This is a genomic window from Modicisalibacter sp. (assembly GCF_055145905.1).
In genome coordinates this window covers 1-57,539 of the sequence record NZ_JBSREH010000044.1, presented here as the reverse complement: position 1 = coordinate 57,539, position 57,539 = coordinate 1, and the positions used below count along the sequence as shown (strand labels likewise).

General features: G+C 66.1%; 50 protein-coding genes and 1 tRNA gene (1 of these 51 running past the window's edge). 16 read left to right on the top strand and 35 right to left on the bottom strand.

Features of this window, described 5'->3' with window-relative positions; all coding sequences use genetic code 11:
* Nucleotides 1-555, bottom strand: partial view of a glucose-6-phosphate isomerase gene (gene pgi, locus ACTCB7_RS13210; RefSeq protein ID WP_463007015.1) — the 5' portion only. The gene continues 1,110 nt to the left of window position 1, outside the view; 555 of the gene's 1,665 nt are visible here — the first part of the coding sequence; its start codon is at nt 553-555; the stop codon falls past the left edge of the window.
* 175 nt (nt 556-730) lie between these two features.
* Here pgi and cmoA point away from each other — a divergent pair, with 175 nt between their 5' ends.
* Nucleotides 731-1,498 (top strand): carboxy-S-adenosyl-L-methionine synthase CmoA, encoded by a 768-nt coding sequence (gene cmoA / locus ACTCB7_RS13205; protein ID WP_224415326.1) that lies wholly within the window; start codon nt 731-733, stop codon nt 1,496-1,498.
* A complete protein-coding gene (gene cmoB / locus ACTCB7_RS13200) occupies nt 1,488-2,483 on the top strand; it encodes a tRNA 5-methoxyuridine(34)/uridine 5-oxyacetic acid(34) synthase CmoB (RefSeq protein WP_463007014.1) in 996 nt (331 codons plus the stop codon). Before cmoA ends, cmoB begins: the two co-directional genes overlap by 11 nt.
* An 18-nt stretch (nt 2,484-2,501) precedes the next feature.
* Here the strand turns inward: cmoB and ACTCB7_RS13195 are convergent, their stop codons facing one another.
* The 8 genes from ACTCB7_RS13195 to ACTCB7_RS13160 all read right to left on the bottom strand — a co-directional run bounded on the left by ACTCB7_RS13195 (nt 2,502) and on the right by ACTCB7_RS13160 (nt 8,643).
* Entirely contained in the window at nt 2,502-2,936 is a 435-nt protein-coding gene (locus tag ACTCB7_RS13195; protein WP_463007013.1) for a globin, read from the bottom strand.
* 142 nt (nt 2,937-3,078) lie between these two features.
* Complete coding sequence (cysN, locus tag ACTCB7_RS13190) at nt 3,079-4,503, bottom strand: sulfate adenylyltransferase subunit CysN (RefSeq protein ID WP_463007012.1); 1,425 nt, start codon at nt 4,501-4,503, stop codon at nt 3,079-3,081.
* Nucleotides 4,504-4,552: 49 nt separating this feature from the next.
* Complete coding sequence (locus ACTCB7_RS13185) at nt 4,553-4,906, bottom strand: four helix bundle protein (RefSeq protein ID WP_463007011.1); 354 nt, start codon at nt 4,904-4,906, stop codon at nt 4,553-4,555.
* Nucleotides 4,907-4,960: 54 nt separating this feature from the next.
* Entirely contained in the window at nt 4,961-5,872 is a 912-nt protein-coding gene (cysD, locus tag ACTCB7_RS13180; RefSeq protein WP_463007042.1) for a sulfate adenylyltransferase subunit CysD, read from the bottom strand.
* A gap of 137 nt (nt 5,873-6,009) precedes the next feature.
* Nucleotides 6,010-6,744 (bottom strand): phosphodiesterase, encoded by a 735-nt coding sequence (locus ACTCB7_RS13175; protein WP_224415330.1) that lies wholly within the window; start codon nt 6,742-6,744, stop codon nt 6,010-6,012.
* 84 nt (nt 6,745-6,828) lie between these two features.
* On the bottom strand, nt 6,829-7,275 hold the full coding sequence (locus ACTCB7_RS13170) for a DUF1249 domain-containing protein (RefSeq protein ID WP_224415331.1): 447 nt from the start codon (nt 7,273-7,275) through the stop codon (nt 6,829-6,831).
* 3 nt (nt 7,276-7,278) lie between these two features.
* On the bottom strand, nt 7,279-7,908 hold the full coding sequence (locus ACTCB7_RS13165; RefSeq protein ID WP_463007010.1) for an NUDIX domain-containing protein: 630 nt from the start codon (nt 7,906-7,908) through the stop codon (nt 7,279-7,281).
* A 99-nt stretch (nt 7,909-8,007) separates the two neighbouring features.
* On the bottom strand, nt 8,008-8,643 hold the full coding sequence (locus ACTCB7_RS13160; RefSeq protein ID WP_163647545.1) for a tetratricopeptide repeat protein: 636 nt from the start codon (nt 8,641-8,643) through the stop codon (nt 8,008-8,010).
* Between the two features lie 168 nt (nt 8,644-8,811).
* Between ACTCB7_RS13160 and greB the strand changes: the two genes are divergently transcribed.
* Nucleotides 8,812-9,351 carry a transcription elongation factor GreB gene (gene greB / locus ACTCB7_RS13155; RefSeq protein ID WP_163647546.1) on the top strand — a complete coding sequence of 180 codons (540 nt, stop codon included), beginning with the start codon at nt 8,812-8,814 and terminating at the stop codon, nt 9,349-9,351.
* Between the two features lie 22 nt (nt 9,352-9,373).
* Here greB and ACTCB7_RS13150 read toward each other — a convergent pair whose 3' ends face one another.
* On the bottom strand, nt 9,374-10,369 hold the full coding sequence (locus ACTCB7_RS13150) for a class I SAM-dependent methyltransferase (protein ID WP_224415333.1): 996 nt from the start codon (nt 10,367-10,369) through the stop codon (nt 9,374-9,376).
* 177 nt (nt 10,370-10,546) lie between these two features.
* On the opposite strand from ACTCB7_RS13150, the gene ACTCB7_RS13145 reads away from it, so the two are divergent.
* Nucleotides 10,547-12,301 (top strand): putative bifunctional diguanylate cyclase/phosphodiesterase, encoded by a 1,755-nt coding sequence (locus ACTCB7_RS13145; RefSeq protein WP_224420876.1) that lies wholly within the window; start codon nt 10,547-10,549, stop codon nt 12,299-12,301.
* Between the two features lie 14 nt (nt 12,302-12,315).
* On the opposite strand, the gene ACTCB7_RS13140 is transcribed toward ACTCB7_RS13145, so the two are convergent.
* Nucleotides 12,316-13,092, bottom strand: coding sequence for a methyltransferase domain-containing protein (locus ACTCB7_RS13140; RefSeq protein WP_224420875.1), 777 nt, complete (start codon nt 13,090-13,092; stop codon nt 12,316-12,318).
* A gap of 147 nt (nt 13,093-13,239) precedes the next feature.
* Between ACTCB7_RS13140 and ACTCB7_RS13135 the strand changes: the two genes are divergently transcribed.
* Entirely contained in the window at nt 13,240-15,318 is a 2,079-nt protein-coding gene (locus ACTCB7_RS13135; RefSeq protein WP_224420874.1) for a putative bifunctional diguanylate cyclase/phosphodiesterase, read from the top strand.
* A gap of 78 nt (nt 15,319-15,396) precedes the next feature.
* A tRNA-Arg gene (locus ACTCB7_RS13130) sits at nt 15,397-15,473 on the top strand.
* A 298-nt stretch (nt 15,474-15,771) separates the two neighbouring features.
* Here ACTCB7_RS13130 and ACTCB7_RS13125 read toward each other — a convergent pair.
* The 3 genes from ACTCB7_RS13125 to ACTCB7_RS13115 form a co-directional block, all read right to left on the bottom strand.
* Nucleotides 15,772-16,704, bottom strand: a complete 933-nt coding sequence (locus ACTCB7_RS13125) for a TQO small subunit DoxD (RefSeq protein WP_224420873.1) — start codon at nt 16,702-16,704, stop codon at nt 15,772-15,774.
* A gap of 834 nt (nt 16,705-17,538) precedes the next feature.
* A complete protein-coding gene (gene nspC / locus ACTCB7_RS13120) occupies nt 17,539-18,699 on the bottom strand; it encodes a carboxynorspermidine decarboxylase (protein WP_224420872.1) in 1,161 nt (386 codons plus the stop codon).
* 9 nt (nt 18,700-18,708) lie between these two features.
* Complete coding sequence (locus ACTCB7_RS13115; RefSeq protein ID WP_224420871.1) at nt 18,709-19,908, bottom strand: saccharopine dehydrogenase family protein; 1,200 nt, start codon at nt 19,906-19,908, stop codon at nt 18,709-18,711.
* Nucleotides 19,909-20,448: 540 nt separating this feature from the next.
* Between ACTCB7_RS13115 and ACTCB7_RS13110 the strand changes: the two genes are divergently transcribed.
* Nucleotides 20,449-21,138 (top strand): Crp/Fnr family transcriptional regulator, encoded by a 690-nt coding sequence (locus tag ACTCB7_RS13110; RefSeq protein ID WP_463007009.1) that lies wholly within the window; start codon nt 20,449-20,451, stop codon nt 21,136-21,138.
* 702 nt (nt 21,139-21,840) lie between these two features.
* On the opposite strand, the gene ACTCB7_RS13105 is transcribed toward ACTCB7_RS13110, so the two are convergent.
* The 9 genes from ACTCB7_RS13105 to ACTCB7_RS13065 form a co-directional block, all read right to left on the bottom strand.
* Complete coding sequence (locus ACTCB7_RS13105; protein ID WP_463007008.1) at nt 21,841-22,158, bottom strand: TraR/DksA family transcriptional regulator; 318 nt, start codon at nt 22,156-22,158, stop codon at nt 21,841-21,843.
* Nucleotides 22,159-22,243: 85 nt separating this feature from the next.
* A complete protein-coding gene (locus ACTCB7_RS13100) occupies nt 22,244-24,235 on the bottom strand; it encodes a diguanylate cyclase (RefSeq protein ID WP_463007007.1) in 1,992 nt (663 codons plus the stop codon).
* Nucleotides 24,236-24,494: 259 nt separating this feature from the next.
* Nucleotides 24,495-25,505 (bottom strand): hypothetical protein, encoded by a 1,011-nt coding sequence (locus tag ACTCB7_RS13095; protein WP_463007006.1) that lies wholly within the window; start codon nt 25,503-25,505, stop codon nt 24,495-24,497.
* 184 nt (nt 25,506-25,689) lie between these two features.
* The gene (locus tag ACTCB7_RS13090; protein ID WP_224415341.1) at nt 25,690-26,784 is read right to left on the bottom strand and encodes a porin; all 1,095 of its coding nucleotides are present in this window, start codon (nt 26,782-26,784) and stop codon (nt 25,690-25,692) included.
* A gap of 436 nt (nt 26,785-27,220) precedes the next feature.
* Nucleotides 27,221-27,874 carry a ProQ/FINO family protein gene (locus ACTCB7_RS13085; RefSeq protein ID WP_224415342.1) on the bottom strand — a complete coding sequence of 218 codons (654 nt, stop codon included), beginning with the start codon at nt 27,872-27,874 and terminating at the stop codon, nt 27,221-27,223.
* A gap of 100 nt (nt 27,875-27,974) precedes the next feature.
* Nucleotides 27,975-28,544, bottom strand: coding sequence for a dihydrofolate reductase (locus tag ACTCB7_RS13080; protein WP_224415343.1), 570 nt, complete (start codon nt 28,542-28,544; stop codon nt 27,975-27,977).
* Nucleotides 28,541-29,335, bottom strand: coding sequence for a thymidylate synthase (locus tag ACTCB7_RS13075; protein ID WP_224415344.1), 795 nt, complete (start codon nt 29,333-29,335; stop codon nt 28,541-28,543). Before ACTCB7_RS13075 ends, ACTCB7_RS13080 begins: the two co-directional genes overlap by 4 nt.
* A gap of 49 nt (nt 29,336-29,384) precedes the next feature.
* On the bottom strand, nt 29,385-30,185 hold the full coding sequence (lgt, locus tag ACTCB7_RS13070) for a prolipoprotein diacylglyceryl transferase (RefSeq protein WP_224415345.1): 801 nt from the start codon (nt 30,183-30,185) through the stop codon (nt 29,385-29,387).
* A 30-nt stretch (nt 30,186-30,215) separates the two neighbouring features.
* Nucleotides 30,216-31,199 (bottom strand): response regulator, encoded by a 984-nt coding sequence (locus ACTCB7_RS13065; protein ID WP_463007005.1) that lies wholly within the window; start codon nt 31,197-31,199, stop codon nt 30,216-30,218.
* An 85-nt stretch (nt 31,200-31,284) separates the two neighbouring features.
* Between ACTCB7_RS13065 and ACTCB7_RS13060 the strand changes: the two genes are divergently transcribed.
* Complete coding sequence (locus tag ACTCB7_RS13060) at nt 31,285-32,079, top strand: NRDE family protein (protein ID WP_463007004.1); 795 nt, start codon at nt 31,285-31,287, stop codon at nt 32,077-32,079.
* Nucleotides 32,080-32,094: 15 nt separating this feature from the next.
* On the opposite strand, the gene ptsP is transcribed toward ACTCB7_RS13060, so the two are convergent.
* Both ptsP and ACTCB7_RS13050 read right to left on the bottom strand, forming a co-directional pair.
* The gene (ptsP, locus tag ACTCB7_RS13055; protein WP_224415347.1) at nt 32,095-34,368 is read right to left on the bottom strand and encodes a phosphoenolpyruvate--protein phosphotransferase; all 2,274 of its coding nucleotides are present in this window, start codon (nt 34,366-34,368) and stop codon (nt 32,095-32,097) included.
* A 39-nt stretch (nt 34,369-34,407) separates the two neighbouring features.
* Nucleotides 34,408-34,899, bottom strand: a complete 492-nt coding sequence (locus ACTCB7_RS13050; protein ID WP_205596179.1) for an RNA pyrophosphohydrolase — start codon at nt 34,897-34,899, stop codon at nt 34,408-34,410.
* Between the two features lie 174 nt (nt 34,900-35,073).
* Between ACTCB7_RS13050 and ACTCB7_RS13045 the strand changes: the two genes are divergently transcribed.
* From ACTCB7_RS13045 to ACTCB7_RS13030, 4 genes are all read left to right on the top strand, one after another.
* A complete protein-coding gene (locus ACTCB7_RS13045; RefSeq protein ID WP_224415348.1) occupies nt 35,074-35,727 on the top strand; it encodes a histidinol-phosphatase in 654 nt (217 codons plus the stop codon).
* A 217-nt stretch (nt 35,728-35,944) separates the two neighbouring features.
* A complete protein-coding gene (mqo, locus tag ACTCB7_RS13040) occupies nt 35,945-37,474 on the top strand; it encodes a malate dehydrogenase (quinone) (protein ID WP_224415349.1) in 1,530 nt (509 codons plus the stop codon).
* Between the two features lie 119 nt (nt 37,475-37,593).
* A complete protein-coding gene (locus ACTCB7_RS13035) occupies nt 37,594-38,685 on the top strand; it encodes an efflux RND transporter periplasmic adaptor subunit (protein WP_224420867.1) in 1,092 nt (363 codons plus the stop codon).
* Complete coding sequence (locus ACTCB7_RS13030; protein ID WP_463007003.1) at nt 38,685-41,750, top strand: efflux RND transporter permease subunit; 3,066 nt, start codon at nt 38,685-38,687, stop codon at nt 41,748-41,750. Before ACTCB7_RS13035 ends, ACTCB7_RS13030 begins: the two co-directional genes overlap by 1 nt.
* Nucleotides 41,751-41,830: 80 nt before the next feature.
* Here the strand turns inward: ACTCB7_RS13030 and rsd are convergent, their stop codons facing one another.
* The 5 genes from rsd to ACTCB7_RS13005 form a co-directional block, all read right to left on the bottom strand.
* Nucleotides 41,831-42,334, bottom strand: a complete 504-nt coding sequence (gene rsd / locus ACTCB7_RS13025) for a sigma D regulator (RefSeq protein WP_163647571.1) — start codon at nt 42,332-42,334, stop codon at nt 41,831-41,833.
* Nucleotides 42,335-42,440: 106 nt separating this feature from the next.
* The gene (locus ACTCB7_RS13020) at nt 42,441-43,799 is read right to left on the bottom strand and encodes a uracil-xanthine permease family protein (RefSeq protein ID WP_463007002.1); all 1,359 of its coding nucleotides are present in this window, start codon (nt 43,797-43,799) and stop codon (nt 42,441-42,443) included.
* Between the two features lie 306 nt (nt 43,800-44,105).
* Nucleotides 44,106-44,624: a disulfide bond formation protein B gene (locus ACTCB7_RS13015; protein ID WP_463007001.1), complete on the bottom strand. Its 519-nt coding sequence runs from the start codon at nt 44,622-44,624 to the stop codon at nt 44,106-44,108.
* 48 nt (nt 44,625-44,672) lie between these two features.
* Nucleotides 44,673-46,274, bottom strand: a complete 1,602-nt coding sequence (gshA, locus tag ACTCB7_RS13010) for a glutamate--cysteine ligase (protein WP_463007000.1) — start codon at nt 46,272-46,274, stop codon at nt 44,673-44,675.
* 109 nt (nt 46,275-46,383) lie between these two features.
* Nucleotides 46,384-48,750 carry a Tex family protein gene (locus ACTCB7_RS13005; protein ID WP_463006999.1) on the bottom strand — a complete coding sequence of 789 codons (2,367 nt, stop codon included), beginning with the start codon at nt 48,748-48,750 and terminating at the stop codon, nt 46,384-46,386.
* Nucleotides 48,751-49,028: 278 nt separating this feature from the next.
* Here ACTCB7_RS13005 and ACTCB7_RS13000 point away from each other — a divergent pair, with 278 nt between their 5' ends.
* Nucleotides 49,029-50,705 carry a methyl-accepting chemotaxis protein gene (locus ACTCB7_RS13000; protein ID WP_224420860.1) on the top strand — a complete coding sequence of 559 codons (1,677 nt, stop codon included), beginning with the start codon at nt 49,029-49,031 and terminating at the stop codon, nt 50,703-50,705.
* Between the two features lie 4 nt (nt 50,706-50,709).
* On the opposite strand, the gene msrB is transcribed toward ACTCB7_RS13000, so the two are convergent.
* The 5 genes from msrB to yrfG all read right to left on the bottom strand — a co-directional run bounded on the left by msrB (nt 50,710) and on the right by yrfG (nt 55,312).
* Nucleotides 50,710-51,219, bottom strand: a complete 510-nt coding sequence (msrB, locus tag ACTCB7_RS12995) for a peptide-methionine (R)-S-oxide reductase MsrB (protein WP_463006998.1) — start codon at nt 51,217-51,219, stop codon at nt 50,710-50,712.
* Between the two features lie 144 nt (nt 51,220-51,363).
* On the bottom strand, nt 51,364-52,941 hold the full coding sequence (locus ACTCB7_RS12990; protein ID WP_463006997.1) for a phosphoenolpyruvate carboxykinase: 1,578 nt from the start codon (nt 52,939-52,941) through the stop codon (nt 51,364-51,366).
* 383 nt (nt 52,942-53,324) lie between these two features.
* The gene (gene hslO / locus ACTCB7_RS12985) at nt 53,325-54,200 is read right to left on the bottom strand and encodes an Hsp33 family molecular chaperone HslO (RefSeq protein WP_463006996.1); all 876 of its coding nucleotides are present in this window, start codon (nt 54,198-54,200) and stop codon (nt 53,325-53,327) included.
* 45 nt (nt 54,201-54,245) lie between these two features.
* Entirely contained in the window at nt 54,246-54,641 is a 396-nt protein-coding gene (locus ACTCB7_RS12980) for an RNA-binding S4 domain-containing protein (protein WP_463006995.1), read from the bottom strand.
* Nucleotides 54,642-54,646: 5 nt separating this feature from the next.
* Entirely contained in the window at nt 54,647-55,312 is a 666-nt protein-coding gene (gene yrfG, locus ACTCB7_RS12975) for a GMP/IMP nucleotidase (protein ID WP_463006994.1), read from the bottom strand.
* Between the two features lie 76 nt (nt 55,313-55,388).
* Between yrfG and nudE the strand changes: the two genes are divergently transcribed.
* The 3 genes from nudE to ACTCB7_RS12960 all read left to right on the top strand — a co-directional run bounded on the left by nudE (nt 55,389) and on the right by ACTCB7_RS12960 (nt 57,256).
* Nucleotides 55,389-55,967, top strand: coding sequence for an ADP compounds hydrolase NudE (nudE, locus tag ACTCB7_RS12970; RefSeq protein WP_224420854.1), 579 nt, complete (start codon nt 55,389-55,391; stop codon nt 55,965-55,967).
* Between the two features lie 228 nt (nt 55,968-56,195).
* Nucleotides 56,196-56,546: a hypothetical protein gene (locus tag ACTCB7_RS12965; RefSeq protein WP_224420853.1), complete on the top strand. Its 351-nt coding sequence runs from the start codon at nt 56,196-56,198 to the stop codon at nt 56,544-56,546.
* A gap of 377 nt (nt 56,547-56,923) precedes the next feature.
* Entirely contained in the window at nt 56,924-57,256 is a 333-nt protein-coding gene (locus ACTCB7_RS12960; protein WP_463006993.1) for a hypothetical protein, read from the top strand.
* The last annotated feature ends 283 nt before the right edge of the window (nt 57,257-57,539 follow it).

The following is a 57,539-nucleotide window of genomic DNA, read 5'->3' as shown; positions in this document are numbered from 1 at the left end:
GGTCGAGGCGAAGTGCACCTCGATCGGATGGATGTCCCGCGGGCGATAGTCGGCCAGGGCGTGGGAGACCATCAGCGGCCCCAGGTCGGAGCCGCCGACCCCGAGGTTGACCACGTCGGTCACCGCCTTGCCGGTGGCGCCCCGCCACTGCCCGGCATGGCACTGCTCGACGATGTGCGCCATCCTGTCGAGGGTGGCGTGCACGGCCGGCACCACGTCCTCGCCGTCGACCACCAGACGCGCGTCCGCCGGCAGGCGCAGCGCGGTATGCAACGCCGGGCGATCCTCGCTGATGTTGACCCGTTCGCCGGCCAGCAGACGGCCGATCGCCTCGGGCACCCCGGCGGCGCGGGCCAGGTCGAGCAGCTTGTCGAGGGTCTCGTGGCGCCAGCGCTGCTTGGACAGATCGAGCATCAGCCCGGCGGCCCGGCGGCTGAAATCGGGATAGCGCCCCGGCTCCCGGAACAGGGTGGCCAGGTGGATGTCGCGCATCGTGTCGGCGTGTTCGTGCAGTGCCTGCCAGGCGGGGTGCTGATCGATCATCGTGGTGCTCATCGGCATCTCCTTTTAACCGTCCTTGTCACACTCGTGCAGCCTTTCCCTGGACCGCCGCGGGCGGGTGCAAGTCGTCGGGGCGATGCGTAAACTAATGCCCCGTCGCGGGCGACGGCCGCCTTCCCGGCCCCGACCACGCCCTGTCATGCCACCCTAGCACCCACAGCGAATGTCCATGAGTGATGCATCTTACCGTGACGCGATCTTCACGACACCCCTCGACCGGGTCGCGTCCTTCTCCTTCGACGAGCAGGTCGTGGCCTGCTTCCCCGACATGGTCCGTCGCTCCATCCCCGGTTACGGGCAGATCCTGGGCATGCTGGGCGTGATCGCCGAACGCCACCTGCGCCACGGCGGCCACGTCTACGACCTGGGCTGTTCGCTGGGCGCGGTGGGGCTGGCACTGGCCGCTCGTCTGCCGCCGGAGGCCTTCACCCTGACCGGGATCGACCTGTCGCCGGCGATGGTCGAGCGGGCCCGGGCGACCCTGGCCAGCGAGTGTCCCGAGCATCGGATCACCATCGAGCAGGGCGACATCCGCGCGATCGACTATCGTCCGGCGAGCCTGATCGTGCTCAACTTCACCCTACAGTTCCTCGATCCCGCCGACCGCGATGCCCTGCTCGGCCGGCTGTACGCCGCCCTGGAGCCGGGCGGGGTGCTGATCCTCTCGGAGAAGGTCGTCGCCGAGGACGAGGCGGAGAACGCCTGGCTGGTGGAGCGCTACCACGACTTCAAGCGCGCCAACGGCTACAGCGACCTGGAAATCAGCCAGAAGCGCACCGCGCTGGAGAACGTGCTGCGCCCGGACAGCCTGGCGACCCATCATGCGCGCCTGGAGGGGCTCGGCTTCGAGCGCGTCACCACCTGGTTCCAGTATCTCAACTTCGCCTCGATGATCGCCTTCAAGGCCCGTCCCGGAGGCCACCCCCATGACGCCTGACGCGCGCGCCCGCCGGGCGCTCTATCACGCCTTCGTCGATCAGGGGCTGGACACCTGGCTGGCGCGCCTGCCCGAGCAGCTGGCCCGCGGCCTCGACCGACGGCGCCACGGCGATCTGCCCGGCTGGGAGAAGGCGGTGGCCAAGTTGCCCGAGCTGCCCGCCGACCGACAGGTCGCCCTGGACCGAGACACGGTGAGCGTCGACGTCGCGCTGTCCGACGCCGACCGGCGGCGCTGCCACAACCTGCTCAAGACGCTGATGCCCTGGCGCAAGGGCCCCTACCGGCTGGGCGGCACCGTCATCGACACCGAATGGCGCTCGGACTGGAAATGGCAGCGTGTGACGCCGTATCTCGCACCGCTGGCCGGGCGTCGGGTGCTCGACGTGGGCGGCGGCAACGGCTATCACGCCTGGCGCATGGCCGGTGCCGGCGCCGCCTTCGTGCTGGTGATCGATCCTTCGCCGCGCTTCTACTACCAGTTCCAGGCGGTCCGTCACTTCGTCGGCGACGCCGATGGCGGGCGCACGCACTTCCTGCCCGCGGGCATCGAGGATGTGCCGCCGAATCTCGCCGCCTTCGACACGGTGTTCTCGATGGGCGTGCTCTACCATCGCGCCTCGCCCCTCGAGCATCTGCAGCAACTGCGCGCCGCCCTGCGTCCGGGCGGCGAGCTGGTCCTCGAGACCCTGGTGGTCGAGGGCGACGCGACCACCGTGCTGATGCCCGGCGAGCGCTATGCCTGCATGCCCAACGTCTATTTCCTGCCCTCGTCCCGGGCGCTAGCCGGCTGGCTCGCGCGCTGCGGCTTCGAGGACGTGCGCGTGGTGGACGAGGCCCCGACCACCCTCGACGAGCAGCGCGCCACCGAGTGGATGACCTTTCAGTCGCTGGCCGACTTTCTCGACCCCTCAGACCGGTCGCGCACCGCCGAGGGCTATCCGGCGCCGCGCCGCGCGGTGCTGGTGGCTCGCAAACCGGGATAGGCCCGCGGGTCGGCGACGTTACCCGTCCGGCGTCGTACGCTCGCGATCGTAGTGGAACTTCATGAAGACGATGCCCGGCGTCATTACCAGACGCCAGGCCAATTCGATGTCGGCGTCGAAGGCGGGGTCGAAGCGGCGCACGGTGGCGATCAGACTCTCCAGCCAAAGATCGTAGAGCCCGGGGCGGATGTCGAGATGGCGTCGGTCGTGGATGACCGCGATCTTCTCGAGGTAGTAATCGGTATCGCTCGAGGCAAAGAAGCTCAGCAGCCGATAGAAGGCCTTCTTGAGCATGGCCTGCTGGCGCGCCATGTCGGTATGCCGGAACTTGACCGCCACCTCGTCGGACGCCGCAATGAAATGCCGGTAGAAGGCGTCGAAGAAATCCTGCCCACCGACCTTCCGCGACAGCACCCGCGCATAGCTGGCATCGAACAGCCGTTCGACGTCCATGGCCCGCCCCCGATTCGGCGATGTCTGACGACAAGCCTAGCCGGCGCTACGTCCGCGACGCTTGACCGAGGTCATTCGGGACAAAAAAGCCCCGCCGGCAAGAAGTCGGCGGGGCCAGCAACGCTCGAACCCGGTGCGATAATCAGTTCCGGAACAGCTCGCGCACGTCCTTCGCCTCCCAGTGGGGGAAGTGCTTGCGGATCAGGGCGTTGAGCTCGATCTCGAAAGCCTCCCAGTCGACCGTACCGGTGGTTTCGTCGCCCTCCAGCGCCTCGCGGATCATCCCCGCGCCCACAGTAACGTTGCTCAGCCGATCGATGACGATGAGGCTGCCCGTGCCCGGGCTGCGACGGTAGTCGTCCACCGGCACCGGAGACGTCAGCTCCACCCGGCAGCGGGCAATACCATTGAGCGCCAGGTTGTCCGCATCGTGATGCTCGAGGGTGTTGACATCGACCTGATAGTCGATGGCCTGGACCCGCCCGGAGAGGTCCCGCGTCGCCAGCTTGAAGTCATACAGTCGCCCCGGTTCCAGCGGTGAATCGTGCATCCACACGATATCGGCGCTGAAGGTGTTGGACAGCGCGACCTCGGCATCGGCGGCGACCAGCCAGTCACCCCGGGAGATATCGATCTCGTCCTCCAGCGTGACGGTGATCGCCTCTCCCGGATAGGCCGTCTCGAGGTCGCCGTCGTAGGTGACGATGCGCGCCACGCGGGACTGACGGCCCGACGGCAGCGCCTTGACGGCCTGCCCCGGCCGCAGGATGCCGGCAGCCAGCGTGCCGCAGTAGCCGCGGAAGTCGAGGTTGGGGCGATTGACGTACTGCACCGGCAGACGCAGGTCACTCAGATTGCTGTCCCGGGCGATCTCGACGGTCTCGAGCCCCTCGAGCAGCGCCGGGCCGTCGTACCAGGGCATGTTGTCGCTGGCGTTGACGACATTGTCGCCTTCCAGCGCGGAAATCGGCACGAAGCGGATGTCGCGGGCGCCGAGCTTCTCGGCGAAGGCGCGGTAGTCGGCAACGATGGCGTCGAAGCGCGCCTGCGAGTAGTCGACCAGGTCCATCTTGTTGACGGCGATCACCAGGTGCTGGATACCCAGCAGGTCGGCAATGAAACTATGCCGGCGGGTCTGGGTCTGCACGCCGTGACGGGCATCGATCAGAATCACCGCCAGGCTCGCGGTGGAGGCACCGGTAGCCATGTTGCGGGTGTACTGCTCGTGCCCCGGCGTATCGGCGATGATGAACTTGCGCTTGTCGGTGGAGAAGTAGCGATACGCCACGTCGATGGTGATGCCCTGCTCGCGCTCGGACTGCAGCCCGTCGACCAGCAGTGCCAGGTCGACCTGGTCGCCGGTGGTACCGCTGGTCTTCGACGCCTGGGTGATGGCGGCGAGCTGGTCCTCGTAGATCATCTTGGAGTCGTGCAGCAGCCGCCCGATCAGCGTCGACTTGCCGTCGTCGACGCTGCCGCAGGTGATGAAGCGCAGCAGGTCCTTGTTCTCGTGCTCGTGCAGATACTGCTCGATATTGTCGGCGATCAACGTTGACTGGTGTGACATGACGGAACCCTAGAAATAAGAGAGAAGAGCGAAGAAGGAAGAAACCCCATCAGCCCGCGTCGAAGTCGGCCTGCTTATGAATCAGCCCGGTCAGCATGGCGGCGATTTCCTTAGTCTCGTTCACCCAGTGATGCCCCTTCTCTCGCTCGATGTAACCGATCTCCATGCCGATGTAGACCTGTGTCCTGAGTTCGGCACAGGAACCCTTGGCGATATGAAGAAACTTGATTCGATCCTTGACGGTAGGCCTGACCATGCCCTCGGCGATATTGCTGGGCACGGACAAGCCGGAACGGGTGATCTGGTCTTTGAAACCAAAGTCTCGAGAGTCGGCGAAATGACGGTATAACTCGGCCGATAGTCGGGCCGAACGCTTCCAGACATCCAGTCGCTCAAAATCCATCCGTCCTTCTCTCTTCCGACTTCCCTCTTCCGTCTTTCTGAGGCGCTTCGCGCCTCAGAAGTACCCCTCGCGCTTCTTGCGCTCCATGCTGCCGGCCTGGTCGTGATCGATGGCCCGCCCGGAGCGCTCGCTGGTCCGGGTGAGCAGCATCTCCTGGATGATCTCGGGCAGGGTGGCGGCGTGTGACTCCACCGCGCCGGTCAGCGGGTAGCAGCCCAGGGTGCGGAAACGCACCCACTTCTCCTCGGGAACCTCGCCCTCTTCCAGCGGCATCCGTTCGTCGTCGACCATGATCTGCATGCCGTCGCGCTCGACCACCGGCCGCGGTGCGGCGTAGTACAGCGGCACGATGGGAATCGATTCGAGGTAGATGTACTGCCAGATGTCGAGCTCGGTCCAGTTGGAGAGCGGAAAGACGCGGATCGACTCGCCCTTGTTGACCTTGCCGTTGTAGAGGTTCCACAGTTCGGGACGCTGGTTCTTGGGATCCCAGCGATGGTACTTGTCGCGGAACGAGTAGACTCGCTCCTTGGCGCGGGACGCCTCCTCGTCGCGACGCGCCCCACCGAAGGCGGCATCGAAGCCGTACTTGTCCAGCGCCATTTTGAGCGACTGGGTCTTCATGATGTCGGTGTACTTGGCGCTGCCGTGGTCGAAGGGGTTGATGCCCGCGGCACGGCCCTCCTCGTTGATGTGCTCGATCAGCTCCATGCCCACCTCGGCCGCCATGCGATCGCGGAACTCGATCATCTCGCGGAACTTCCAGGTGGTGTTGACGTGCATCAGCGGGAACGGCGGCGTGCCCGGATAGAAGGCCTTGCGCGCCAGGTGCAGCATCACCGAGGAGTCCTTGCCGATGGAGTAGAGCATCACCGGGTTGCGGAACTCGGCGGCTACCTCGCGGATGATATGGATCGACTCGGCTTCGAGCTGCTTCAGGTGGGTCTGTCGCTCGGGAGAAAGCATCTCGGCTTGCAACCTCTCATGACCGGTGGCATTCCCGCCCGGACAGGGGGGAACAAGGATGAGAGTACGTTACCGAGCGACCTTGGATAACGTCCAAGAATTAAGAAACATCCTTTAATTTCTTGAGGGAATAACGCTCAGGGCGTCACCCGTTCGATCCAGGTGGTCATTACCTCGCCCTCCAGGTCCACCACCCGGCATCCCGGGCGCGACGCCTCGTCGACGGCAAAGGTGGGCGAGCTGGGCAGGAACTGATCCGCCGTGGCCGGGCAGCCGTAGATGGCGATCTCGCCACCGGTGCCGGCGTGGCGCGCCGCGAAGGGCTGATGGGCGTGGCCGAACAGCACCACGCGCACCTGGGCATAGGCCGCCAGGGTCTGCCAGAAGGCCTCGCGATCCAGCAGGCCGATCGCATCCATCCAGGCTGAGCCCAGTTCGACCGGCGGATGGTGCAGCGCCAGCAGCGTCGGCCGGTCGTCCATCTCGAGTCGCAGGGCCAGCTCCTGCAGCTGTGTCTGCCCCAGCTCGCCGTGCACCTGACCGCTGACCCGCGAATCCAGCAGCAGCAGGCGCCAGTCGCCCAGATCCACCTCGTCGAGCAGTGCGTGCGCCTCGGCCATGTACTGGGGCCGGTCATGATTGCCGGCCAGCCAGAACCAGGGGCAGTCCACTCCGGCGAAGGCCCGCGCGGCCAGTTCATAGGAGGCGGGCGTCTCGTCCTGGCTGACGTCGCCGGTCACCAGCAGCACATCCGGACGCAGCGCCCGCACCCGCTCGAGCACCGCCTCGAGCTGGCGGAACGGCACCCCCGCCCGCGAGCGGGCCTCGGGGTCGGCGTGCAAGTGGCAATCGGTGACCTGGATCAGCCGCATCGGACAATCAACTCCTGGAAGGACGGGCGGCACGGCGTGCCGAAGGGAACCACCGGCCGGCTTGCCGGCAGACGGAGAAGGGGCTCAGCGCAGCGGAGTCAGATCGGCGGCATGGCCGTGGGCCAGGCCGTGTTCCAGCCACTCGCCGAGGAAGCGGTTGAGCTGAAGTTTCTCGTCGGGCTGGTGCATGCGCGGATTGGGATAACGGTAGCGGCCGTGGAAATGGCGCTGGCGCTGGAAGTCGGTGACCTCGGCCATGCGCACATCATGGTAGAGATGCACGGTCATGCGCGGCGAGTCGATGATGCCGTCGAGCACACCGGTCTGGGCGACCCGCAGAATGGTGGTGTACGGGGCACACTCGGCCACCTCGAGCCACAGCGTGCCGAAGCGCCCGGCGTGACCGGCCAGCGGCACCTCGCGCACCGCCCCGGCCTCCAGATCGTCGACCAGCCGCGTCAGCCGCAGATAGTTGGCCGAACACTCGGCCTGGAGTGACTTGAGGTCGGTGACATAAGCGGTCCTGGCCACGGGTTACCTCCTTGCTCGCAGTGAGGCGCGTTCACGGGACAGCCAGAGAAAGGCGATCAGGCACATGGCATTGTCGAGTCGCCCCGTCTGCAGCAGTTCCCAGGCGCGGGCAAAGGGTAGCACATGCACCAGAATGTCCTCGTGCTCCTCGGCCAGGCCGTGCACGCCGCCTATGCCCTGGCTGTCGACCAGGCCGCAGTACAGCGTGACCTGCTCATCGCAGGCCCCGGGGCTCGGGTAGTAGCGATACAGCTCGATCAGCTCGTCGATCGCGCAGCCCGCCTCCTCCACGGCCTCGCGCCGGGCGACCTCGGCCGGACTCTCGCCCGGCTCGACCAGCCCGGCGACGGGCTCCAACTTCCACGGGCTGACCGGGTCGTTCAGGGCCCCGGCACGCACCTGCTCCACCAGCACCACGTGATCGCGCTCGACATCGTAGAGCAGCACCCCCACGGCATCGCGACGCACGTGCACCTCGCGGGTCACGACGTCGCTCCACCCGCCCTCGAAGAGACGATGGCGCAGGCGGCGTCGCTCCAGGCTGAAGAACCCCTGGTACAGCGACTCGGTCGCCACGCGCTCGACATCCTCGCTGCCGAATTGCGCGCGCCCTGCTTCGATCTCGTCGGTCATGATTCCTCCGCTGGCCGGCTGGGCGCCCCGTTCAGGCACAATGCGCCTCATTATCCCGGGCCGCCCCGCCCTTGCCAAGCCGCTCCGGCAGCGTCCGGATCAGCGCAGTTCGGCGACGAGACGCCCGATCGCCTCGCGCAGCCCCTTGTCGGATGCCTCGCGCCCCGGCCGGTCCGGCGCCTGCTGCGCCTTGAGCGCCTGGTCGAGAGCCGCCGGATCGCGCCCCTGACCATGCAGAAAGGCGGCATAGAAATAGCGCGTATCGATGCCCTCGGGGCGGATGGCGACGGCTTTCTTCAACAGGCGCTCCGCCCGCTCGTCGTCGCCGAAGCTGATCGGCCACCCCGGCACCCGGGCATAGAGCGTGCCCAGCGTCACATAGGCCGACCCATTATCGCCCTGCGGATCGATGTCGATCGCGCGCTCGAGCACATCCCGAGCCTGCTTGGCCAGATCGAGCGCTCCCAACCCTCCCCTCGCGCCGGCCTCGGAGGCGAGGATGATACCCTGCCAGGTCAGCACCTCGGCGTTGCGTGGATGCGTCTCGGCCAGGCCGGCAGCGTCATCGGCCAGAGCGGCGAAAGCCGTCTCCTGGGCCTCGCCGTGCATACGATAGTTGATGTGCGCCCAGCGATGCATCAGGGGAAATACCGAAGCCTCCCCGGCCATGGCCGGCAGGGCCAGCAGCAATACGAAGGCACCCGACAGAGTGCGCCATGGAAAGGACAGTCGCATGAACGGCTCCCGACAGTGAATGGATGACCCCTGCAATGTAACGAACGTTTGAATGATTCGCCAGACAGCCTCGCTCGCATGTCACAAGTGCTTGGCCGCTCGCACGCGGTTGCGTAGGGTACTCAGGTTGTCACCATCGCCACCGTTGTCCCCATAGAGAGTGCCGCCATGAAAGGTCGCAACATGACGCGCTGGCGGGATCCGGCCAAGGACCCGCGCCAGGAGAAGAAGAGCAACCTCATCACCCCCGAGGGGTTCGCCCGGCTCAAGGGTATTCACGAGCATCTCTCGCGGGTACGCCGTCCCGAGCTGTCGACCAAGGTCGGCGAGGCCGCCGCGCTGGGCGATCGCAGCGAAAACGCCGACTACACCTACAACAAGAAGGAGCTCAACCGGGTCATCGCGCGCATTCGCTACCTGGGCAAGCGGCTCGACGAGCTGCAGGTGGTCGACCGTCTGCCGGCCGATACCGGGCGCGTCTACTTCGGCGCCTTCGTCACCCTCGAGGACGAGGACGGCGAAGAGATGGCCATCCGCCTCGTCGGCCACGACGAGACCGACACCGGCAAGCACTGGATCAGCGTCGATGCGCCGCTGGCCCGCGCCCTGCTGGGCAAGGCGCTCGACGACGAGGTGACAGTGGCCGCCCCCGGCGGCGAGACCACCTATATCATCACTGCCATCGACTATCGCGACCCGTCGCGCTGAGGTATCACCCTGACTCGGCGACTCAGCGCCGCACGGCGCGGTAGACCCGAAAGCGCCCGTCGTCGGTGATGATACTGAAGCCACCGAAGGCGGCTTCGAGCCGATCCGCATAGGGCAGGAAGGCGTTGGCCACCAGCCACAAACTGCCGCCCGGCTCGAGATGGCGTGGCGCCTGCTCGATCAGCCGGGCAGTCGGCCCGTAGTCGATGCGCCGCTCCTGATGAAACGGGGGGTTGCTGACGATCGCGGCGAAGCGCTCCTGCTCGCCGAGTGCCGTGTAGACATCGCTGGCCAGCACCCGCCCGTCCAGGTCATTGGCCGACAAGGTGCGTCGTGTGGCCTCGACGGCGAAGGCGTTGACGTCGAGCGCGGTGACCGCCCCGCCCCGGCGGGCCAGATACGCTGCAATCACGCCGTCGCCGCAGCCCACGTCGAGCAGCCGCTCGCCGTCCTGCCCCAGCCCGGCGGGCAGGTGGTCGAGCAGCAGGCGAGTGCCGTCATCCAGCTTGCCGTGGCCGAACACCCCGGGATGACTCGCAAGGGTCAGGCCGGCCGCCTCGAACTGCGTCCAGACAGCGTCGGGGTCGAGCGGCACCGCCCCCACCCGGGTTTCGAAGAGGGTGCAGCGCCGTGCACTGTCGCGCTTGCGACAGCCCAGCCCCAGCGCCGCCAGCACCTTCAGTACCCGCCGGATGCCGCCCTGGTTCTCGCCCACCACCTGCAGCGGCGTGCCGGCCGGCAGCGCACGGCACAGCGCCAGCAACCACCACTCCCCCAGCGCATGGGCCTTGGGCCAGAACAGCACCGCCCCCGGCGGCACGCCCGGATCGGCATTCAGGTCGTCATGCACCGTCACCCCGCGCGCCCGCCAGGTCGCGGCGATCGCGGCATCGGTACTCCATACCGTGCCGCCGGCGTCGCCCAGCCAGGGGTCATCCGGTGGCGCGACCCATAGCCAGCCGCGATAGTCGAGGGCCTGGCGATCCAGCAGCTGGCATGTCGGGGTGACGGGACTCATGGCATGGCTCCAGGGAAATTCATGCTTCCTCCATGATCTGAATCAGACTCAAGTATTGAAACGCCGAGTAACGTGGTGAAATATCTCGCAAACAACAGCATGGCGACGAAGAGCCGGCGCCCATGACAACAAACCGGCCAGCGAACGGCCCGGATTCTATCGCAAGGAACCGTGAACGTGACCGACCCAGGCCCGGAGCCTCTCGAAAACACATGCTTCCCCGGCCATCCCGAAGACGATGCCCTTCGTCCCTGGTTGATGCGGGCGATATTCGAGCATTGCCAGGAGGGTATCCTGATCACGGATGCCCGCAAGGTCATCATCGACACCAATCCGGCCTTCACGCGGATTACCGGCTATACGCGCGAAGATGTGCTGGGCAGGAAACCTCACATTCTCTCCTCGGGAAAGCACGCCTCGCTGTTTTACCAGAACGTCTTCTTCGATGTCGCCGAGCAGGGGTTCTGGAGCGGCAACATCAAGAACCGTCGCCGGGACGGCACCCACTTCATCGCCCAGACCACCATCAGCGCGCTCTATACCCGTTCGGGCAGGCTCAGCCATTACTTCAGCCTCTTTCGGGACGTGACGCAGAGCCGGCTCAGTCAGGCGCGCCTCGAGCGCCTGGCCATCCATGATCCACTGACCCGGCTTTTCAACCGCGAGCACTTCACCAACGCCCTGAACAACCTGCTCGACGGCCTGCGCTACACGGAGACCGGCCTGGCGGTGCTCTTCACGGACCTCGATGACTTCAAGCCGATCAACGACCGCCACGGTCACGCGGCCGGCGACGAGCTGCTGGTGGAGATCAGCCACCGGCTCAAGCACATGATGCGCACCACCGACCTGGTGGCCCGCTTCGGCGGCGACGAGTTCATGGTGGCCCTGTCCGGCGTCGCCTCCCTCGAGATGGCCGAATCCATCGCCGCGCGGATGCTCAAGGAGATCATGCGCCCCCATCAGCTGAGCAACGGACAACGCGTGCAGGTATCGGCCTCGATCGGCATCGTCGTCACGGTTGACCCCGAAACGACCGCCGAGACGCTGATCGATACAGCGGACGCCGCCATGTACGATGCCAAGCAGCAGGGCAAGAACCGCATCGCCACCGCCCATGACCGCCATGTCACGCGCTCCAGCGAAACCTTTTTGCGCCTACGCCATGCCTTCGAAAACGGCGAAATTCGACTGCACTACCAGCCCATCATCCGGCTCGCCGACCTGAAGACGGTCGGCTTCGAGGGGCTGGCACGCTGGCATCATCCCGAACAGGGGGTTCTCGGGCCGCCTCACTTCATCGATACCCTGACCTGTTCCTCGCTGTGCCATCCCTTTGCCCAATGGCTGGTACGCAGTGCCGGCAGGCTCGCCCGGCGGCTGCAGAGATGCCACGTCCAGGCCGTCATCGGCATCAACCTGACCCAGGAGCAGATCGAGGGCGGTGATTTCCTGCAAACGCTGGGCGAAGTACGCGACGAACTGGGGCTCGCCTCCCCCTTCATCGCCATCGAAATTCACGAGACCAGCCAGTTCCACGATCTTGACCTGACCGCCAACCAGCTGCATGAAGCGCGTCTGCTGGGCGCCAGCGTGGCGCTGGATGACTTCGGGACCGGCGTGTCCTCGGTGACGTATGCGTCCGAACTGCCCATCGACACGCTGAAGATCGATCGCAGCATGATCAAGAGCCTGGAGAATCGCCGCGATCAGCGGGAATTCGTGCGCGGCGTGACCCTGATGGCCCAGGCCATGCAGCGTCAGGTCGTCGTCGAGGGCGTCGAGACTGCGGGCCAGCTCCGGCTGCTGCGCGAGCTGGGCTGCGACCTGGCCCAGGGCTTCTTCATGGGGCGCCCCATGACCGAGGAAGCGCTGCTCGAGCACTACCTGACGCCGGGGGCCCGGCCCGACTATCCGCTGGTCTGGCGATAGCCGCGCGAACTCCCTCACTCGCCCGTGCTGCCGCCCGGCTTTGTCACGCTGTAGAGAAGATAACGGCCGAGCCGCCAGTGCGGCTCCACATCGCAGTAGCGATGCTCGAGTTCCAGGAGCTGTGCCAGAGTCGTCGCGTCGGGCTCGCGTTCGCGCAGGTAGTCATGGAAGACACGGATCCCGGCGACATGCTCGACGACCAGCCCGGCCTCGGCCAGCCACGCGACCACCTCGGTGTGGGTCAGCGGCGAGATCGGCGTCAGCCGCCGGCGCTTGCCGGTGCCCGCCAGCCGGTCATCCAGCGCCTTGGTCAGGTTGCCCTTGATGATGTTGGAAAAGCGCAGGGCATCACGGTTGAAGACCATCAGCGACAATTGACCGCCCGGTGCCAGCAGATCGGCCAGAATGCGGATCGCCTCGCGCGGCTCGGCCAGCCACTCGAGCACCGCATGACAGACGATCAGCGGCCAGGGCCCCGGCGCCCGCTCCGGGAGCGCCTGAAGCGGCGCCTGCAGCAGCGTGGCCCGCCGGCATCCCAGCGACTCACGGGCCCGCGCTAGCATCTCCGCCGAGGGTTCGGCCAGCGTCACCGGATGGCCACGCTCGGCCAGCCAGACACTCATCTGCCCTAGCCCGCCGCCGACATCCAGCGCCGGCTGGCCCGCCAGGTGCAGGGTACGCGGCAACAGTGCATCCAGCAGCGCCAGGCGCAACGCTCCCCGCGGCTTGCCGTAAAGGCTGTCGGCGAACTTGTCGGCCAGGCCGTCGAAAATGCGGTCTTCGGCGCTCACCCTTCCCCCGCTACGAAAAAGTGCCCAGTCTAGCCGCGTCGTGACACCGGCTCCAGCCGGCACCGCCCCGGGTCGCGGCTAAAGGTTGACGACAGCCTGCCGATATTCACTCAATTGCACCCTGCCCGATGCCACAGGAGTCTTGCCTTGGATTCGCTGCCGCCCTTGATTGCCTCGCTCGCCCGGGTGCTGGACCTGCCCGGCACGGCGGTGGCCATTGTCGACGGCGAGCGCACCGATCTTTCGCTCGTGTTCGCCAATCATGGCTTCGGGCGCCTGCTCGGGCGCCCGGACGCTCCCCCGGCGGGTACGCCGTTGCGCCACTTGGCCGCCCCCGACGGCGATACAGACCTGCCGGCCATGATGGCCAGGGTACTGCGACACGGCGCCGCCATGACCGACACCGTCGAGTGTCATCGCCGCGACGGTTCGCGCCTGTGGACCGAGATGACGGTCTCGCCGGTGGAAAACCACGACGGCCACCGCTACCTGATCTGCATGCAGCGCGACGCCGATGGAGCCCGGCGTTCGGGACTGGCCCTGGCGGTCTTCGACAACACCCACGACGGCATCATCGTCACTGACGCCGACAAGATCATCATCGATACCAACCCGGCCTTCACCCGGCTGACCGGCTACACGCGCGGGGAAGCCCTGGGCCACAAGCCGCAGCTGCTGTCGTCGGGCAAGCACGACGCCGTCTTCTATCAGGCGCTGTTTGCCACAATCGCGGAGCAGGGCTACTGGTCCGGCGATATCTGGAATACCCGCAAGGACGGCAGCCAGCTGATCGTCAATGCCACCATCTCGGCAGTGCGCGACAACGACGGCCGTCTCCTCAACTATGTCAGCGTGTTCCGCGACATCACCCAGCAGCGCCTCAACCAGGCCCGGCTCGAGCGCATGGCGATCTACGATCCGCTGACCGGCCTGTACAACCGCGAGCATTTCATCGCCACGCTCGAGACGCACCTGGTCAGCCTGCAGTACACGGAAAGCGGCATCGCCGTGCTGTTCATGGATCTCGATGACTTCAAGCCGATCAACGACGGATTTGGCCATGCCGCCGGGGACGAGCTGCTTGTCGAGATCAGCCGACGCCTCAAGCGGCTGATGCGCAGCACCGATATCGTCGCCCGCTTCGGCGGTGACGAGTTCGTCATCGCCCTGACCGGCATGGGCAATGGCGACAAGGCGGTCAAGGTCGCCCAGAAGATCGTCGATGATCTGGTCCAGCCCTTCCAGCTCGACAACGGCGAGTCGGTGGGCATCTCGGTGTCCATCGGCGTGGCATTCACCAACGACTACCGGCTGGGTACCGCGACGCTGATCGACAGTGCCGACCAGGCCATGTACGACGCCAAGCTCAGCGGCAAGAACCGCATCGCCCGGGCCCAGCGCTTCGTCGAGTCCCGCTCCCAGGATACCTTCCAGCGCGTCAGGCAGGCCTTCGAGACAGGTGAGCTGGAGCTCTACTACCAACCCATCGTCGACCTGGCCTCCGACCGGACACTGTACTTCGAAGCGCTGGCACGCTGGCGGCATCCGCAGGAAGGCGTGCTGGCACCGCATCATTTCATCGACGTGATCATGCATTCGTCGCTGAGCCTGCCCTTCGGAGGCTGGCTGGTGCAGGAAGCCAGCCGAATGGCCAAGCGCCTGCAGGATCATGGGTACCTTGTCGGCGTCAGCATCAACCTGTCCCAGGACCAGATCGAAACGGGCAGCTTCCTGCGCGCCATCAGCGAGTCCCGCGAAGCACTGCGCCTGTCCACGCCCTACCTGACGATCGAGGTCCTCGAGTCCAGCCAGTTTCACGACCTCGACCTGGCCTGCAGCCAGCTCCTCGAGGCCAAGCAACTGGGTACCTCCGTCTCGCTGGACGACTTCGGCGCCGGCATCTCCTCGATCACCTACGCCAGCCAGCTGCCCATCGACACGCTCAAGATCGACCACAGTGCCATCAACGGCATCGACACGCGTGCCAGCCAGCGCCAGTTCGTCGGCGGCATCATCAACATGGCCCACGCCATGCAGCGCAAGGTGCTGGCCGAGGGGGTGGAACGTCAGGCCCAGCTCGACGAACTGCGCCGCTGCCGCTGCGACCTGGCCCAGGGATTCCTGCTGGGGGAGCCGATGCCCGCCGACGAGCTGACCCGGCGTTACCTCGACCCCACCGCTCGCCCCGACTACCCGCTGCAGCGCCGCCCTGCCGTCCGCGCCTGACACCTTCCGGCCTGCGCGGCTCGTCCTGCGGGTTTATCTTGGCCGGTCAGGCGCTTATAATGCGACGCGTTCCATCGCGCCCCCGTAGCTCAGCTGGATAGAGCAACCCCCTCCTAAGGGGTAGGTCATAGGTTCGAATCCTATCGGGGGCGCCAAGGGAATCAATGGCTTGCAGCAACCCTCCCTCTCCGGTTCGACCCGAAACCACACTTCGCCCCCTGCCTCGCCCCCGGAAATATACCGACATGACTCGTGACGCCCGGACCGTGCAGGGTGTTCGGAGATATCAGCGTCAGACCACCATCGATGCTCCGTACCGCCGACTCCACTTGCCGTCCGGACGCCTCGAACCCCGGGAGGGCATGAAAGCCGGAGTACCCAACGCATTACCCGGGCCGTGCGCCGACCCGGGTAAACGCCATGCCAAAGGCGCATGCAGGATGGTGCCCCCGGCTATGGCCGGAAGCGGACCACGGAATCCTTGTTGTCGAGCAGATGAATCGTTGCCGATACCGCCGCCTCGGGGACCCGAATATCGACCATTGAGCCAAGGCGCAGCTTCATGACGCCATCGACCAGACTTCCGGAGTTGTGCGCCCAAGGTTCGAAGTGACTTTTCAGGACGTCGATATCCGAAGCATCGACGGTCTTCTTGCTGCCACCATCCAGGGTATATGTGATGGACGTCACGTAGGCAAAGGCGGAGGAAGGACCGGCATCCACATAGAGACGCTCTTGACCGGCAGACCCGGGACTTTCAACCACGGAAATGTGGTAGCTTCCTGTACTGGTAAGCTTTCCGAAGTCGAAAATCCCAAAATAGTAGCTGTAGAATCCCACGGTGAAAATCACGGACATGACTGTAAGTCCCAGACAGACATTTCGGGTGAACACCCCCGAAAAATCGTCGCGCTTCAGCGCATGATCGAGGGAATACGTATCAGCACCATGGATCATGACACTGACCGAAATAGCGAAACCCAGGGCCGCCATCGTCCACTCGTCAAGACACTCGTAACCCATCCAGCCGAAAATCAGCATCAGTGCAATATTCAGCAAGGCCGACCCGGTGGCCGCGAGGCGCGTCAGCAGTCCCAGGATCAGCCCCAGCCCCACCAGTACTTCGGCAGTGGACATGGCATAAATCGACCACTCCGCTACCACAGGATGCGCCAGGACCCAGTGAATAACCGGCTCTATAGGCGACCCCGGTGCCGCTTCCACCAGCTTGCTGGCCAGCGAAGCCGGCGTATTGATATCGTGCTTCGCGGGTACATTGACGAATCGACGCCACCCGCCCATCAGGAACACGAAGCCCATGGAGATCGCGGAAGCACGCAAGGCAACTCCACCACGCCATAGTGAAAGATTCGGGACTTTTTCCATCAGGCACCTCTGCTCCTAGTCACATTAATGAGGCATTCAACACGCAGGTTGATACGCTCTCATGCGATTTATATCAAAATAATATAAATCAACAACCAAATAGTACCATCACCCTCATTCCGCGACTTGACCCAGCTCAATAGAGACCGGGTCAACGGCAATAACGCCGAGGTCATGGCGAGGCATAACGGCATGCAGAAGAGCGGAAACGTCGGAAGTTTATCTGTCAGGAAGACAGGCAGAAGCGGTGTTGCCGGAATGAACGCCCTGACGACGCCCGGAGGGGCCTGAAGCAGGCGAATACAGGGCCTATGGTTCCTACGGCTGGAGACGTGCAGCACTGAGCCGGAGGGCCATGGTACGCAAATCCGTCAGTACCGTGGCCACGGGAAACGACAAAGAAAAGCCCGGCGCTCGGCCGGGCTGCATGGCGCTGTGTCCTGTCGCATTCTTCCACCCGCCCCCTGCGGATGCATCCCTGGTAAAGCCGTCCCTTGCTGCTCCTTTCCATGGATGTCGTGCCAATCTCAGGCTAGGCCAAAATCACGATGGAAAACATGACCCGTATCAAGCTCGGCGGGGACACGTTGCCGTTTTTCCGAGGCGACCGCCATCGATCAGGCATCGCTCGACTCGGCGCGGCGAGCCGTTGACGGCGGAAGCTGCCCGAGGCTGTGGCAACAGGCGCTTCGAAGTCATGCCATCGGTTCCTTGCGTCCGGGGATGAACAGGGAAAGTCTCTACGGTGGCTTCGGCCGGTACAACGACCGGGCACGACACACGACGCCCCGCGCGAGGGCGGGGCGTCGGGCCACGAACCGGTCACGGGGAGGTTCAGCTCAGGCGCTGCATGTAATCCACGTAGCCGAAGGTCCGCACCGTACGCACCGCCCGGGTGGTCTCGTCGACCCGGCAGATCGCCGGCAGGCGAATGCCATTGAAGGTGGTGGTCTTGACCATGGTGTAGTGGGCCATGTCGGTGAACACCAGGCGGTCACCAATCTCGAGCGGCTTGCCGAACGAGTAGTCGCCGATCACGTCGCCGGCCAGGCAGGTGGTGCCCCCTAGACGATACGTGTACGGCTTTTCGCCGGGCCGCCCGGCACCGATGATTTCCGGACGGTACGGCATCTCCAGTACATCCGGCATGTGCGCGGTGGCGGAGGTGTCCAGGATGGCGATCGGTCCATCGTTGTCGACGATATCCAGCACGCTGGCGACCAGAAAGCCGGTGTTCAACGCCACCGCCTCGCCCGGCTCGAGGTAGACCTCGAGATGCGGATGACGTGACTTGAAGTCACGAATGATCCGCACCAGCCGATCGACATCGTAGTCGGCACGGGTGATGTGATGACCGCCCCCGAAGTTGACCCAACGCAGGCCCGCCAGATACTGCCCGAACTTCGCTTCAAAGGCGTCGAGGGTTTCCTCCAGAGCGTCGCTGTTCTGCTCACACAGGGTGTGGAAGTGCAGCCCCTCGAGACCGTCGATATCACCCGGCTCGAGATCGGCCGCCCGCGTACCCAGCCTCGAACCCGGCGCGCAGGGGTCATAGAGCGCAACCTCGCCCGTGGAGTGCTCGGGGTTGACCCGTAACCCGCAGGAGATGCGTCGCGGCGCCGCCGCGACGGTCTCGCGGAAGCGCCGCCACTGCCCCGGCGAGTTGAAGCTCAGGTGATCGGCATAGCGCAGCACCACGTCCATTTCTGGCGCGGTGAAGGCCGGCGAATAGACATGCACCTCGCCGCCGAAAGTCTCGGCGCCGAGGCGAGCCTCGTCCTGGCCGCTGGAGGTCGTGCCCACCAGGTATTCGCTGACCAGCGGGAAGGTATCCCACATGGCGAAGCCCTTGAGGGCCAGCAGGACCTTCGCGCCGCTGCGCTCCTGAACCGCCTTCAGGCACTCCAGATTACGGCGCAGCAGGGCGTCGTCGACCACGTAGGCCGGCGACGGGCAGGCATGGATATCGAACGGGTATCCCGTGTTGTCCGTCATCGCCATCGATCAGGCCAGCGGATCGGCTTCGGGGTCGAGCTCGACCACCTGCCACGGCAGCCCCATATCGCCGATACGCTCCATGAACGGGTTCGGGTCGAGCTGCTCGACGTTGAACACGCCCTCGCCCTTCCAGACGCCCTCGAGCATCAGCATGGCACCGGTCACCGCCGGCACGCCGGTGGTGTAGGAGATCGCCTGGGACTGGACTTCCTGGTAGCACTGCTGGTGGTCGCAGATGTTGTAGATGTGCACCTTGCGACGCTTGCCGTCCTTGATGCCATCGACGATCACGCCGATGTTGGTCTTGCCTTTGGTGCGCGGGCCCAGCGAGGCCGGATCGGGCAGTACCGCCTTGAGGAATTCCAGCGGCGAGATCTCGCTGTCGCCCACCTTGATCGGCTCGATGCTCGTCATACCGACGTTCTCGAGCACCTTGAGGTGGGTGAGGTACTTCTCGGAGAAGGTCATCCAGAAGCGGATGCGCTGCAGCCCCTTGATGTTCTGCGACAGCGACTCGAGCTCCTCGTGGTAGAGCAGGTAGATGTCTTTCTCGCCGATGCCGTCGAAGTCGAAGGTGCGCTTCTCGGCCAGCGGCGCGGTCACCTTCCACTCGCCCTTCTCCCAGTAGCGGCCATTCGCGGTGATCTCGCGAATGTTGATCTCCGGGTTGAAGTTGGTGGCGAACGGATAGCCGTGGTCGCCGCCGTTGGCATCGAGGATGTCGATGGTGTGGATCTCGTCGAACAGGTTCTTCTGTGCGTAGGCGCAGTAGATGTTGGTCATGCCCGGATCGAAGCCGCAGCCCAGGGTGGCCATGTTGCCGGCGCTCTTGTAGCGCTCCTGAAAGGCCCACTGCTCCTTGTACTCGAACTTGGCCTCGTCCGGATGCTCGTAGTTGGCGGTATCCAGATAGGGCACGCCGGTGCGCAGGCAGGCCTCCATGATGGTCAGGTCCTGATAGGGCAAGGCCACGTGAATCAGCACGTCCGGCGTGAACGACTCGATCAGCGCGACCAGCGCCTCGACGTCATCGGCATCGACCTGAGCGGTCTGAATGGGGCGATCCAGCTGGGCGGCGATCGCCTTGCATTTCGCTTCGTTGCGACTGGCCAGGCAGATTTCGCTGAACACTTCGGGATGCTGGGCACACTTGTGAGTGACGACACCGCCGACGCCACCAGCGCCGATAATCAGGACTTTGCTCATGGGTTCGCTTCCAGATCGGGAAAAGTCAACAGTGGTAAGGGTCTTATCGGTGGTGGGATGCGCACGCCGCCCCCGACCCGATGCCACCCCGGTCTTGGCCTCGCCCGGACCTCGAGAGGCCGGCGAGAGGGCGCAGATGATGGCCCCCCAAGAGGCTGGCCGCAAGTGATTTTCGCGTCAACTCCCACCGTCCCCGGGGCTGCGGCACACGGCCCGGGATGCACTCGGCGCCCGCGTCTTGTGCAACCACCATCGCCCGGTCCGGTGGCGGGTGCACATTGCCGTGGCAGGTCGCGAGCCTTATAGTGACCGCTTACCAACAAGGCTTTCATGCACAATAATTTTACAAAAATAGTTGCACGCGGTTGCTATTGAACAATACTGGTACAAGATAATAAATTAGGCGTCTTTGCCCCAGGGAAGGCCCCCATTCGCGCTGAAGACCGGGTTCCGGGAATGGAGCCGGTGTCCTCACCAGTACGAAACGTCATGCAGAATCTCGATCGACATATTGCGTTCACGGAGCGCGAACACCACCTCATGTCGGCTCTGGAAAGCGAGCCGTTCGCCGTCGCCCGGGGCGACACGCTCTGGCACCCGGACGAAGTGCCCCGCCACCTGTACTCCCTGCACCGGGGATGGGCGTGCACGCTGCATCGCTCCGAAGACGATGCCGAGCAGGTGCTCGATCTACACTTGCCCGGCGATGTTCTGGGCCTGCTCGATTTCACCTTCACCAACCATTACACCACGGCGGAAATGCTGACTGACGGCATGGTGCGCGCAATACCGATTGCCGGCATCCATCGTCTCTTCCAGGCAGCCCCGCGCGTGGCCATGGCCCTGCAGGCCGCGACCGCGCGACAGCAGCGCAACATTACCCAGCGCCTCGTCAACGTACTGGGCAATGATGCCTGCTCGCGCATCGCGCATTTCGCCCTGGAGATCCACCATCGGCTGGCAGGCGCCGGCATGGAGGTCAGCAACCGCTTCACCCTGCCCCTGACGCAACGGCGCCTCAGTCAGCTGCTGGGCATGAGCGAGGTACATGTCAGTCGCACGCTGTCGGAGCTTGCCGAACGACGCCTGGTACTTCGCCAGCGGCAGAGCCTCGACATCCTCGACTTCGAGGAACTGGCCCGCATCGCCAACTTCCGCCCCGAACGCTTCAGTGACACGCTCAACCCGGCCTTCATCGGTCGCGAAATGCCCGCTTCGCCGAACCTGTAGCACCGGCCGAGCACGCAACGAAACGAGCCGGCGCCCCCCCCCCGAAGGCGGCGCCGGCTCGCGAACCGACAAAGCGTCGAAGCGGGCCCTTCCCTGGCAGTCACAACTTCCTGTTGACGCGTGCCCTGGACCCGCAAGCGGACCATCCCTGGTCATCGGGCGTCCCTGCCCGAAACCTCCCTGTCGAGGCGTTCGCCATCTGGAACGTACCCAGACTGCGACTCGATACACATGACAGCCGAGGCGCCAACTGCGTTGCAGCCGGCCTGGACAGCACGTTCCAGATGCCGAGTGCGCGGGCTACGCGACCGTCACCTGTCATGGCGCACCGTGTGTCGACCCCTCCCTGAGTCGACGCGCACAATGTCGCATGCGCGAGCGTCCCGGTAATTAACCCATGTTATCTTGTACGAATTTTTATCAAAAACATTCCATAATATAATTAAGAAAAATTAGCCAACAAACATCAACCGGCCTCTTCCACAATAATATCCATTGAAAACAATACGTTAAATCGAAGCCTGGCGAACTGAGGCTACAAGGATAAATCGAGCACGATCTCGCTCCAGCGTCCCGGCGTGCTTCGGGGCCAACGCGAGGTTGTGACAGATTGATCGCTGTACAGGATCGAGGACCAGGAAGGACGCAGCGACGAGACTGCAAGGCAGGACCGAGCCCGCCCTGTTACCTTTTGAAAAGGGGTCAACGCTCCAGGTCCGCGCAATCGATACACAGGGTCGCCATGGGCAGTGCCTGAAGACGCCGCGCGTCGATCGGCTCGCCACAGGCTTCGCAGCGATCGCCCTCGCCGTCGGCAATGCGCGCGAGCGCCCGGTCGACCTGCTCCAGTTCCGCGAAGGCTTCCTCGTCCAGACGCTCCACCACTTCGTCGTTCTCGATCTCAAGCGACTGCTCGTCGGCATCCCTGTCGAGCGCGCGCGTCTTGTGCTCCCGATAGGCATGCAGGCGCGTCTGCAAGGTCGCCCGCAGGGCTTCCAGCGTGGCACGGCGATCGCTCATGGCTCGTTGCTCCGGGTGGCGGTCCTCATTTCCGTGTAGCGCCCCGGCGGCGAAACGGCCTTGACGCCGATCAGGAAACCCTCGGTCAGCCGGCGGGCGCCGCCTCGACCTCGACCCGATCGCGCCCCGCCGCCTTGGCCCGGTAGCTGGCATCGTCGGCGCGCTGCATGACCTGGCCGATCGTCTCGTCACCGGGGGCCAGGGCCGTCACCCCGAGGCTCAGTGAAACCCGGTAGCTGCGTCCCTCGTGAGTGACGCTCAGCGCCCCTACCGCCTTGCGCAGGGCTTCCGCGGTCCGGCGTGCCTGCTCGACCCCGCAGCCGGGCAGCAGGATCGCGAACTCGTCACCGCCGTAACGGGCCGCGAAGTCACTGCGGCGAATCCGCGCCGCGAGCGTCCGGGCGATCAGCGACAGCATCCGGTCCCCGAGGGCATGACCGCCCTCGTCGTTGATCGGCTTGAAGTGGTCCAGGTCGAAGGCGATCAGTGCCGCCGGAACCGCGCCCTTGAGCCAATCGGCCAGGGCCTCTTCCATACGCCGCTCGAAGCCGCGCCGATTGAGCAGGCCAGTCAAGGGATCGTGCTCGGCCTCCCAGCGCTGCAGGGCCTCGTTTTCCCGATGCTCGGTGATGTCCTTCATGGTGCCGACGAAGCCCAGGGCCTTGCCCGTCTCGAGCCGGACCAGACTGGCGTGCACGTCCATCCAGATGCTCTCGCCCCGGGCCGTGACATACCGATACTGGCACTGGAAATCATGCTCGCTGAGGCGACTCGCCAGCCAGTAATCGAGCACGCGCTGACGGTCGTCGGGGTGAATGTGCGAATGCATCGAGTCCGCCTGATAGTCCACCAGCGAATGCCCCGTCATTTCCGTGAGTGCCGGACTAACGTACAGCAGCTCCCCCTGCATGTCGTAGACGAACATGCCCACCGGCGAGGAATCCAGCACGGCATCCAGAAAGGCCTGCCGATTGAGCAACCGTTGGCGTGCCTCGAGGCTGGTGTCCACCATGCGGTTGAACGCCTCGATCAGCTGGACGATCTCGTGGCTGGCGTCAGGCACGTCCAGGTAATCGCGGTGCCCGTGACGCACCGCCTCGATCTGGCGGGTCAGGCGGCGAAGCGGCCTGAGCAGCAGATGAATCAGCCACGCCAGCATCGGCAGCATCAGCAGGATGGTCAATCCTCCCGCCAGCCACAGCTGGTTGAGGAAGGTGCGCAGCGGCGCAAAGGCCTGATCGGCCGGCAGGAACACCCCCACGATCCAGCCGGGCGTCCAGATCTGACGGTAGCTCTGCAGCGCCGTTTTACCGCTGGGCAGCGCACCGGTGAGCGTGCCCTGCCAGCCATCCAGCACCAGCTCGCGCCAGGCCGACGGCACCACCGAGGCCGCCGGGGCCAGCAGGTGATCCTGCCGCGGGTGGGTCAGCACCTTGCCCGAGGCGGTCATCACTACCGCGAAGCCCTGCCGCCCCAGGCGGATACGCCGCAACTTGGCGAACAGGCTGCCATTCTCGACACTGATCAGCCCGCCCACCATGCCGGCGAAATGCCCCCAGGCATCCGCCAGCGGCACGCTGAACAGAATCCAGGGCGTGCCGCCTGGCTGTTCGGTGAACGGCTCACTGACGTGGGGGCGCCCCACCTGCTGCTGGAAGCGAAACGACAGCCGATCGCTGACATCCGTACCGCGTCGCCCCGACGAACGCGGCCAGGCCGCCTGCACCCGGCCTTCGGCATCGGTCACGATCAACCCGTCGAACAGTGTCAACAGGCCGCTCTCGTTACGCAGGCGCGCCTGCAGCGACGCCGCATCCGGCACCGCGCGCGGGGCCAGTGTCGCCGACAGCTGCTGCAGGGATGCCAGCCGCAGCTCGACCTCCTGATCGATCTGCTGGGCGATCAGACGGGCTTCGTACTCCAGATGGGTGTCATTGACGTCGCGAATCCGATCCTGGCCCGAGTACCAGAGCGCCACCATCAACACGCAGACGATCACCGCCCAGCCCATGCCCAGGCCGATCAGCAGCCGGCGGCGCAGCGAGCGCCGACCTGTTCGTCTTCCGGTTCGTGTCATGATCTCGCGCTCCGCGATACGCAAATCATCGTGGGGATTCACTCTGCCCGCCCCTACGGGCCGTCAGGACCAGGCGGCCTCATCCACAAGGGCGTTTAAAAACCGTCGGTGTCCTGGGGGGCGGTGTGTATCCAGTATCGGCCGGAGAAAGGCAACCTTGAGCCTGCCAGGTGTTGACGGGAACAAAATGCAGCCCTCAAACACGCCGGCCCGTCATTGACGGGCCGGTGCCGGTCGCAGGAGGGCGATACCCGAGCGGTCAGCGGGTATCCAGCTGCTTGACGCGCAGGGCAAAGTTGTTGGCCGAGTCCTTGGCATTGCCGTAGTTATGCCCCTTGACCCAGACCGTGTAATGTCCCGGCGGCAGTACCTGCTTGATGTGAATATTGCCGGCGAAACGCGAGCCTTCGTCGCTGGCCACGACATTGCCTTGATCGTCGAGAACCCGCGCCTCGATCTGAAAGGTCCCCCCAGCACCGACCATGGTCGAGGTATTGACGGCGACCGTGCCGCGCTGGACGACGTCGAAACTCAGCGCCTGGCCCTTGAAGTTCATGTCGACATCCGTGACGACCTCCTTGAAGCGACGCGACTCGCCTTCCGACGCCGCCCGGCTCGCAGGCTTCGGCTGAGTGTCGTTCGCCGTGGCCGTCTTCGTCCCGGCCTGCCGGGTGGCAGCCGACGCCTTGGACGACGAACCCGCAGCCGCCGGTGCCGCCAGGGCTGCCGAGGCTTCCGGCGAGCGTACGAAGGCCGTCGTCGGCCCCTTCGCCTCGGCATCCTTGTCAAAGAGGACACCGCTGCCGCTGTCGATGCCGCTCTGGGGCCCACTCAGGCGCTGACCCTGCGCGTCTAGCCCGGATACCGAAATGGTGTAGCGATTGCCCTTCAGCTTGGTGTTGCCGAATTCCCGGGCATAGACCTTGACCACGTAATCGCCGGGCTCGAGCTCACGGGTCATGTGCAGGCCACCGTTCGTGCCCAGTGCCTCGCTGCGGGCGACGACATTGCCCTGGGCATCGAGCAGCCGGGCCTTGATCCGATATTCATCGGACATGCCCGCCCGCGACGCGCTCTCGATCAGGTAGCGCCCGGCCTTCTTCACGGTGAACTTGTGCTCGTTCCAGCCGCCGAAATTGAAGCTTTGGCTCTGCGCATCACTACGCTGCTGAAGGTACTGGCTCAGGTCCAGAGATGACGATTTATCGTAATTGGGCGGCATGTCGGCCTGAACGGCCGGCACGACGACACAGAGCCCCAGGCCGATCACGAGGGGCGCCAGAAGCCGATGAGTCATAGCTGCTTGTCCTGTTTCACAAGAAAAAGAGGGGGTTGTCTTTAAAGACGGTGATCACGAGTCTGCACCGCCCCGGCCCGGGCATCAAGCATCCACCCACAAGAAAGCCGGCCCCGAGGGGCCGGCTTCGCTGTCCATCCAAAAGCGCAGGGGGCTTTTAGAAGGTGTAGGCCAGACCGGTAGCGACGAAGTCATCTTCGTCCTTAGACTGGTCGTACATGGTGGACTCGACGAAGTAGGTGACCGCCGGCGTCAGGCTGTAGTCGGCGCCCAGCATGACCTGGTTGTAGGTCTCGTCGCTACCATTGGGATTGTTCGACGACACATTGTTCTGCTCGTCGACGTACTGGTAGGTCGCGTAGACATTACCCATGCCGTAGGCATAGTTGGCCTTGACGGCATACATGTCGGACTTGTCGGTCGCGGTGTCGTTGCTGCCGTCGTAACGCTCCCACTTGGCGCCCAGGGTCAGCGCGTTCATGGAGTACATGGCGGAGAGACCGTAGGCATCGCCGGCATCGTAGCTGCGGTAGTCGTAGGTGTTCAGATCATCGTAGACGGCTGCCAGCTGCAGGGCGCCCACGGTGTACTTCAGGCCACCGACAAAGGATGCGGCGCTGCCGTCGCCATTGCGTTCGGCCTCGGCGTCACCCTTGTACTGGGTACCCAGGGAGAACTGCAGACCAGCGAAGGACGGAGACAGATAGCGAATCTGGTCGCCTTCCCGGTCGTCATTGAACGTGTCGTTTTGTGCCGAAGCGCTGGTCTTGCCGTCACCGATGTAGTGGCTGGAGTTCCAGACACCGACATACCAGGAGCCGTCGACCGGATCCTTGACCCAGTCGTCGATCAGCACATCGTAGGAGCCGATCTTGACGTCACCGAAGTTGCCCTTCAGGCCGGCGTAGGCGGTGTCACCGGAGTCGTAGTTGCGCTTCTTGAGCTCGTCGGCCTGGAAACCGTCCAGCTCGAGCTTCAGGTAGGCGACCAGGCCCGGGTTGACCTGATGCTGGGCGGCGACACCCAGGGTAGTACCGTTATCGAAGATATCGTCCTGAGAGCTTACACCTTCGCCAGGCTGAACTGTTCCGTCGTTGTTAGCATCAGTTGCAGTTTCAACAGAGCGGTAACCGATCTGAATGTTGCCGTACAGGTCGACCTGAGTGCCGTCCTGGTTGTAAACGGTGGCGGCTTGTGCAGCGGAGGCGCCCAGGGCACCAGCAATAGCAGTCGCTAGGAGCGTCTTTTTCATCGCGATAGTTCCTTAACTAGCTTACTTTTTCGATCGTTATCTAAAAGCGGCTTGCCGGACTGCGCCCAGTGGATGCATGAGCGATCCGCCTCGGCCAAGCCTTGTTATTATCCAATGCTCGCAGGAGGAACCTTATACCGGGTTCTGCACGAACGCAACAAGAAAAAACACTGTTTTTAATCCTGTCGCCCGAGGCGTCTCCTCGGCCGTCTCTCCTACGATACGGCTGGCCTCGCAACGGCACGAGACCGCGTCACGAAGCACCCTAACGCCGCTGTATGACGAAAGCGTGACCAACGCGAACGGCGTTCATGATGGGTCGAGGTCACGACCATTGCAAGCACCCTGAAACCGCGGGCAAGCGGCCGTGGCCAACGGCTGGTTAACGGAGGAACGAAGGCCTGGCCACTGCCGGTGCCACACCGGCCGTGGCCCCTCACGACGAATGGTGCTTGGCCAGCAGATCGCCGAGCTTGCGATCGAGACGCTCGCGACGACGCGCCTCGCGCTCGGCCGCCTTGTCGGCGCGCAGGGCGTCCAGCTTGCTGCGGGCGTGCCGGGCCTCCTCGTCACCCACGGCACCGGCCGCCCGGCCGTCGAGGTCGACCCGCTCGGCCCCGGCTCGCACGGCCTTGAGATAGCGCGGCAGGTGCACATAGCAGGCCAGCGCGCGCCGAACGAGTTTCTCCGGCCACGGCTCACGGGCAAGCAGGTCCTGATGGATGCCGACCTTCAAGGGCCGGGTGTGCCCCTTGAAGAAGGCCTGCGGATAGCGTTGGTACCATTGATTCAACAGGGCACGGGGCGAAGGGGGGGGCTCGGAGTCCACGAGATGGGTGGATGGCCCTGCCGCGGGAACGGCTGTCGCCGTGTGCCGGTCGTGGCTTTCGGAAACGGCCTGGCGCGATGCGGCAGCCGACTCGCTGGCTGCGGCGATGCCCTCCTCCACGCGACTCAGAGCCTCGCGCAGCCGGGCGTTTTCCGCTTCCAGCCGACGCAGGTGCGCGCGCAGACGCGCCACTTCCGCCACCGCGTCACCGGCCTGACGTTCCAGTCGCTCGAATAGTGCTCCCGTGCGTTCCGACAACAAGGCACGCTCTCCCCTGGCTCGACCCCTCGATCCCGTCACGGCACCCCGTGAACGACCCTGCACCCAGTCTGTGTCACCCCGCGGCCCTTGGCAACCGGGCTCAGGCGTCGTCGGAGCCCGCCTGCCGGCGGCGGTAGACCACGAAGGCGTACCCCGGCTGGTCGGCCTCGCCGCTGTGCTCGCCGGGCTGTCGCTGCGCCTCTTCCCACAGCGTCGGGTCGATGTCGGGGAAGCGGGCATCGCCGGTCACCTCCCGGTCGACCTCGGTGACATACAGCCGCGAGGCCCACGGCATGGCCTGGGCGTAGATCTCGCCGCCGCCCATGACCATGATTTCCTCGACGCCATCGATCAGCGCCTGGTCGTCGGCCAGCGACAGCGCCTCGACTAGGTCGTGGCAGACGCGAACGCCCTCGGCCCGGAAGTCCGGGTCGCGGGTGACGACGATATTGAGCCGCCCCGGCAGCGCCCGGCCGATGGAGGCGAAGGTCTTGCGCCCCATGACCAGCGGCTTGCCCTGGGTCATGCGCTTGAAGAACTTGAGGTCTTCCGGCAGGTACCAGGGCAGCTGATTGTCCACGCCGATCACGCCGTTGCGTGACACGGCAGCGATCATGGCGACCGGCACCAGCGTCTCGTGCCGGGCGTCGAGGGGTTGCGATTCGTTCATACGGCCACCGGTGCCTTGATGTGGGGATGCGGATCATACCCCTCGATGGCGATGTGCTCGAAACGGAAGGCAAACAGGTCATCGACCGTCGGATCGAGCACCAGTCGCGGCAGCGGGCGCGGCGCTCGGGTCAGCTGCTCGCGGGCCTGATCGAGATGGTTGAGGTAGAGGTGGGCATCGCCCAGGGTATGGATGAACTCGCCGGGCGCCAGGTCGCAGACCTGCGCAATCATCTGCGTGAGCAGCGCGTAGCTGGCGATGTTGAACGGCACGCCGAGGAAGATGTCGGCGCTGCGCTGGTAGAGCTGGCAGGACAGCCGCCCCTCGGCGACGTAGAACTGGAACAGGGCGTGGCACGGCGGCAACTGCATCTCGTCGACCTGCGCCGGATTCCAGGCCGAGACGATCAGTCGCCGCGAGTCGGGATTGCGACGAATCTGCTCGACCACATTGGCGATCTGGTCGACGTGACCGCCGTCGGGCCGCGGCCAGCTGCGCCACTGGTAGCCGTAAACCGGCCCCAGCTCGCCGTTCTCGTCGGCCCACTCGTCCCAGATGCGTACTCCATGTGCCTTGAGATAGGCGATATTGGTGTCGCCACGCAGAAACCACAGCAGCTCGTGGATGATCGAGCGCAGATGCAGCTTCTTGGTGGTCACCAGCGGGAAGCCGTCGGCCAGGTCGAAGCGCATCTGATGGCCGAATACGCTGAGGGTGCCGGTGCCGGTGCGGTCGTCTTTTTTCACGCCGCTGTCCAGCACGCGGCGCATCAGGTCGAGATAGGGCTGCATGTCGAGGGAATACTCACCAGAAAAATCGAATGTCGGCGTGACACGCCGCTCAGGCCGGCTGCGGGGTTGCGGCCCCATCCACCGGCTGACGCCGCGACCACAGCATCAGTGCGATGCCGGCCAGCGCCATCGGCACGGTCAGCAGCTGCCCCATGGTCAGCCAGCCGAAGGCGATGAACCCGAGCTGCGGGTCCGGCTGGCGCACGAATTCCACGCCGAAGCGGAACAGGGCATAGAGCAGCAGAAAAAGGCCGGATATCATACCCCGCCGACGCGGCTGGTGCGACACCAGCCAGAGCACGGTGAACAGCACGACGCCTTCCAGCGCGAACTCGTAGAGCGACGAGGGGTGGCGCGGCTGGGTACCGCCGGGAAACACCATCGCCCAGGGCACATCGCTGACCCGACCCGGCAGCTCGGCGTTGATGAAGTTGCCGATGCGCCCGGCCCCCAGACCGATCGGTACCAGCGGCGCGATGAAATCGGTGAGCTGGAAGAACGCCAGGCGATGCTTGCGGGCAAACAGCGCCGCGGCGATCAGCACCCCGAGCAGCCCGCCATGGAAGCTCATGCCGCCATCCCAGACCTGGAAGATCCACAGGGGGTCGCTGGCCAGCCGCTCGAAGCCGTAGAACAGCACATAGCCCAGGCGGCCGCCCAGCACGACCCCCAGCGCGCCATAGAACAGCAAGTCACCGATATCATCGGCGGTCAGGCCGACCCGGGCGGCACGCCGCCGTCCCAGCCACCAGGCGCCGACGAACCCCACCACATACATCAGCCCGTACCAGTGGACCTTCAGCGGACCCAGCGCCACAGCGATGGGATCGATTTGCGGATACTCAAGCATGATGATTCCTGAACAAGGGTGAAAAGGGGATCATGGAACGCTGGGATCGTGCGGCCATCGGCCGGGCAGCCAGCGATGCACACGCTCGACCAGCGCCTGGGGACGATACGGCTTGGCGAGGTAATCATCCATGCCGGCGGCGAAGAAGCGTTGGCGATCCGCCTCGCTGGCATTGGCCGTCAGCGCGATCAGGATGCTCGGCACCGCCCGGCGTTCGCGCTCCAGCGCGCGCCAGCGGCGGCTGGTCTCCACCCCGTCGAGCGTGGGCATGAAGATGTCCATGAATACCAGGGCGTAATCGTGCTGCTGCATCAGGGCCAGGGCCGCCTCGCCATCGGCGGTGATATCGACCTGCAAGCCTTCCGCGCCCAGCACGCGCCGGGCCAGCGCCGCATTCACGGGACCGTCGTCGACGATCAGCACCCGCGGCGGCTCGCCATCCGTGCGGGCCAGTTCGCGCGGGCCGTCCGGCCCATCGAACTGCCGCAGCAACGCCAGCACGTCCGCGAGGCGACGCTCCGCCCCGGCTTCCACCTCCGGCGACCACCCTTCCAGCGCTTCCAGCTCGCGACGCACCTGACGCAGGTAACGCATCAGCAGTTCCGCCTCTTCGCGGGCCCGATCCCGCTCCCGGACGCACTGTTGCAGCATTCGGCGATGCGCAACACCGCCACGCGGCCGAGTCGCATCGGCCGGCGCCCCGCCCGGCTTTTCGGACGCCAGGCCCGAGGGACGCTCCGCCCTCTCGAGCACGTCGGCCAGGCGTCGCAATCGCCGTCCCATCACGACCCGGCAGTGCTCACGCGGCAGCCCGCAGAAGCCCAGCATCAGCAACAGGCCGCCCACCAGCCAGACCCATCCGCCGACGATGACGACCCAGAGTGTCGAGACCGGCAGGAAACGCGCCACGCCCAGCGCCCCCAGCAGGCACGACAGGGCCCACGCCGCCCCCGGCCACCAGGGGCGACGACCGGCGCATCGCTGTTGCCTGCGGTCCGCTTCGAGGTCTTGCATCCGCTTCCCTGCCGTCGACAATGGTCCGAGTTTACGTTGCCGATCACCGGGCTGTCATGACCCCGAGCCTTCAAAGAGAGATGCCATGTGCCTGATCGTACTCGACTGGCGTCCGCGCGACGCCGTGCCCTTGCGTCTGGCAGCCAACCGCGATGAACGCCACGATCGCCCCAGCGCGCCGCTGGCCCCCTGGGAGGACGCCCCGGGCATCGTCGGCGGCCGTGACCTGGAAGCCGGCGGTACCTGGCTGGCGGCTCGGGTCGGCGGGCGTCTGGCGGCCTTGACCAATGTCCGGGATCCGGGGTTTTCCCCGCCGCCGAATGCCCCCAGCCGCGGACATCTGGTGCGGGAGGCACTGGAAAGCCCGTCCCTGCCGGCCTGGCTGTCACGCCTGGCCGATCACGAGGCCGGGGCCTACGCCGGCTTCAACCTGCTGGTCAGCGACGGCGAGACGCTCTGGCATGTGCACCACGGCCGTCACGAAACGCGCCTGCAGCGCGTGGCGCCCGGCGTGCACGGCGTCTCCAACGCCAGTCTCGACACCCCCTGGCCCAAGCTGTGCCGCGTGCGGCACGGAGTGAGCGCCCTGCACGACGCCCCGTGGGAGACGTTTCAACACCGGGCCTGGGCATTGATGGCCGATACCCGCCAGGCACCGGACGCCGAACTGCCGGACACCGGCGTGGGGCTGGAGCGGGAACGCTGGCTGTCGGCGCCCTTCATCCTCGGCCGCGATTACGGCACGCGCGCCACGACGCTGGTGGAATGGCGCGCCACGGGCGAGCTGACGCTGGTCGAGCGTCGTTTCGGCCCCCTGGGGCGCGAGGAAGACACCCACACCGAGCACCTGCCCACCGAGCGACTGCACCGCGCCCGGTAGCCCCGGCACGTCGGCTCAGCGTTCTTGTTCGTCGCGCGGCGGCAGCAGATGCGTCAACTGCCACTGGGCGAAGCGCTCGATCAGGTGGGCGCGCACCGCCCTGGCGGTCGGCAGGCCCAGGGTCTCGTCGACCAGCGCCTGGGCATCGGACAGCGGCACCCGCCGGATGGCCGCCCGCACCCGGGGCAGGCTGGGGGCGTTCATCGACAGCCCGACGAAGCCCATGCCGGTCAGCAGCAGCGCCCCGCACGGGTCACCGGCCAGTTCGCCGCACACGGTGGCCGGCATCTCGAGGCGCCGGGATTCCGCCGCCAGCTGCGCCAGCGCCGACAGCACCGCGGGATGGCAGGCATCGTAGAGGTCGGCCACTCGCGGGTTGTTGCGGTCCACCGCCAGCAGATACTGGGTCAGGTCGTTGCTGCCTACCGAGAAGAAGTCGACCCGTTCGGCCAGCGCGCCCAGCTGGTAGAGGGTCGCCGGCACCTCGATCATCACCCCGACCTCGGGCCGCCGGATCGACACCCCCTCCTCGTTGAGCTCCTTGAGCGCCCGATCAAGCAGCCGCAGGGCCATGTCGACCTCGTCGACGTTGGTGATCATCGGCAGCATGATGCGCAGGTTGTCCAGCCCGACGGAGGCGCGCAGCATGGCGCGCAACTGCACCATCAGCACCTCGGGGTGGTCGAGCGTCACCCGGATCCCCCGCCAGCCGAGGAAGGGATTGGCCTCGTGGATGGGGAAGTACGGCAGATCCTTGTCGCCACCGATGTCCAGCGTGCGCATCACTACCGGCAGCGGCGCGAAGCCCTCGAGCTGGTCGCGATAGAGTCGCGACTGCTCCTGCTCCCCGGGGAAGCGCTCGGTGATCATGAAGGGCACTTCGGTGCGATACAGTCCGACCCCGGCGATGCGCGGCTTGAGCGATGCCACCGCGTCGACCGCCAGTCCGGTGTTGACCATCAGCGGCATGGTGTGTCCATCCGGCGTGACGCTCGGCAGATGCTGCTCGTGCTCGAGCACCTCGGCCAGCGCCCGCTCCTCGTCGATCAGCTTGCGGTAATGTCCGATCAGATCCTCTTCGGGGCGCACGAACAGCCGTCCGCGATGCCCGTCGAGAATCACCGGCGCCCCGTTGAGCCTGGGCAACGGCAGGTCGACCATGCCCAGCACCGTGGGAATGCCCATGGCCCGCGCCAGAATCGCCACGTGCGAGGTGCTCGAGCCCTTCAGCGACACCAGCCCGGCCAGGCGCTCGCGGGGTACCTCGCCGAGCATGGTCACGCTCAGTTCGTCGCCGACCAGGATGCACTGTTCGGGGTATTCGTGGGGCCCGTCGCTGGTCTCCTGCTGCAGGTGGGCCAGCACCCGCCGTCCCAGATCACGGACATCGGCCGCCCGCTCGCGCAGGTAGTCATCGTCGACCCGCTCGAGATACTGAGCATGCCGGCGCACCACGTCGGCCAGTGCGCCCGGCGCCCACTGCCCTTCGCGGATGCGCTTCTCCACCTCCTGACCGAGGGCGGCATCCGCCAGCATCTGCTCGTAGACATCGAACAGCGCCAGCTCCTGGCTGGGAATACGGCTCGACAGGCGCGCGCCCGCCGCACGAATTTCGCCGCGCACCCGCTCGATCGCCTCGCCCAGACGGCGGATCTCATAGTCGGTATCCGTGGGTACCAGGTCCGGCACGCTGTCCAGGTCGGCCGGCGGCGCGATCACCCGCGCCTCGCCGATCACCATGCCGGGCGAGGCCGCCACGCCGGTGAAGGTCGCCATGCCGGGAGTGCGGGTCGGCCGGTTGAGCGTGCCGGTCGCCAGGGCATGCGCCAGCACCCCGGCCAGCTGGGCCGCCATGGTCACCAGAAAGGCCTCGTCGCCCTCGTCGTAACGACGCTTTTCCTGCTGCTGCACCACCAGCACGCCCAGCGTCCGGCGCTGGTGGATGACCGGCACCCCCAGAAAGCTGGAAAAGCGCTCCTCGCCGGTTTCCTCGAAATAGCGGAAACCGGGATGGGACGGGGCGTCCTCGAGGTTGAGCGGTTCCTCGCGCTGGCCGACCAGGCCCACCAGGCCCTCTCCCAGGCGCAGGCTGACATGCCCAACGGCCTGACTGCGCAGGCCGATGGTATTCATCAGGACCAGGCGGTCCTGAGCGGCGTCGAAGAGGTAGATGGAGCACACGTCGGTATGCATGGCCTTGCGGATCCGCCGGACCATGGTGGCCAACGCGGCATCCAGGCTGCGCGCGCCGTTTACCTCCTGGACGATACGACGTAGTACATCGAGCATGAGCATTCTTCTTGTTGTCGGTGTGACAGCGGCCGCATGTCAGCCGCCCCCCCGGGCCAGGCGCTGCACCCGGGGCGCGAGTTCGCGCAGCGCGCGCCGATAGACCTCGCGCTTGAAGGGCACGACCTGCCCCAGCGGATACCAGTAGCTGACCCAGCGCCAGCCATCGAACTCCGGCTTGGCCGTGGTATCCATGCAGATGCGGTTGTCCTGACAGCGGATCTTGAGCAGAAACCACTTCTGCTTCTGACCGATGCACACCGGACGCGATTGGGTACGGACCATGCGTCGGGGTAGACGATAGCGCAACCACCCTCGGGTACAGGCCAGCACCTCGACGTCATCGGGCGTGAGGCCGATTTCCTCTTCCAGCTCGCGATAGAGCGCCTGCTGCGGTGTCTCGTAGGCCTTGATGCCCCCCTGAGGGAATTGCCATGCGTTCTGCCCCACCCGACGCGCCCACAGCAGCTGGCCCTCCGGGTTGGCGATGATGATGCCAACATTGGGGCGGAAGCCGTCAGCGTCGATCACGGGCTTCACCTTATGAAATCCAGTATTGCTGCCATTCTTCCACAAACGCTGAAAGCGCATCAATACACGCTTGGCGGCGCCGCGATGTGCAAGCCTGTCGGAGTTCTGCAATAATCGCCGCCGCCTTTTCGCCACCCGCCCGATGAGCGACCAACCAGACCTGAGGAGAGCGCATTGAGCCTGGCCATCTTCGATCTCGACAATACGCTGCTGGGCATCGACAGCGACCATGCCTGGGGCGAGTTCCTGGTGGAACAGGGCGCCGTGGACCCGATCAGCTACCGCGAGGCCAACGAACGCTTCCTGGCGGCCTATCAGGAAGGCACCCTGGACATCCACGCCTACCTGGCCCTGGCGCTCAAGCCGCTGGCCGAGCACAGTCCGGAGCAGCTGGCCGCCTGGCACCAGCAGTTCATGGCCAGCAAGATCGAACCGCACATCCTGCCCCGGGGCGAGGAACTGCTGGCCCGCCATCGGGCACGGGGCGACACCCTGCTGATCATCACCGCCACCAACCGCTTCATCACCGGCCCCATCGCCCGCCGCCTGGGCGTCGACGAGCTGATCGCCGTCGAACCGGAAACCGCCGGGGGACGCTATACCGGCCGCGTGAGCGGCGTGCCCAGCTTCCGCGAAGGCAAGATCACCCGGCTCGAGCAGTGGCTGGCCACCCGCGACGTCACCCTGGACGACGCCTGGTTCTACAGCGACTCGCACAACGACATCCCCCTGCTGGAGCGCGTCGATCACCCCGTCGCCGTCGACCCCGATGCCGCCCTCGCCGAGGTCGCCCGGGAGCGGGGCTGGCGGATCATCAGCCTGCGATGACTGAAAATGCTCCTGAAACCCGGCGCAGGACTACGCGCAAAATGTTCGCAGACTAAATATAAGTGCCTGGGAAGACGGGCTTCTTCGCTCATCCCGAACAAACCTTTCCCTTATGGAAAGGCCTCCCAGCATAATACATCCCTTCTGCGCCGGTCGTTTTTGCATTGCAATATGATATAATCCCGTCATCTGAATCGCCAAAGGGCTGATATCCACTATGGACGAGACGGTTGATTGCGTACTGGTAGGGGCCGGTGTCATGAGCGCGACGCTGGCGACACTCCTTCACGAGCTGGAGCCCGACGCCCGCATCGAGATCATCGAGCGACTCGACTCCACGGCCAGCGAGAGTTCGTTCGCCTGGAACAACGCCGGAACCGGCCACGCCGGCCTCTGCGAACTCAACTACACGCCCGAGACCGCCGATGGCGATGTCGACATTGCCAAGGCCATTCGCATCAACACCCTCTTCGAGGAATCCAAGCAGTTCTGGAGCCACCTCGCCTCGCAGGGCAATCTCGGCGACCCCGCCGGCTTCCTCACCCCTGTCCCGCACATGAGCTTCGTGCGTGGCGAGGACAACGTGCGCTTCTTGCGGACCCGCCACGAGACGCTGACCCAGCACCACTGCTTCGAGGGCATGCACTACACGCAGGACGCCCGCACCATCGCCGAGTGGGCGCCGCTGCTGATGGCCGACCGCGACCCGGCAGAACCGGTGGCGGCCACCTGGGCCGAGGGCGGCACCGATGTCAACTTCGGTGCGCTGACCGACCAGCTGCTGGCACGCCTGCATGCCGTGGACAACGACCGGGTGCGCGTCAGCACCGGCCAGACCATCAAGAACCTCGAGCGCAATGCCGACGGCACCTGGACCCTGACGATTCATCTCGGCAACGGTGACCGCCGCGAGCTGCGCTCGCGTTTCGTGTTCCTCGGTGCCGGCGGCGCCTCGCTGCGCCTGCTGCAGAAGAGCGGCATCCCCGAAGGACGTGGCTATGCCGGTTTCCCGGTGAGCGGGCAATGGCTGCGCTGCGACGACCCGGAGATCGTCTCGCGTCACCAGGCCAAGGTCTACAGCAAGGCCGCCATCGGGGCCCCGCCGATGTCGGTCCCGCACCTCGACCGGCGCCACGTCAATGGCAAGCCCTCGCTGCTGTTCGGCCCCTTCGCCGGTTTCACCACCAAGTTCCTCAAGAACGGCTCGGTCTTCGATCTGGTCAAGTCGGTCAGCAAGTCCAACCTCAGCCCCATGCTGTCGGTGGCCCGCCACAACGCCAGCCTGGTCAAGTACCTGGTCGATCAGGTACGGCTGTCCCACGAGGAGCGGGTCGAGGAGCTGCGCGCCTTCTACCCGTCGGCCGAGCCCGGCGACTGGCGGCTGGAAGTGGCGGGCCAGCGCGTGCAGATCATCAAGAAGGATCCGCAGAAGGGTGGCGTCCTGCAGTTCGGCACCGAGATCGTCACCGCCGGCGACGGCTCGCTGGCCGCGCTGCTCGGCGCCTCCCCGGGTGCCTCGACGGCGACCTCGATCATGCTGGAACTGGTCGAGCGCTGCTTCCCCGAGAAGTTCGCCTCGCCCGAGTGGCGGGCACGGCTGCAGCGGCTGGTCCCCGCCCGGGCCGACGCCCTGGCCGGTGATGCCGCCCTGCTGCGCCGCATCCGTGCCGCCAGTGATGAAGCCCTGGGGCTTCGCACGCGCCGGACGGCCGCCAGTGCGCCCGCCGAGGCCGAACCGGCCTGCTGATCCCTACCGACAGGCGGGAGGCTTTCGGGCCTTCCGCCACCTGTTAGACTGACCGCCTCGACGTTCGCGCCGGGGCGGTCTGTCATGTGGCCGCCGCTTGGCCTTACCAGGATCCCGTCATGCGCATACGAGCGATGCTCTCTCCCGCCTGGCTGGCGCTGCTGCTGAGCCTGGGTCTGCTGCTCTGGCTCGCCTTCGGAGACAGCCGGCATTTCCGCGACACACCGCCCGCTTCCGCCACCGAGACGACCACCGCCGAGGCACCCCGCGTCGAGGTTCGCCTGTCACACGCCGAACCCCATGCCCCGCAGGTCATTCTGGAAGGCCAGCTCGAGCCTCGCCGCAGCGTGGTCCTGCGCGCGCGGCGCGCCGGACGGGTCGAGGCGCTGCCGCACGCCCAGGGCGACCGGGTCGACGCCGGTGATCGTCTGGCGACCCTCGACGCCGGCGACCTGCCCGCCCGCCTCGAGCAGGCCCGGGCCGATCTGGCGCTGGCCCGCGCCGAGCTGGAGGGCGCGCGCCAGCTGCGCGGGCGCGAGCTGGTCTCGAACAACGAACTGCTGCGGCTGAAGAGCAAGCTGGCCGCCAGTCAGGCCACGCTGGCCACCCTGCAGGAGTCACTCTCCGATACCCGCATCGACGCGCCGTTCGCGGGAACGCTCGAGCGGTTCGACATCGACCCCGGGGCCTACGTCGAGGTCGGCGAGACGCTGGGCCGGCTGGTGGATGTCGGCCACCTGAAGGCGACCGCCTGGCTGCCGCAGCAGCGCGCCGCCGACATTGCGGCCGGCATGCCCGTGCGTCTCGCCCTGCTCGACGGCCGCCACCTCGAGGGGCGAATCAGCTTCGTGGCCAGCGAGGCCGACGAGGCCACTCGGCGCTTCGCCCTGGAAGCCGACGTGCCCAACCCCGAAGGCTGGCGGGTCGCCGGGGCCAGCGCCACCCTGACCCTTTCCCTGCCGCCCCGACCGGCGCACCGCCTGTCGCCGGCCCGGCTGGTGCTCGATGAGCAGGGCCGTCTGGGGGTGAAGACCGTCGACGCCGATAATCGCGTACGCTTTCGCCCCGTCGAGCTGATCAGCGCCGATGCCGAGCACGCCTGGGTCGGCGGCCTGCCCGATCCGGTGCGGCTGATCACGCTGGGCGGCGGTTTCGTCAAGGCCGGCCAGCGGGTGACCCCCGTCCCCGCCGACACCCCCGAGGGCTCCTGATGCGCCGCTGGATCGACGCCGCCATCGACCGCACCCGGACCACCCTGCTGGTGCTGCTCTTCCTGCTGATCGGCGGCGGCGTGGCCTACCTGGCCATCCCCAAGGAGGCTAACCCGGACGTCACGATCCCCACCATCTACGTGTCGCTGACACTCGAGGGCGTCAGCCCGGAAGACGCCGAACGCCTGCTGGTACGCCCCATGGAGCAGGAACTGCAGGCCATCGAGGGCGTACGCAAGATGACCGCCCAGGCGGCCGAGGGCTATGCCTCGATCACCCTGGAGTTCGATGCCGGCTTCGACCCGCGCCAGGCGCTGGCCGACGTGCGTGAAAAGGTCGATATCGCCCGCAGCTCGCTGCCCGATGAGGCCGATGAACCGCGGGTGATGGAAGTCAACGTCTCGCGGTTTCCAGTGCTCTCGGTGGGACTCTCCGGCCCGCTCTCCGCCGGCGAGCTGATGCTGGCGGCGCGTGGCCTCCGGGACGCCATCGAAGGGCTGCCGCAGGTACTCGACGTCGATATCGCCGGCGAGCGCGAGGACCTGATGGAAATCGTCGTCGACCCGCAGGTACTGGCCGGCTACGGCATCGACTTCGACACCCTGTTCAACCTGGTCTCGCGCAATCATCGCCTGGTCGCCGCCGGCAGCATCGACAACGGCGCCGGCCGCCTGGCGATCAAGGTGCCCGGGCTGATCGAGAACCTCGACGACCTGCTGTCCATGCCGATCAAGGTGGACGGCGACCGGGTGGTCACCTTCGGCGACGTCGCGGTCATTCATCGTACTTTCAAGGACCCGCAGGGCTATGCCCGGATCGACGGCCAGCCCGCCGTCGTGCTGGAGATCGCCAAGCGCGCCGGGGCCAACATCATCGCCACGAGCCGGGCCGTCCACGCCGTGCTCGACGAGGCCCGGCCCAGCCTGCCGGATACCCTGCAGCTGCGCACCATCATGGACCAGTCCACCACCGTCGTCTCCCTGCTCGATGACCTGCTCAACAACGTGCTGACCGCGGTGGTGCTGGTGCTGATCGTGATTCTCGCCACCATGGGCCTGCGTTCGGCGCTGCTGATCGGCCTGACCATTCCCGGCGCCTTTCTGACCGGCATCCTGCTGATCTGGAGCATCGGCTACACCCTCAACATCGTCGTGCTGTTCGCCCTGATCCTGGTCGCCGGGATGCTGGTGGACGGCGCCATCGTGGTCGGCGAGCAGGCCGATTACAACCTCGCCCGGGGCTCGTCATCGCGGGACGCCTGGGCGGGAGCCGCCGGACGCATGGCCTGGCCGGTGATCGCCTCGACCGCCACCACCCTGGCGGTGTTCGTGCCGCTGCTGTTCTGGCCCGGCGTGGTCGGCGAGTTCATGAAATACCTGCCCGCCACCGTGGTGCTGTGCCTGCTGGCCTCGCTGCTGATGGCCCTGATCTTCCTGCCCACCCTGGGCAACCTGCTGCGCCGCCGGAATGCGCCCGCCACCCGCGAAAGCCTGCACGTCGGCGCCCGGCTCTATCGCCGACTCCTCGACCGCCTGTTGGCTCGCCCGGGCCTGGCGCTGCTCGGCGCCCTGGGCATCATGGCCGTGATCTACGCCGCTTATGCACGCTTCAATCATGGCGTGGTGTTCTTTCCCGAGGTGGAACCCGACAACGCGCAGATTCTGGTGCACGCCCGAGGCGACCTGTCGGTGGACGAAAAGGACGCCATCGTGCGTCGTGTCGAGGCCCGGGTCGCCGGCATGCCCGAAATCGACGCGCTCTATGCGCGCTCCTTCGCCGCGCCGGACACCCGCATGGCCGCCGACGTGATCGGCCAGCTCAACTTTTCGCTGATCGACTGGGACAAGCGGCGCTCCGCCGGTGCCATTCTCGACGACATGGCCGCGCGCACCCGCGACCTGCCCGGCGTGCGCCTGGCGTTTCAGGAGCAGGAGCGCGGCCCGACCAGCGGCAAGCCGATCCAGATCGAGCTGACCGGCCGCCAGCCGGACACACTGGACGCGGCCGTGGAACAGCTGCGCACGGCCATGCAGCGCCTGGGCGGCTTCCGGGACATTCAGGACAATCGCAGCCTGCCGGGCGTGGAGTGGCGCATCGAGGTGGATCGCGAGGCGGCGGCCCGCTTCGGTGCCGACGTGGCGACCATCGGCAGCGCCGTACAGCTGGTCACCAACGGCCTGCCCCTGGCCACCTACCGGCCGCCCGAGGTGGACGGCGAGGTGGACATCCGGGTCCGTCTGCCGGCGGTACGGCGCAGCCTCGACCAGCTCGAACGCCTGACCGTGCATACCAACCGGGGCCAGCTGCCGATCCGTCAGTTCGTGCGGCTCACTCCGGCCCCCAAGGTCGGCATCCTGCACCGCATCGACGGCCACCGCGCCATCACCCTGGAGGCCGACGTGCAGCCCGGTCGCCAGGTCGACGAACGACTGCGCGCCCTGGCGCCGAGCCTGGCCGAGCTGCCCGAGGGGGTGCGTGCCAACCTGGCCGGGGAGCGCGAGGACCAGGCCGAGACCAGCCGCTTTCTGGTCGGCGCCTTCGGCGTCGCCCTGTTCCTGATGACGATCATCCTGGTCACCCAGTTCAACAGCCTCTACCAGACCGCCCTGGTGCTCTCGGCGATCGTCTTCTCGACCGCCGGCGTGCTGCTGGGCCTGCTGCTCAACGCCCAGCCCTTCGGCATCGTCATGGTGGGCATGGGCATCATCGCCCTGGCCGGCATCGTGGTGAACAACAACATCGTGCTGATCGACACCTACAACCAGCTGCGCGGCGACGGGCTGCCCGCGCGTCAGGCGGCGCTGGAAGCCGGCTGCCGGCGGCTGCGCCCGGTGCTGCTCACCGCGATCACCACCGTCCTGGGGCTGATCCCCATGGTGCTGGGGGTCAACGTCGACCTGCTGACGCCGAGCCTGGGTTGGCACGCCCCCTCGACCCAGTGGTGGACCCAGCTCTCCAGCGCGATCGCCGGCGGCCTGGCCTTCGCCACCGGGCTGACACTGCTGCTCACGCCCTGCATGCTGGAACTCGGGGCACGCCTGGGCGCGCGGTGGCGTCGCAAGTAAGAAGGGGCAGGAAGGGGGAAGTCGGCGCGCCTCGTCGAGTCCTTCGGCGAGGCGCGATCACTGCCGCGTGACGACGGCCGTTACAGGGTGGCGCGGGGTGCCACGCCCGAGGCCGGCTGCGGGGAGTGCGCGGCGTGCAGCCGGGCGATCAGCCGATCCTCGAGCGAGAAGCGTTCGGAGAGACCGCGGTCGAGCCGCTGGAGCCAGGCGGGCAGACGCGAGGCGAAATGCTGGCAACGCGTCGGCGTCGAGAAGTCGCGATCGAAATCCAGCACCATCGCGGTGGACATCTCGAGGCGCTCCAGCAGCTGGCCGGCCAGGGCCAGCGCCGCCTCGTCGTCGAAGTGCCGGGCCTCCTCGCGAAGCTGGGGGTAGATCTCGAAATGTCCGGCGCTGATGTAGTCCATCAGCAGTTCGCTGAACCGATCGATCTGCGACTTGCCGATCGCCTCGGGGTCCACCTCGCAGGCCTGGCGCAGCTCCGTGAACACGCCCAGCATCGTCCGTCGCTCCTCGAGCCAGCGGTCGATCAGGCGGTGGACGCCACCCCAGTGCTCCTGGGCGGTCTTGCAGTCTTCGAGCATCGGTCGCCTCCCTGTGTCGTCGTCCGGCAGCGAGGGTCCAGCGTCACTCCAACGGCGTCAGCTGTCAATCCTTTGCCACCCCGTCGGAGCCATCCCTTGCGGGACATCAACCTTCGCTCAGTCGCGCCTCGACCGCCTCGCGCTCGGCCTCCTCGTCGGCCAGGGAGCGGCGCGGCAGGATGACGTTGAGCGTGAACGCCACCAGCGCCGCGATCACGATCGGCGAGCCGCCGATCACCAGCTGCACGACCTCCGGAAACCGGGCGATCGATTCCGGCACCGCGTAGACGCCCATGCTCAGCGCCAGCGCCAGGCTGGCGATGGTGATATTGCGCGAGGACATCTCGTCCTTGGTGATCAGGCGAATCCCGGTCACGGTGATCATGCCGAAGACCATGACCGTCGCCCCGCCCAGCACCGGCAGCGGGATGGTGGTCATCAGCGCCCCGAACTTGGGCACGAATCCCGCCGCCAGCATGAACAACGCCGCCAGCGCCAGCACATAACGGCTGATCACCTTGGTCATGGCGACGATGCCCACGTTCTGGCTGTACGAGGAGGTCGGCAAGGCGCCGAAGAACGAGCCCAGCGCCGTGCACAGGCCGTTGCCCAGCAGGCCGCCGTAGAGCTCGTGAGTCTCGAGCTCGCGATTCATGCCGCCGACCGTGGTGGCGGAGAGATCGCCGATGGTCTGCACCGAGTTGATGACGCAGATGATCACCATCGACACCATCGCCGGGCCGTGGAACGACAGGCCGAAGCTCAGCGGCTGCGGCAGGGTGAACCAGGGCGCGTTCAGCACCGGCGTGAAGTCGACCCGCCCCAGCGCCAGCGCCATTCCGTAGCCGACACCGATGCCGCAGATGATCGAGGCCAGCTTGAGAAAGCCCTGGCAGAACTGCGAGACGAACAACACCACCAGCAAGGTGGCCAGTGCCAGGAACCAGTTGACCGGGGCGCCGAAGTCGGCGCTGCCCACGCCGCCGGCCATGTAGTTGATGGCGATGTCGTAGAGCGACAGGCCGATCACCAGCACCACGACCCCGGCGACCACCGGCGGGAACCACTGGCGAAGGTGGCGGGTGAACAGCCCCACCCCCATCATCGCCACGCCCCCGGCGATCTGCGCCCCGAGAATGCCGCTCAGCCCGTACTGCGCGCCCACCGCGGTCAGCGTCGGCACATAGGCGAAGCCCACCCCGAAGATCGCCGGCAGGCGGGCCCCGAAACGGCCGATGGCATAGAGCTGGATGAGCGTGGAGACGCCGGAAAAGATCAGCGAGATCTGGATCAGCGCCATCTTGTCCGCCAGCGAGGCGCCCACGGCGCCGACGACGATGATCGGCACCGTCACCGTGCCCATGATCATGGCCAGGATGTGCTGGAGAGAGAGCGGCAAGGCCTTGAGAAGCGGCGGCTTGCCGTGGAAGTCGAAAACCGACTGACGTTGGCTCGCGGAGTTCATGCGCTACGGGTCCGTTGTGTTGTTGGATTATTTGTACACAATAAACAGACTAAACCGTATACCAAAATACCCGGGCGACAAAATGTTCCCTGCCTCCCCCGAGCGTCGCGGCCACGCGACAGCGCCGGAAGGGGAAAGCCAACCGACTGATTAAAGGGATTTTATTGGCACATCACGGCGCGGCTGCCGACAGCTTGCGACACCTCGCCTGCGACTAAAGGTGCAGGTGAGCCGACAGGTACGAAAAGACGGCCGTGGGGAGAAGGGAGGACCGCGAGCCCGTGGGCTCGCGGTGACGAGGCGGGCTCAGGCGACGCGGGGGCGACGCGGCATCAGCAGCAGGCCGAGCGGCACCAGGGCCAGCACCGCGAAGCCGATCAGCGTCCATTGCGGCAACGTCAGGCCCCACCAGTAGCCGTCGATGGTGGCGCACTCGCCCGACCCCGACAGCACCCGGGAGAGCACGTCCCACAGCGGCAGCACCTCGAGCATGTAATCCAGCCCCGGCCCGCAGCTGGGCACCTGATCGGGGGGCAGGGACTGCAGCCAGACATGCCGGCCGGCGACGGCGATGCCGCCACCCACCGCCAGCAGGCCCAGCACGCCGTAGACTCGGCCACCCCAGCCGCGCGGGTTGTGGATCGCGGCGACCAGGAAGACCCCGGCCGCGGTGATCACCGCGATGCGCTGGAGGATGCACAGCGGGCACGGCTCCAGCCCCGCGACATACTGCAGGGCCAGGGCGACGGCCATCATCAGGGCACAGAAGACCAGACCGGCGAGACTCCATTGGCGCACCGACAGGCGGCGCAGGCTGACGGGCATGCGGATCACTCCATGATTCGGGGCGACCCGCCGGGGCCGCCGTCTGCGTTACGAGGTGGGCGTGGGTCGCGACTCGCGGGCCCGCGCGAAGTAGCTGTCGAGGAAGGCCGCGAAGTCCCGGGTCTCGGCCGCCTCGATATCCGCCTGCTGCTGATGCGAGGTCTCGCTGAGCTCGTTGAACAGGGCCTCCCGCGCCGGGTCCATGGGCTCGGCCCGGAACTGCTCGGCCTGGGCATCGGCCAGCCCCAGCACATGCTCGACGAAGTCGCTGCCGCTGGTTTCCAGCTCGCCCAGCAGCCGCCCCGACGGGGTGTGCTCGGGATTGTCGAGCAACGGCTCGAGGGCCGACAGCGCCGCGACATGCACATCGCTCTCCTCGTTGATGTCCAGCAGCTCGGCCACCTCGCGCAGTTCGGCGAAGATCGCCGCCGCGCGGTCGGCCAGGCGCTGCTCGCGACCGTCGACGGCCAGGGCCAGCGAGGCCTTGCGCCCCTGCTCCACCACGGCGCGCCGGTTGTCGTCCAGCCGGTCGCACTCCTCGTCGGGAATCCACGGGCTCTCGGCCAGCAGGCACCACATCAGGAAGACGTCGAGGAAGCGCATCTGGGTCGCGTCGATCCCCAGCGGCAGGAAGGGGTTCAGGTCGAGGCAGCGCACCTCGATGTACTCCACGCCCCGCGCCTCGAGCGCCTGGGACGGCGTCTCGTCGTGGCGCGCCACGCGCTTGGGACGGATGTCGCTGTAGTACTCGTTCTCGATCTGCAGGATGTTGGCATTGAGCTGGCGCCAGTCGCCGCCCTCGTTGACACCCAGCCGCTGATAGGCCGGCCACGGCGTGGTGATGGCGTGGCGCAGCGTGCCGACGTAGTTGGACAGCGAGTTGAAGCAGATCTTGAGCTGGGCCTGAACCTTGTTCTGGTAGCCCAGATCGGACATGCGCAGGCTGGTGGCGTAGGGCGACACCAGGGTGTGACGGGCATGGGCACGCAGATGGCTCGGCGCCGCCCCGCTCAAGAAGCTGCGATCCAGGGCCGGCGACGCGCCGAACAGGTAGAGCAGCAGCCAGCTGTTGCGGCGGAAGTTGCGGATCATGTCGAAGTAGCGCGCCGAACGGTAATGGGTCAGCGACGTGTCCGTCGCCCCTTCCAGCTCCTGCAGGACCGGCCAGAAATCCTCGGGCAGCGAGACGTTGTAGTGCACGCCGGCGATCGACTGCATGATCCGCCCGTAGCGCACGTCGAGCCCCTTGCGGTAGACATGCTTCATGAAGCCGACATTGGACGGGCCGTAGTCGGCGATCGGCACGCTGTCGTTGCCGTCGAGCCGACCGGGCATGCTCGCCGGCCAGATCCGCTCGTCACCGAGGTGACGGTAGGAAAAGCGGTGCAGGTCGGCGAGGAACGCCAGCGCATCCTCGGGACGGCAGTAGACCGGGGTGATGTATTCCAGCAGCGACTCGGAATAGTCGGTGGTGATGTGCGGATGGGTCAGCTTGGACCCCAGCGCCCGGGGATGCGGCGTCTGCGCGATCCGGCCGCCGGCGTCGACGCGCAGCCCTTCCTTCTCGATACCCCGCCGCAGGCGTCCCAGGGCGCCTCGGCGCGCCGCGCCACGCAGACTCGCGATGGCATTGACGAATTGCTCGGACAAGTTGAACACCCCATGTTGAAGACCGCCGCCGGCACGCCCGACGTGCCGGTGAAATCTCAGATTATGGTGCCGGAGACAGCCGTTTCAAGGCGAATCATTCCGGCCCGCCTCAGCGCGTCTTGTCACGCGCCTTGAGCAGCGCCTCGCCCAGCGCGCCCATCTGCCCGCCCGACGCCTGGCCGCCCGACGTGCCGCCGCGGCCGCGTCGCCCGCCGCCCTTGCCGCGACGCGCCGGCTTCTCGCCGCCCGTCTCCTTTCGGCCGGTCTCGGCCTCCGGCTGGTCATGGAGACGCATCGACAGGCCGATCCGCCCGCGCTCGACATCCACCGCCATCACCTTGACCTTGACGATGTCGCCGGCCTTGACCACCTGGCGCGGGTCCTCGACGAAGGTGTCCGACAGCGCCGAGATGTGCACCAGGCCGTCCTGATGCACGCCGATGTCGACGAAGGCGCCGAAGTGGGTCACGTTGGTGACGCTGCCCTCGAGGATCATCCCCGGCTCGAGGTCTTTCAGCGTCTCGACCCCCTCGCGGAACTCGGCGGCGCGGAACTCGGGACGCGGGTCGCGACCCGGCTTGTCGAGCTCCTTGAGGATATCGGTGATGGTCGGCACCCCGAAGGTGTCGTCGACGTAGTCCGCCGGCTTGAGCGTGCGCAGGAAGCGGCTGTCGCCGATCAGGCCCGCCAGGTCGCGATCGTTGCGCTCGGCGATGCGCGCGACCAGCGGATAGGCTTCCGGATGCACCGCGCTGGCATCGAGCGGGTTGTCGCCGTTCATGATGCGCAGGAAGCCCGCGCACTGCTCGAAGGTGCGCGGTCCCAGGCGGCTGACCTCGAGCAGGTCGCGGCGGTCGCGAAACGCCCCTTCGCTGTTGCGCCGGGCGACGACGTTCTCGGCCAGCCCCGGGTTGAGCCCCGAGACCCGTGAGAGCAGCGCCGCCGAGGCGGTGTTGAGATCCACGCCCACGGCGTTGACGCAGTCCTCGATGACCGCCTCCAGGCTGCGCGAGAGCTGGACCTGCGAGACATCGTGCTGGTACTGGCCCACGCCGATCGACTTGGGCTCGATCTTGACCAGTTCCGCCAGCGGGTCCTGCAGGCGCCGCGCGATGGAGACCGCCCCGCGGATGGTGACATCGAGATCCGGCAGCTCGCGGGACGCCAGCTCGGAAGCGGAATATACCGAGGCGCCGGCCTCGCTGACCATCACCTTGGTCAGGCGACGCGGCGCCAGACGCTTGACCAGCTCGCCGGCCAGCTTGTCGGTCTCGCGGCTGGCGGTGCCGTTGCCGACCGCCACCAGGGTGACGCCGTGCCGCTCGACCAGGCTGGTGAGGGTGGCCAGCGCCTCGTCCCAGCGTTTCTGGGGCGCATGCGGATAGATCACCGCCTGCTCGAGGTACTGCCCGGTAGCATCGACCACCGCCACCTTGCAGCCGGTACGCAAACCGGGGTCGATGGCCAGGGTGGCCTGGGGGCCGGCCGGTGCGGCCAGCAACAGATCCTTGAGGTTGGCGGCGAAGACCTCGATCGCCTCGCCTTCGGCGCGCTCGCGCAACCGGCCCATCAGCTCGGTCTCGAGGTGCGTGTAAAGCTTGACCCGCCAGGTCCAGCGCACCACCTCGCGCAACCAGCGATCGGCGGCGCGTCCCGGCGCCTCGGCAGCCAGGTCGATGCCGGCATGACGAGCGATCGCCACCTCGGCGGGATGCACCGGTGCCTCGTCCTCGCCCGGCAGCGCCAGGGTCAGCGCCAGCACGCCCTCGTTGCGGCCACGGAACATGGCCAACGCCCGATGCGACGGCACCTTCGCGAGCGGTTCGTCGTGCTCGAAGTAGTCGGCGAACTTGGCGCCCTCGCGCTGCTTGCCGTCGATGAGGCGTGCGCGCAGCTCGCCCTCCTGCCACACGCGCTCGCGCAGGCCACCGACCAGTTCGGCATCCTCGGCGAAGCGCTCCATGAGGATCTGCTTGGCGCCGTCGAGCGCCGCCTTGGCATCGGCGACGGCGGGCGTGTCACCCTCCGCCGGGCGCAGATAGGCGGCGGCCTCGCGCTCCGGGTCCAGCGTCGGATCGGCCAGCAGCGCATCAGCCAGCGGCTCGAGCCCGGCCTCGCGGGCGATCTGCGCCTTGGTGCGGCGTTTCTTCTTGTAGGGCAGGTACAGGTCTTCCAGGCGCTGCTTGGTGTCGGCCTCGCCGATCTGCGCCGCCAGCGCCGCGGTCAGCTTGCCCTGCTCGTCGATGCTGGCCAGCACGCTCGCGCGACGCTCCTCGAGCTCGCGACGATAACGCAGCCGCTCCTCGAGCTGACGCAGCTGGCCGTCGTCGAGACCACCGGTCACTTCCTTGCGGTAACGGGCAATGAACGGAACGGTGGCGCCGCCGTCGAGCAGTTCGACGGTCGCGGTCACCTGGGCGGGACGCACGCCGAGCTCCTCGGCGAGACGCGCATTGATCGAAGTCTGAACGTCCATGGAATCCTTGCATTGACAGGTTCACCGGGCGGCCCGGGGAGCGCCGCGCCGAGGCGGCGTCAGGCCCGGCGGAAGGGCCGACGCCACGGGTGGCGACAAGGTACCACAAAGCCGCGCGAGGGCGCAGGCGGCAACGAATGTAAACAATTGTGACAAGTGCGCTCATCACATCGACGACCGATTGCCGGCCCGATAACGTTCGCATCACGAACGAATAAAGCGGCGTTTAACGACCCAGCAGACTCTGCAAGGCTCGCGAGCTTACCGAGGGTGAACCCATGCTCAAGAAAATGCACCGTATCAGCGTCAAGTACAGCAGCGCCTTCATCGGCGTGGCACTATCGCTATTGATCGTCGTCGCCGCCGACTTCTGGGTCATCGAGAAGCTCGAGAGCCGCATGACCGAATTCAGCACGACGTTCAACAAGGCCGTCTCGGCGATCCTCAACGCCGACCGCGACCTCCACCAGGCCCGCATGGCCGAGATGGAAGCCCTGAACGCCGCGCCGGGCAGCGACAAGACGCAGAGCGCTCGCAAAGACTATCGGGAGAACGCCCAGCAGGCTTTCGATCGCGTGCAGAGCTTCAAGACGCTGATGGCCGACTACCCCGACGTCGTCGCCGGACTGGGATCTTTCGATGCAAGCTACAATGCATGGTCGCAGCAATCGAGCCGGGTTCTTGAGCTGCACGCGGCAGGCAACGCCCAGTCTGCCAGAGCCCTTTCCGAAGGTGACTCGCTGACGGCTTTCGGCGCCCTGCGCAAGCTCTACAATCGCGCCGGTGAGGCAGCTGATGCCAAGATCACGGAACTTCAAGCGGCCTCGATGGCCATGACCCAGAAGCTGCAATGGTTCACCGGTTTGTTCTCGCTGGCGGTGTGCCTGGCCGCCATCTTCGTCGCCCTGGCCGGACCGCTGATGATGTCCCGTGCAATCCGCCGCGTCACCGCGCGCATCAAGGAGATCTCCGAGGGCGACGGCGACCTGACCGCGCGCATCGGCTCGTCCCGGCGCGACGAAATCGGGGAGCTGGCCAACCAGTTCGATGCTTTCATTGCCTATATCGACAAGACGCTGCAGTCGGTGCGCAGCAGCACTCAGGGCGTCAGCACAGCAGCCGAAGAAATCGCCCGCGGCAGCGTGGATCTCGCTTCACGGACCGAGCAGGCCGCCTCCAACCTGCAGGAAACCTCGGCATCGATGGAGCAGATTGCGGCGACGGTCAGCAACACCTCGGATGCCGCCCAGCAGGCCAATCAGCTGGTCAACTCGACGGCCGATATTGCCCGTCAGGGGCACGAAGCGATGCAGCAGGTCGAGCGCACTATGGACGAGATTGATACCTCGGCCACCGAAATCAGCGAAATCATTACCCTGATCGACGGCATCGCCTTCCAGACCAACATCCTGGCCCTCAATGCCTCGGTGGAGGCGGCGCGCGCCGGCGAGCATGGTCGCGGCTTCGCGGTCGTTGCTCAGGAAGTGCGGACACTGGCCAGCCGCTCCAGCGACGCGGCGAAAGAGATTCGCGAACTGATCGACACCTCGGTGGCCCGTACCCAGTCCGGCAACTCACTGGTCAAGCGTACCGGCAAGACCATGGAACAGATCGTCTCGAGCATCGAGCAGGTCACCGACGTGATCGGCGAAATCAGCGCCGGTGCCCGGGAACAAAGCCAGGGCATCGGCCAGGTCAACACTGCTGTCAGCGAGCTAGACAACATGACCCAGCACAATGCGTCCATGGTCGAACAGTTCAGCGCGGCATCCAACGAGATGCGCGAACAGGCCGAGCGCCTCGATACGCTTCTTGCTTCCTTCCGCCTGAGCGGTCAGACACCTGATGTAACGCCAGCCCCTCGTCTGAAGCCACCTCGCCGGGAAGCACCCGCGCCCGCTCCGGCCCGCACCTCGACAGCTTCATCGGCCGACGACGATTGGCTTAGCTTCTAGCCGATCAGCCGCTCGCCGCGGCCGGCACGAAGCGCAGAGCCAGTCCATTGTTGCACCAGCGCAGTCCGGTGGGCTCGGGGCCGTCCTCGAAGACATGGCCCTGATGCCCACCGCAACGGGCGCAGTGGTACTCGGTGCGCGGGATCAGCAGCACGAAGTCGAGCCGGGTCAGCAGGTGCCCCTGGATGTGGTCGAAAAAGCTCGGCCAGCCGGTGCCCGAGTCATACTTCATGTCGCTGGTGAACAGCGTCAGATCACAACCCGCACAGCGATACTCGCCCCGGCGCTTCTCGGCATTCAGCGGACTGCTGCCCGCCGGTTCGGTATCCGCCTCGCGCAGGATCTTGAACTGCGCCTCGCTGAGGCGCTTGCGCCACTCCTGCTCACTGAGCGACAGCGGCTCGACATCGGCGCCCCGTTTCAGGTCCAGCGCGGGACGCGCCAGCGCCCAGCCCGGCAGCAGCCCCGCCAGCCCGCCGACGCCCAGCAGGCCCAGAAAATGCCGTCGTTGCATGACGTCCCTCCGTTCATTGTTCGTCACGTCACCTTCAGCGTACGCCGGGCACACCACCATGGATGCAGTGACGGGGGACGGAAACGCCGAGGGCGCGTCAGGTGACGCGCCCTCGGCGAGGTCGTTGGCGAACCGACGCGGGGCTCAGTTGAGCGACGGGCCCGCAGCGATGATCGCCTCGTCGACGCCGGCAAACTTCTTGAAGTTCTCGACGAACTTGGCCACCAGCTCCTGACGCTGCCGATCGTAGGCGGCAGGGTCTTCCCAGGTCTCGCGCGGATCGAGCAGCCGCGAGTCGACGCCCGGCACCGCGACCGGCACATCCAGATTGAGGCCGTCGACGTGACGGGTCTCCACATCCTTGAGCGCACCGGACTGAACCGCGCTGATGATGCCGCGCGTAGTGGGAATGCTGAAACGGCTACCGCCCTGGCCGTAGCTGCCGCCGGTCCAGCCGGTGTTGACCAGGTAGACCCGCGAGCCGAAGGCCTCGATGCGCTTGATCAGCAGGTCGGCATATTCGCGGGCCGGACGCGGGAAGAACGGCGCGCCGAAGCAGGTCGAGAAGGTGGCTTCCAGACCGGCCGAGGAGCCCATCTCGGTGGAGCCCACCTTGGCGGTGTAACCGGACAGGAAGTGATAGGCCGCGGCTTCCTTGGAGAGGACCGACACCGGCGGCAACACGCCGCTCATGTCGCAGGTCAGGAAGATGATCGCATTGGGCTCGCCGGCGCGGTTTTCCGCCACACGCTTGTCGATGTGCTCGAGCGGATAGGCGGCGCGTGAATTCTGCGTCAGGCTGTCGTCGGCATAGTCCGGCGCCCGGCGATCGTCGAGCACCACGTTCTCGAGAACCGTGCCGAAGCGGATCGCCTGCCAGATTACCGGCTCGTTCTTTTCCGAAAGGTCGATGCACTTGGCATAGCAGCCACCCTCGATGTTGAACACCGTGCCCTCGCCCCAGCCATGCTCGTCGTCGCCGATCAGGTAACGGGCCGGGTCGGCGGACAGCGTGGTCTTGCCGGTGCCGGAAAGGCCGAAGAACAGCGTGGTCTCGCCGTCCTCGCCGACGTTGGCGCTGCAGTGCATGGGCAGCACGTCCTTCTCGGGCAACAGGAAGTTCTGCACCGAGAACATCGCCTTCTTCATCTCGCCGGCGTAGCGCATGCCGGCCAGCAGCACGCGCCGACGCGCGAAGTTGATGACCACTGCGCCATCGGAGTTGGTGCCGTCACGCACCGGGTCACAGGTGAAGTGTGGCGCGTTGAGGATGGTCCACTCGTTCTTGCCCTTGGGGTTGAAGGCGTCGGGACGCACGAACAGGTTGCGGGCGAAGAGATTGTGCCAGGCGGTCTCGGTAGTCACGCGAATCGGCAGGTAGTGCTCGGGGTCCGCACCGACATGCAGCTCGGAGACATAGCTGTCGCCCTCGGCCAGATAATCCTCGACCCGCTCCCAGAGGGCGTCGAAGCGCTCGGCATCGAAGGGCCGGTTCACGCTTCCCCAGTCGATCAGCTCGGCGGTGGACGGCTCGTCGACGATGAAGCGGTCCGCCGGGGAGCGGCCGGTACGCACGCCGGTATTGACGACCAGGGCGCCGTTCGTGGCAAGGCGCCCCTCCCCCTCGGCAACGGCACGTTCGATGAGTTCGGCAGCGCAAAGGTTGGTATGCACGCTCGCGCGGCGCGCCGTCGGCTGGGCAGCAGCGGAATTCGTAGTCATGGGGTGTCCTGGGCCTCGAGGGCCGATTCTCTCTCGTTAGCCAAAAAAGCGATCGTGCATCACGGGCGTTTGCCGCCTCTTGTCCGGGAGTGATGCACGAGCCGTTACATTATGATGGCAAACCGCCTCGATCGGCAAAACGCCGAGGCGGCGTCTCACGCTGTCGCTGTCGGGTTGTCGTCAGGGACTGATCCGTCGACAGACCTGCGAGGGGGCGCCGTGAACCCCTCCATGGGCACTACCTGCGCCATCTGACCGCCATGGATGGCGGAAATGCCGAAATGGAAAGGAACACTTTCCGGCCATGGCGTAGGCCCCCCTCTTCGACCTGTCCCCGGCCCCCTTGACAGAGCCAACTGCGATTGCGGCTGGCGGCATCCACGTCAATGCATGGTCGGCGAGCCAGCATCCGGGGACTCGATCAGCGCCTCGATCTCGGCCGCCGAGAAATGATAGCGGGTGTGGCAGAAGTGGCACTGGGTGTCCACGGCCTTCTGCTCATCGAGAATATCACGCAGCTCCTCGGCCCCCAGGCCGAGCAGCGCCCGGGCAATGCGTTCGCGGGAGCAGGTGCAGCCGAAATGCAGCGGCTTGGGGTCGAAGACGCGCGTCGTCTCCTCATGGTAGAGGCGATAGAGCAGATCGCGCTGCGCCAGGCCCAGCAGCTCATCGTCGCGCACGGTGCTCGCCAGATGCACCAGCCTGTCCCAGGCGTCGGGGTCGCGATTGCGGCTGTCATCGGGCAGCTGCTGGAGCAGCAGGCCGCCGGCACGCTTTCCGTCGGCCGCCAGCCACAGCCGGGTGGCCAACTGCTCGGAACGAGCGAAGTAGTTCTCGAGGCAACCGGCGAGATCGTCGGCCTCGATCGCCACGATGCCCTGATAGCGGTTGCCCTCGCGGGGGTCCAGGGTGATGACGATCTGGCCGTCGCCGACCAGCTCGGCGAAGGTGGCGGATTCGTCGGGCAGAGGCGCTTCGTCGTCGAGCCGGGCGATGGCACGCAGTTCGCCACCGGGATTGGACTCGGCCATCAGCAGACGCAGTGCCCCCTGGCCGCGCACCTCGAGGCTCAGGGTGCCGTCGAGCTTGACCGTCTCGGTCAGCAGCGCAACCGCCGCCAGCATCTCGCCGAGCTGGCGGGCTACCACCGACGGGTAGGCATGGCGGTCGAGAACCTCGGCATAGGCGGTCTCGAGCGAGACGATCTCGCCGCGCACGTTGGTATCGTCAAACAGGAATCGCTGGATCTGGTCGGACATGAGTCGCTCGGCAACGGAGGGAACGGGGATACAAGAGAGGCGGTGTCACTGGTCGTCGGGACGCTGGCGTTGGAAACGCTGGATCTCGCGGCGCCCGCGCTTGTCGGGTCGCCCGCGCGGTGCCTGCATCACCTGATTGGCCAGGCGCCGCTGTTCGGCCTCGCGTTCGCGGCGCTGCTGGCTTTCGGGCGTCTCGCGATAGAGCTCGCGGGCCTCCGGCGCGCCACGCCGCTGGTCGGAGACGGCGATGACTTCCACCTCCCACTGATCCCAGCCCTGGGGCACCTTCACCCGGGCGCCCGGGGTGATCACCTTGCTGGTCTTGACGCGGGCACCATCAACCTGGACCTTGCCGCCCTCAATGGCCTTCTTGGCCAGGCCGCGGGTCTTGAAGAAACGCGCGGCCCACAGCCACTTGTCGATTCGTACGGATTCTTGCATGGCGTCTACATGGGGGCGTCGCGGTCGGGTAACAAGGCCGCAAAGCGGTCGAGGGCGATGAACGCCTCCAGCTCGCGCTCGGGCCGTCGGCTGTCGGGCTGGCGAATGCCCAGCAAATGGCGGATGCCGAACTCCCGGGCGCTTTCCAGCACGGCCGGGTTGTCATCGATGAACAACGTGCGCTGCGGATCGAAGGGCTCGACCTCCTGAAGCGCGAACCAGAACGCCTGCTCTTCCTTGGGCACGCCGAAGTCCGCCGACGAGACGATGGCATCCAGGTAAGCCTCGAGCCCGGTCAGCGGCAGCTTGAGCGACAGGCTGGCCCGGTCGGCGTTGGTCGCCAGCACGACGCGCGGATGCGCGTCACGCAGCCAAGCGAGAAAATCCAGGGCATCGCTGCGCAGACCGATCAGATGCTGCACCTCACGCTTGAGGGCGAGGATGTCGACGCCGAGCTCGCGCTCCCAGTACGCCAGGCTGTACCAGTTGAGGCTACCCTGCTCACGCAGGATTCGCTCGCGCACGACCTCCTGGGTCGCATCATCGAGATGATGCAGCTCGACATAGCGGCGCGGCAGGTGCTCGAGCCAGAAATGGCTGTCGAAGTGCAGGTCGAGCAGCGTACCGTCCATGTCGAGCAGAACGGTATCGATGTCACGCCAGTCGATCATTGGCCAGGGACTCCGCAGCGGTGGTAAAAGACACTGTCATTGTACGGGATCCCCCCGATTCACGCACGGAGGCACCATGGCACCCAGCACGCCCACCAAGCCGAGCATCCTGGCCCGCGAGGACGTCGCCCGCAGCAACCTGTTCGCCATCGAGCGACTGGAACTGCGCTTTTCCAACGGTGCCGAACGCACCTTCGAGCGCCTCAAGGGGCGCGGCCGCCCGGCGGTCATGATCGTCGCCATGCCCGACCCCGAGCATGTACTGCTGATCCGCGAGTATGCCGCCGGCTTCGACGAGTACGCTCTCACGCTACCCAAGGGGCTGGTCGATCCCGGCGAGGACATCATCACTGCCGGCAACCGCGAGCTGATGGAAGAATGCGGCATGGGTGCCCGGCGCATCGAACCGCTCGTCGAGCTCTCGCTGGCGCCCAACTACATGAACCACCGCATGCAGGTGCTGCTGGCCACCGACCTCTACGAGAAGCGCCTGCCCGGCGACGAGCCAGAGCCGCTGCTGGTCGAGACGCACGCCATCGAATCCCTGCCCGCCCTGCTTGCCCGCGAGGACTTCCACGAAGCCAGGGCTATCGCCGCCCTATATATCGCCCGGGACACGCTGCGCGCCGAACGCGACAGCGAGTCCTGGTGGTGAGAAAATAGTTTGCAGCGCAACGATTCCTTGGCTAGCTTCAAATGTGCAGACAGGACCCACCGGTACCGAGCTCCGCAAGAAGCGAAAACCCCAGGCCCTGCCTACCGGCGACCCTCCGATATCCACATCACGGGCGAGCGCTGGACCACCGATGGTCTTCCACGCTCGACATTCAGCTGGCGGCGAGTCGCTGAAATGAATGCTGGAAACATGCAAGGAGGTAGGTCCATGCGAGGCATTAAAGGATTGACCCTGACTTCTGCGCTGCTGGCCACCCTACTGGCTTTCTCGGGCTCCGCACTGGCGCAGGAAGCCAGCGAGCCCGCGCCCGATAGCGGCGTCAACTCGGGAATCGAGGGTCACGACACGTATCCCCAGAAGGCCGAGGAACAGGCGGAGTCGGCCGGCATCCAGACCGGGGACAACTCGGCGATGCAGGACAAGGGCAGCGAACTGGCCCCCGGCAGTGGCGTCGATGCCACCGAGGACAGGCCGGGAAGCACTGCTCATGAGAGCGACGCCACGTCCTACAGCAACCAGGAAATCGTCAAGGACAAGGGCACCCACAACAAGGATTGAAAAGGTTGTCCCGGGCTGGTTTCTATCCCTGCGTCACCACCGGCTCAGCGACACGCGAAAACCTCGGCTCCAGCCGAGGTTTTTTTGGCTCATCGCCGGCAATCTCCCGTCAGGAAGGCTCTGGCCCGGAGCATGGCCCAGGGACTTGATATACCGGCTCACAAGCCTGTCAGCCGAACATGGAAATAAATAAACCAGCATCGCTATCAAAAAAACCAACTTGTCAACTATTGGTCAGCGTTACATGCTGAGAGCATCAGGCAGCCCCTCCCCATGCCACCTCGAGTCGACTGCCATGACGACTCTCGAGGCTCACGGCACTACCCCCGTCCCCCTCGATCCATCACGAACTCCCACATCCTGACGGGAGGCAACCCATGAAAACCACCCAGACACTCTCATTCGGGTCCCTCGTGCTCATCGGCCTTCTGGCCACTTCCGGAACGGCGCTGGCCAGCAGCGTCGCCTCTGATCACGGCCTCGATAACGGGCAACGAGTGACAGCCACGCCACTGAATGACGCCGGCATCAACCTGGCCTCTCGCCGGGCCCCGGCTCCCGGCATCTCGCTGGCTCCCGGCGCCGGCATCGACGCCCTCGAGTATCGCGCATCGCCAGCAGTGCTGGTGGATACCCGCACCAACTACCGGGGCATGGCACCACTGACTTCCGCCGCCGGGGTCGACGCCTTCGAACAACGCAGCCGATAATCGATAATCATCGTGTCGCCAAGGCCACCGCCGGCTCCCCCGCTCTCGCCCGGGAGCCGGCTGTGAAGGCCGACATCCGGCCATCAGCCGATACATTGTCAAAATCGCACCTGCCTCCCCCGGCCCTGCCCCGCACACCGCCAAGTTCCCCGTCACATCACCCTCCCCATCGACGAGCCTGCCTCGACTGTCAGTCTTTCCGAGTCGGATTCATGATGGATCCGGAAGACCTAGCCTTGGTGGCTTGACCCTTGTCTACGATTGGCCATTGCATGCCTTTGCG

Bases quoted from the DNA above. Each gene is read 5' to 3' on its own strand.
- cmoA (WP_224415326.1), top strand. From the start codon at position 731: ATGAGTGATGCATCTTACCGTGACGCGATCTTCACGACACCCCTCGAC.
- cmoB (WP_463007014.1), top strand. From the start codon at position 1,488: ATGACGCCTGACGCGCGCGCCCGCCGGGCGCTCTATCACGCCTTCGTC.
- ACTCB7_RS13195 (WP_463007013.1), bottom strand. From the start codon at position 2,936: ATGGACGTCGAACGGCTGTTCGATGCCAGCTATGCGCGGGTGCTGTCG.
- cysN (WP_463007012.1), bottom strand. From the start codon at position 4,503: ATGTCACACCAGTCAACGTTGATCGCCGACAATATCGAGCAGTATCTG.
- ACTCB7_RS13185 (WP_463007011.1), bottom strand. From the start codon at position 4,906: ATGGATTTTGAGCGACTGGATGTCTGGAAGCGTTCGGCCCGACTATCG.
- cysD (WP_463007042.1), bottom strand. From the start codon at position 5,872: ATGCTTTCTCCCGAGCGACAGACCCACCTGAAGCAGCTCGAAGCCGAG.
- ACTCB7_RS13175 (WP_224415330.1), bottom strand. From the start codon at position 6,744: ATGCGGCTGATCCAGGTCACCGATTGCCACTTGCACGCCGACCCCGAG.
- ACTCB7_RS13165 (WP_463007010.1), bottom strand. From the start codon at position 7,908: ATGACCGACGAGATCGAAGCAGGGCGCGCGCAATTCGGCAGCGAGGAT.
- ACTCB7_RS13160 (WP_163647545.1), bottom strand. From the start codon at position 8,643: ATGCGACTGTCCTTTCCATGGCGCACTCTGTCGGGTGCCTTCGTATTG.
- greB (WP_163647546.1), top strand. From the start codon at position 8,812: ATGAAAGGTCGCAACATGACGCGCTGGCGGGATCCGGCCAAGGACCCG.
- ACTCB7_RS13150 (WP_224415333.1), bottom strand. From the start codon at position 10,369: ATGAGTCCCGTCACCCCGACATGCCAGCTGCTGGATCGCCAGGCCCTC.
- ACTCB7_RS13125 (WP_224420873.1), bottom strand. From the start codon at position 16,704: ATGGAAAAAGTCCCGAATCTTTCACTATGGCGTGGTGGAGTTGCCTTG.
- nspC (WP_224420872.1), bottom strand. From the start codon at position 18,699: ATGACGGACAACACGGGATACCCGTTCGATATCCATGCCTGCCCGTCG.
- ACTCB7_RS13115 (WP_224420871.1), bottom strand. From the start codon at position 19,908: ATGAGCAAAGTCCTGATTATCGGCGCTGGTGGCGTCGGCGGTGTCGTC.
- ACTCB7_RS13110 (WP_463007009.1), top strand. From the start codon at position 20,449: ATGTCGGCTCTGGAAAGCGAGCCGTTCGCCGTCGCCCGGGGCGACACG.
- ACTCB7_RS13105 (WP_463007008.1), bottom strand. From the start codon at position 22,158: ATGAGCGATCGCCGTGCCACGCTGGAAGCCCTGCGGGCGACCTTGCAG.
- ACTCB7_RS13100 (WP_463007007.1), bottom strand. From the start codon at position 24,235: ATGACACGAACCGGAAGACGAACAGGTCGGCGCTCGCTGCGCCGCCGG.
- ACTCB7_RS13090 (WP_224415341.1), bottom strand. From the start codon at position 26,784: ATGAAAAAGACGCTCCTAGCGACTGCTATTGCTGGTGCCCTGGGCGCC.
- ACTCB7_RS13080 (WP_224415343.1), bottom strand. From the start codon at position 28,544: ATGAACGAATCGCAACCCCTCGACGCCCGGCACGAGACGCTGGTGCCG.
- ACTCB7_RS13075 (WP_224415344.1), bottom strand. From the start codon at position 29,335: ATGCAGCCCTATCTCGACCTGATGCGCCGCGTGCTGGACAGCGGCGTG.
- lgt (WP_224415345.1), bottom strand. From the start codon at position 30,185: ATGCTTGAGTATCCGCAAATCGATCCCATCGCTGTGGCGCTGGGTCCG.
- ACTCB7_RS13065 (WP_463007005.1), bottom strand. From the start codon at position 31,199: ATGCAAGACCTCGAAGCGGACCGCAGGCAACAGCGATGCGCCGGTCGT.
- ACTCB7_RS13060 (WP_463007004.1), top strand. From the start codon at position 31,285: ATGTGCCTGATCGTACTCGACTGGCGTCCGCGCGACGCCGTGCCCTTG.
- ptsP (WP_224415347.1), bottom strand. From the start codon at position 34,368: ATGCTCGATGTACTACGTCGTATCGTCCAGGAGGTAAACGGCGCGCGC.
- mqo (WP_224415349.1), top strand. From the start codon at position 35,945: ATGGACGAGACGGTTGATTGCGTACTGGTAGGGGCCGGTGTCATGAGC.
- ACTCB7_RS13035 (WP_224420867.1), top strand. From the start codon at position 37,594: ATGCGCATACGAGCGATGCTCTCTCCCGCCTGGCTGGCGCTGCTGCTG.
- ACTCB7_RS13030 (WP_463007003.1), top strand. From the start codon at position 38,685: ATGCGCCGCTGGATCGACGCCGCCATCGACCGCACCCGGACCACCCTG.
- rsd (WP_163647571.1), bottom strand. From the start codon at position 42,334: ATGCTCGAAGACTGCAAGACCGCCCAGGAGCACTGGGGTGGCGTCCAC.
- ACTCB7_RS13020 (WP_463007002.1), bottom strand. From the start codon at position 43,799: ATGAACTCCGCGAGCCAACGTCAGTCGGTTTTCGACTTCCACGGCAAG.
- ACTCB7_RS13015 (WP_463007001.1), bottom strand. From the start codon at position 44,624: ATGCCCGTCAGCCTGCGCCGCCTGTCGGTGCGCCAATGGAGTCTCGCC.
- ACTCB7_RS13005 (WP_463006999.1), bottom strand. From the start codon at position 48,750: ATGGACGTTCAGACTTCGATCAATGCGCGTCTCGCCGAGGAGCTCGGC.
- ACTCB7_RS13000 (WP_224420860.1), top strand. From the start codon at position 49,029: ATGCTCAAGAAAATGCACCGTATCAGCGTCAAGTACAGCAGCGCCTTC.
- msrB (WP_463006998.1), bottom strand. From the start codon at position 51,219: ATGCAACGACGGCATTTTCTGGGCCTGCTGGGCGTCGGCGGGCTGGCG.
- ACTCB7_RS12990 (WP_463006997.1), bottom strand. From the start codon at position 52,941: ATGACTACGAATTCCGCTGCTGCCCAGCCGACGGCGCGCCGCGCGAGC.
- hslO (WP_463006996.1), bottom strand. From the start codon at position 54,200: ATGTCCGACCAGATCCAGCGATTCCTGTTTGACGATACCAACGTGCGC.
- ACTCB7_RS12980 (WP_463006995.1), bottom strand. From the start codon at position 54,641: ATGCAAGAATCCGTACGAATCGACAAGTGGCTGTGGGCCGCGCGTTTC.
- yrfG (WP_463006994.1), bottom strand. From the start codon at position 55,312: ATGATCGACTGGCGTGACATCGATACCGTTCTGCTCGACATGGACGGT.
- nudE (WP_224420854.1), top strand. From the start codon at position 55,389: ATGGCACCCAGCACGCCCACCAAGCCGAGCATCCTGGCCCGCGAGGAC.
- ACTCB7_RS12965 (WP_224420853.1), top strand. From the start codon at position 56,196: ATGCGAGGCATTAAAGGATTGACCCTGACTTCTGCGCTGCTGGCCACC.
- ACTCB7_RS12960 (WP_463006993.1), top strand. From the start codon at position 56,924: ATGAAAACCACCCAGACACTCTCATTCGGGTCCCTCGTGCTCATCGGC.